Source organism: Pedobacter suwonensis (genome assembly GCF_900111825.1).
Taxonomy (GTDB): Bacteria; Bacteroidota; Bacteroidia; order Sphingobacteriales; family Sphingobacteriaceae; genus Pedobacter; species Pedobacter suwonensis.
This window is the reverse complement of record NZ_FOJM01000004.1, coordinates 3,361-61,031: the sequence shown is the minus strand read 5'-3', so window position 1 is coordinate 61,031 and position 57,671 is coordinate 3,361. Positions and strand designations below refer to the sequence as shown.

Below are 57,671 nucleotides of genomic sequence, written 5' to 3'. Positions count from 1 at the left end.
AGTACTTACTTTAAAAGAGTTGGCTAAATCAATGGAAGGTTGAAAGAAGCCACAGCAGTTAATTGGTGCATTACCATAGGGAAAATTAAGCATATCGCCAACGTTCCCATTATCTCCGCTTGTACCATCTGTTCCAACCGAATGTTCAACAGCCATAATCGTTTCTGGTCCGTCCTCTTTGGTAATGTCGAAATTATCTGAATAAGGCATTGTGGTTAAATCTGCCTTGGCCAAAATTACCGCATTTAATAGATCGTAGGCTTCAGTATATTTTTTCTGGTATAGATAAACTTTCCCCAGATAAGCCTGGGCGGCATATTTATCAACCCTTCCTTTTTGGTTTTTGGGTTTGGTTGTACTTAAATTAGCTACAGCATATTGAAGATCGGCTATAATATTAGGATAAATATCCTTATCATTTGGAACAAAAGTACCATTGCTCGCTTCTGTAACATAAGGTACTGATTTAAATACCCGTACCAAAAAGAAATAATAATGTGCACGCAGTAATCTGGCTTCTCCCTGGATTTCCTTTGCACGGGCATCACTAAATTTACCTGAACCGCCTCCGGCTTGCAAACTCGCTAAAACCCTTAGTGTACTGTTACAACGCTGGATTCCTTCAAAACACCGGTCCCAGAGATTTGATAAGTTATCGTTTGTGCTGGTTGGCGAATGCTGTTCAATTGCGTTCATTGGAGGCTGATCACCTGTGCTACTTCCTTTATGTGCATTATCTGAGGCGACTTCGCCAAATAACCATTGACTCGGTGCAGCACCATAATTGCCCCAGGTACCATTCACATTACCATTTAACAAACCATAAGCACCTATTAAAAGCCCCTCAACTCCATCCTGGCTCATCAGCTGGTCTTCTGAGAGTTGACCTTGAGGCTGAACTGTTAAAAATTCCTTCTTGCATGAAAACGTAATACAAATTAATAAGGAAAGAAGAATATATTTTATATGTTTCATCTTGATATCTTTTAATTAAAATCCAACATTAATACCGATTAAAAATTGACGTGGTGACGGATAAACCCCTTGATCTACTCCCGGAGCAGTAAAAGTGTCTACAATCTGACTGATCTCCGGATCCAGGCCTGTATATTTTGTAATGGTAAATAAGTTACTTGTACTAACATATACCCTTAATTTACTGATACCGGAATTTTGACCAAAAACTTTTGCTGTTGGGATAGAATAGCCAATTTGTAAATTTTTCAATCTCAAAAAGCTTCCTTTCTGGATGTAATAGCTTGAAGATGCAAACTCCAGATCTGAAGCACCTGCATAAGAAGATGGAATCAGACTTGAGGTATTGGTTGGACTCCATGCATTAAGTAATCTAACACTTTTTGCACCATCAAAGGAAGGAAAATCGGTAAAATAACGGGTAGCCTCAAAAATGTCATTTCCCTGCACACCATATAAGAAAGCAGAAATATCGAAGTTTTTGTAAGATGCATTTAGGTTTATCCCATAGGTGAAATCAGGATTTGGATTTCCAATTATGGTGCGATCTTTCGGATCAATTACTCCGTCACCATTAATATCCTGATAACGTAAGCCACCTACCCTTGCACCAGCATAAGAGGGATTATTTTGGATATCGGCTGTACTCTGATAAATTCCCGCTGTTTTATAGCCAAAAAATGAACCAAGAGGTGAACCTTCCTGTAGTACACTGGTTTGTAAACTCCTGTAATTACCATATACCTGGTTAAAAATGCCTGGTGCCAGCTTTACAATTTCATTGTTGTTTTTTGAAAAATTTAAACCAACGTCAAATTTAAAAGGGCTATCCGCATTTCTTCCATAATGATAAGCCACATTAAATTCAACCCCTTTATTGCTCATATCGCCAATGTTTACGAATGGCGAACTTCCTAAACCAACTACACTTGATGGTAATGGCACAGGATAAAGCATATCAGTTGTTTTTTTGTTATACCAATCAACCGATCCATCAATAGCTCCGCCCCATAGGGTAAAATCAAGACCGATATTTAAAGATTTTACCGCTTCCCATTTGATATCGGGGTTTTGATAAGCATTTTGGCGCACACCAGTGGTAAGGCCATTTCCACCGCCAACTGCATAGGCAGCATTGGCAATAGAACTTTCGTACCTGTTCATGTAGTTATATGGTGGTATCCGCTGGTTACCGGTTTCTCCGTATCCGCCCCGAAGTTTTAAATCCGTAATCCATTTAATGCCCTTCATAAATTCCTCTTCAGATACTCGCCATCCGGCACTAACCGCTGGAAAATTACCATATTTATTGGCCTCTCCAAAGTTAGATGAACCATCCCGACGGATAGTGAAACTAGCCAGGTAGCGGTCTTTAAACGAATAATCGAGTTTACCAAATACGGAAAATAATGAACCTACTGCTCCGGTACTGGAGTTGTTAATGTTTGAAGAACCAGTAGTCAGGTAATAATAATCAGGATTCCCTAAAAGAAAGAAATCATTCCGGCCTCCATTCAGTTGTCTGGATCTCGACCTGATCGCCTCCGTGCCGATTAATGCACTTATTTTGTGCTCTTCATTAATTACTTTAGTATAATTTAAGGTATTTGTCCAGGTCCATTCCGTATTATATCCCTGATATTCATTCAAATTGTTTGAATTATTACCTTCAGAAAATTCGAGGTTCGGATAACGCATAGATAAACCATTATAGTTTTCATAACGTATACCAAAATTAGTTTTTAATACCAAACCGGGAATGATATCGCCCTCGCCAAAAATATTACCAAAAAAGAAATTGTTTTTATTGATATTGTCTTTTGCCCTGTATAAAAAGGCAAGCGGGTTTTCTGCATTACCTAACTGGCTACCCCGACTACCGGCAAAGTTTCCGGCAATATCATAAACCGGGATAATGGTAGGGATCCGGTATGCCCAGCCTAGCGCACTTCCCTGATCCTGGTAACCACCTGGGGTATTCGGGTTAACCCCGAATCCGTAACCTTCAGTATAACTATACTGGACATTCTCTCCAAAACGTACACGTTTATTAAACGCAGAAATCCCGGTATTGGATCTAAAACTATAACGTTTAAAATCAGTATACTTTATCGTGCCTTTTTGATTCAGGTATCCCGCACTAATGGCATAAGTTGCATTTTCTCCGCCACCTGAAGCACTAAGCTGATAATTTTGAACAGGCGCAGCCTGCGTAATTTCCCTAAACCAATTGGTACCTTCTTTATTGGCCTTTGTAATCTGGTAAAATAAATTCGGATCACGACTGTAATTATATTTGGCAGGGTCTGCGTCTGCCGCCGTAACATCCTGACCAAGTTTTAAACCTGCCACCAAATATTCGGGCAACACCGGCGTAGCACCCGAACCATAGTTTTTACCCGCCGCAACAGGTTTGCCCGCATTGGTGTATCCATCAAATACATACTGTGCATATTGCTGAGGATTCATCATTTCAGGAAAGCTGCTCCGCCTTGGCACTTGTGTGCCATAGTAAGAATCAAGTGTAATTTTTGGCGCACCGGATATCCCTTTTTTTGTAGTGATAATTACGACACCATTATTGGCACGTGCTCCATAAATAGAAGCTGAAGATGCATCTTTAAGCACCTGCATACTTTCGATATCATTTTGGTTAAGCCAGGATAACTTTCCTTCAAAAGGCACTCCGTCAATCACATAAAGCGGGTCGTTGTTATTAATGGTACTGTTACCCCTGATTCTGATTTGTGGTGTGGAGCCGGGCGCACCGTCATTTACAATCTGCACCCCTGTTGCTTTACCCTGAAGTGCCTCTACAGCACTTGCAGCAGGTTGGGCTTTTAGTAAATCCATGCTTACTACTGCAACGGCACCAGTTAAATCTTTTTTTCTCTGAGCAGAGTAACCGGTAACCACTACTTCGGTTAAATTGTTGTTTTCGGCCTGCAAAATAACCGTAATACTGGTTTGAGAGCCTACCGTTACCTCCTTACCTCCATATCCAATAAATGAAATCACCAATACATCAGTAGGCTTTGCATTTAAAGAAAATGTTCCGTTGGCATCTGTAGTTGTGCCTCCGGTTCCATTCTTAATTTTGATGGTTGCACCAACAACGGGTAATTTGTCATCACTTGCAATAACTTTACCAGTGATTTTTGTTTGGGCCATTGCACCAAGTGCAAATAACATCCCTAAACACAAGAGAAGAAACCCCCTCCTGATACAGAATAAATTTTGTTTCATAGGTTTATATTGATTAGTTAAATAATGCGTATTTATAAACCGATGCGACCTGGCTTAATAAGCCCAGTAGCATCGGTTTATTTTAATCAGCTCACGATGAAGCATTTATAAAGTCCATCCGCCCGGTTGGGATAATTTCAAAAAAAGGCAGGTATGGAAGAAGAATGGATTTCTTCTGCGGGTAAGTAGTTTTTTTCTCATAGGTAATTGGCTAGATAGGTTTTAACTTGTTTAATTTATAGTTTACATAATGGTATTTTCAAAGCCAGTAATCATTAGTGTAAAAAATACACTTAAATAATAATAAATATACATATAAAAATAATTATACTACAAATTAAAAATCCGAAAATACTGTGTAAAAATTATTATATGTAATATTTAAAAACATAAATTGTATGATAATCAAGATTCAGATCAGATTTACCATAAAATATACTAATGGCACTTTTTTTCGTATCTTTGTCGCTGAAGCAGGAATAAGGGCTTGCCATTCTGAATGGCATATTCTCTCCGCAAGTTAGTCCTTCAACAATTTGATTGTTCTAGCTTCTTCGATAAATTATAAAAAACATACATGTTATTCAAAGAATTAAACCTCATTGAGCCAATTTTAAAGGCGCTTGAGACCGAAGGTTATTCACAACCAACACCCATACAGGAGCAATCCATCCCAACCATATTAAAAGGCAAAGATTTATTGGGTTGCGCGCAAACCGGTACCGGAAAAACGGCTGCTTTTGCCATTCCGATGCTGCAGTTACTGCACGAAAAACACATCAATACCAAGGCAACCAAAAATATCAAGGCATTGGTGTTAACACCAACCCGCGAACTGGCTATCCAGATTGAGGAAAGCTTTAAAGCCTATGGCAAAAATTTAAACCTTCGCCATTTGGTAATTTTTGGTGGCGTAAACCAGTTCTCGCAGGTAGAGGCATTGAAAAAAGGAGTTGATATTCTGGTGGCCACTCCTGGCCGTTTACTCGATTTAATGAACCAAGGCTTTATTAACCTGAATACGATCGAGCTGTTCGTTTTGGATGAAGCTGACAGAATGTTGGATATGGGCTTTATCCACGATGTGAAAAGAGTAGTGGCTAAATTGCCTGCCAAACGCCAGACCTTATTTTTCTCGGCAACCATGCCAGATGAAATCCAGAAATTGGCCAATACCATCTTATCCAGTCCGACGAAAGTAGAAGTGACTCCGATTTCTTCTACAGCCGAAACCATTGTGCAATCGGTTTATTTTGTAGACAAACCAGATAAGAAGAAATTATTGATCCATCTTCTTGAAGATAAAAATATCCAGACAGCCCTGGTTTTTACGCGTACCAAACATGGTGCAGACCGTATTGTTAAGGATTTAGGCCATGCCGGGATCAAAGCGGCGGCTATACACGGCAATAAATCGCAAAATGCCAGACAAAGGGCATTGACAGATTTTAAGGATAGGAAAATCCGCGTTTTGGTTGCCACCGATATTGCCGCCCGTGGTATTGATATTGATCAGCTGTCGCATGTGTTCAATTTTGAATTACCAAACATTCCTGAATCTTATGTTCACCGGATTGGCCGTACGGGCCGCGCAGGCGCAAATGGTATTGCCATTTCGTTCTGTGATGCTGAAGAAAACGAATACCTGCTGGATATTCAGAAACTGATTAAAATTACGCTTCCAGTTGTTGATGATCATCCTTATCCGTTAAGCTGGGAAAATATGTTAGCCAAAAACCAGGTAAAACGTAAACCGCAAGCCCAATCTAAAGGTGGTGGTGGCGCTAAAAAAGGTGGCGATGGCAATATGAGCGGCAAACCCCGTAATGCGAGCAATAACAGGAGATTTGGCGGAAACAGAAGGAAGAGAGATTAGTGAGGCAGAGGGCTGGAAGGTAGAAGGCTGGAAGGTAGAAGGCATAAGGCTTAAAACCCACAGCCTTGACAGCGTTAGGCTTATAAAAATAAACCCGGATTACGAAACGTAACCCGGGTTTTTATATTTTTAGTTTAGGCAAGCGCAAGGAAAACCTTCCACCCTATTACCTTCCGCCTTCTACCTTTAAACCACTACATTAATAATTTTTCCTTTAACGAAAATGATTTTTTTAGTTGGCTTTCCATCTAAAAATTTCTGGAATTGCTCATCAGCCAATAAAATGCTTTCTACTTCTGGTTGTGCTAATGTTAAGCTCAAATTCAGGTTCATTTTCATTTTACCGTTAATAGAAACCGGATAAGCAAACTCATCTTCTACTAAATACTCAGGCTTAAATGTTGGGAAGGCAGCATATGATAAAGTTCCCGCTTCGTTACCCAATAATACCCAAAGTTCTTCGCAGATATGCGGCGCATATGGTGAAAGAATAATCACCATGTCTTGCAAAATCTGGTGGTTTTTGCATTTCAGATCTGTTAATTCATTTACCGCAATCATAAAACTTGATACAGAAGTGTTGAACGAAAAACGCTCAATATCATCCTGTACCTTTTTAATGATTTTGTGCAATGATTTTAATTCTGCTTTGGTAGGTTCAGCATCAGATACGGTGAATTCCCATGCCTCATTGTGGAATAATCTCCAGAATTTACGCAGGAATTTAAATACGCCTTCAATTCCATTGGTATTCCAGGGTTTGCTCTGCTCCAAAGGCCCCAAAAACATTTCGTACATACGCAACGTATCGGCACCATAACGGTCGATCAAATCATCGGGATTAACTACGTTGAATTTTGATTTCGACATTTTTTCTACCTCAACACCGCAGATGTAAAGTCCGTTGTCTACGAATTTGGAATTTGTACCATCTTCATAAATGAATTTAGCATCTACAAAATCAGATCTCCAATTTTTAAATTTATCGATATTTAAAACATCATTATTCACAATATTTACGTCTACATGCAGCGGAACAATTGAAAGATTATCAGTCTCATTATAATCAATAAACCAAAGCTTTAAAGCTTCTAGTTTTTCTGTATCACTACTTTTTTTATACTGCTGAAAAATTGTGTGGGATAAAAAGTAACTATCCCTAATTCTACCCTCACTATCGTTTACTGAAAGCCTATAAACAAAATTACTCCTACCCTGAATCATCCCCTGGTTAATCAGCTTTTTGAAAGGCTCTTCTTCTTTGGTATATCCCAAATCTTTCAAAAATTTATTCCAGAAACGGCTGTACAACAAGTGGCCGGTTGCATGTTCAGAACCACCAATGTACAAATCCACATCTTTCCAGTATTCAACTGCTTCTTTTGAGGCAAATTCAGCATCATTATTGGCATCCATATAACGGTACCAGTACCAGCTGCTTCCGGCCCAGCCCGGCATGGTACTCATTTCGTAATGTCCACCATCAGCAGGCAACCAGTTTTCGGCCCTGGCCAAAGGCGGCCCGCCGCTTTCAGTCGGTAAATATTTATCAATTTCAGGAAGCAACAATGGCAATTCTTCTTCCTTAACCAAATAAGGCAATCCATCTTTGAAGTAAACCGGAATAGGCTCACCCCAGTAACGCTGGCGACCAAAAATCGCATCACGCTGACGGAAGTTTACTTTTGCCTTGCCTGCACCACGTTCTTCCAACCAGTTGTTCAAAAAGGCAACCGCCTCTTTGTACTCCATTCCGTTAATAAAACCAGAATTAATGTATCTTCCTTCTTTTGTTGGATCTGCCTGTACATCGATATCTTTCTGTGCATCTAAAATCTGTACAATCGGCAAATTGAAATGTTTAGCAAATAACCAGTCGCGTTGATCGCCGCTTGGGACCCCCATCACAGCACCGGTTCCATACCCTGCCAGCACGTAATCGGCAATCCACAACTGCACGCGTTCGCCACTTACCGGATTAATCACATAAGTACCCGTAAAAGCACCCGATACCGTTTTGGTATCAGCCATACGATCTAATTCCGATTTCTTTTTGGTTACAGCGATATAATTTTCAATTTCTTCTTTTTGTTCTGGTGTGGTCAATTCGGCAACCCACTCATGTTCCGGAGCCAAAACCAGGTACGAAACGCCAAAAATGGTATCTACACGTGTGGTAAAAACCTCAATATATTTTTCAGTTTTCGGTTCTGAATTTCCAGTTTCTTTAACTGACAACTGCGAATTGTCAACTGCAAACTTTACAGATGCGCCAACACTTTTACCGATCCAGTTGCGTTGCATTTCTTTAATTGGCTCAGGCCAATCAATGGTATCCAAACCTTGCAAAAGGCGATCAGAATAGGCCGTAATACGCATACTCCACTGCATCATTTTCTTTTGCTCAACAGGAAAACCGCCACGTTCAGAAAAGCCGTCTTTAACCTCGTCATTTGCCAAAACTGTGCCTAAAGCAGGGCACCAGTTTACCGTACTCTCACGCAGATAGGTTAAACGGTATTTTAGCAATTCAATCTGTTTTTCTTCTTCAGTAAAGGTTGCCCAGTCACTTGGCAAAAATACCCTGGTGTCATCATCACATACGGCCTTTACGTCAGCCGTACCAGAAGCATTAAATTTTTCGATCAGCGTGCTAATGTCCTCGGCCCTGTCGTTTTCGATGTTATACCAGGAATTAAACAACTGCATAAAAATCCATTGTGTCCACTTGTAATATGATGGCTCGCTGGTACGCACTTCCCTGCTCCAATCGAAAGAAAAACCTATCTGGTCTAACTGACGGCGGTAGGTTGCAATATTAGCCTCAGTAGTAATGGCTGGATGCTGACCGGTTTGTATGGCGTATTGCTCTGCAGGTAACCCGAATGAATCGTATCCCATTGGATGCAATACGTTAAAGCCTTTAAGGCGTTTGTATCTTGAAAAAATATCTGATGCAATGTAACCCAGCGGGTGACCAACGTGCAAACCTGCTCCTGATGGATATGGGAACATATCTAACACATAATATTTTGGTTTCTCAGAATTGCTTTCGGCTTTAAATGTTTGATGATCTGCCCAAAATTTCTGCCACTTTTGTTCTATTTCTTTGAATTGGTAATCCATTGCAAGTTTTAAATTTTTAAAGGGGCGAAAATACGGAAATTAAGGGGCTTTAAAAAGTAGATTCAGGATAATATTTAGCCTTGGATATATTCAGAACGAGAATAAGTTATGACCAGAATCCAGGCTTATTATGTATTGCAACTGTTAACATCTGACTGTTAAAGGATTTTTACAAAATTAAACGACCTGTAAGAAATCAAATCCGGAAAAACGGACTATGGATGTGTAGTCGGATGTTACCATCCGACTATCCGGGCATTCAGGATAAGTGAAACCTTAATTATCTTTTATTAATTTACTCCATCAAAAATGATTTATTGATAGTTCCCTCCGTGAGATCTGATGTTAGCTTCTGACTTGCTATCGAAAGAATCCTGATCTGCTATTCCGTGTCAGTTGGCAACAACTGACACCACAGTAAAGCAAAATAATCATCGTTTAGCGTCGGTTGGTAACAACCGACGCAACAAAAAAGCGCCATTGATTTTAAAACCAATGGCGCCGCAAATAATCGGGGATTAAGATCTTATCTTGATAAAGAATATACTTTGGTTACGTTAGTTTTATCAATTTTAGCAGTAAACTCTAATTTATTTGCTGTGATGCTGTTTATCTTACAATAATTCAGCCCGTCGTTAATATCCATGCTAAACTGATCGGAATAGATGATCACGTAAGTACCGATGGTTCTGTTTCCCGATAAACTCAACTCTACCTGGTCATCATTGTTTGACTTAAAGTCGATATAGTCACTTGTGGTACCATAATTAACCGTTCCGTTCGTCTTTTTTGGATCTTTCAAAGTTTCTTCAGCGGTGTATCCAGAAGTTACGATTTTATTTAATGTCCATTTACCCATCATTTGGGCTTTTAAAGAAGTAGTGTCTTTTTTGCAGGAAATAAATGTAGAAGCGATAAAAAAGAATAGGCTAAAAATGGTAATTTGTCTGTTCATAGTTAAATTTAGTTTTACGATATCCATAATTAACGCCTTTTTGACAAATTTCGTACCGTCTTTAGAAAAACAACCATCTTGGTTGAAGAATTAATCTTCAAACTAAAAGCAGATCGCGTACGTTAGTATTCATTTAACATTCATTAATTGGTGTTTATCAGGTATAATTTATATTTTCGCAGAAACAAAAATGAAATACATGGAAGAATTCGAAGTAAGTGATGCATCTAAGAAAACCAAAACCGTTTATATCTCTACTATCATCAGTATTGCCTTGGTTTTATTAATGCTTGGACTACTTGGTTTAGTACTTGTACACGCCAAAAACCTATCTAACTACGTCAAAGAAAACATTGTTTTAAACATTATTGTTGATGAAGGCGCAAAAGAAGCTGATGTTTTGGCTTTCCAGAAAGAGCTGAATGCCAACCCTGCGGTAAAGCAGACCCAATATGTAAATAAAGAGCTTGCAGCCAGAAACTTAACACAGGATTTAGGCGAGGATTTTGTTAATTTCCTGGGATACAACCCACTGACTTCTACCTTCGATGTGTACTTAAAAGCAGAATATGCAAACAATAAAAGTATCGAGGCCTTAAAAACCAGTATTTCTAAAAACCCTGTAGTGAAAGAAGTAGTTTACCAGAGTTCTTTAATTGATATGGTAAACAAAAATATCAACACCATCGGTTTAATTATTTTAGCCTTTGCAGCGCTGTTATTAATTATTTCGATAGCGCTGATTAACAACACCATAAGATTAGCAATCTACTCGCAGCGATTTTTAATTAAAAGTATGCAGCTGGTTGGTGCAACGAAAAATTTTATCCGACGTCCTTTCTTACTGTATGCGGCCTTACATGGCTTAATTGCGGCATTTATAGCTATTATTATTTTATTGGCTACTTTAATTTACGCCCGCAAAGAGGTGCCTGAAATTATTATTTTAAATAACTACCAGGAATTTGGCTTTGTATTTATAGGCCTTTTGGTTGTGGGTATTTTTATAACAGGAATTAGTACATGGTTTGCAGTAAGCAGATATTTACGTTTAAAATCTTATCATCTTTATAGATAATGGCAGAAAAAAAAACAGGTCCGGTTGTAAAGGACGTTAAAAACGAATTGGTTTTCACCAAAAAAAATTATCAGTTGTTGTTAATCAGCATTGCAATCGTAGCAGTTGGTTTTATCCTGATGATGGGCAGCACTGGTGATATTTACGATTTCAGAAGAACTTTATTGGCGCCGATGGTGGTGTTAGCAGGCTTTGCTTTTGGTATTTATGCCATTTTAAAAAAATAAATGTTTTGTATTCGGTAAAGTGTTTTTTAACTTTATAATATGACAACAACAAATTTGCAAATTGAAATTAATTCACTTCCCCTAAACCTTAGGCAGGAAGTTGCAGATTTTGTTGAATTCTTAAAAACAAAACAAAAAAATAAGCCGAAATTAAAATCACGTGAATTTGGGTATGCGAAAGGTAAGATCAAATTATCAGATGATTTTGACGAGCCTTTAGAAATGTTTGCAGATTATATTTAATGGCATATTTATTAGATACACATACCTTTTTATGGTTTGTGGCAGGTGATGATCAATTACCTGTTTCAGTTAAAAAAAGGCTATCTGATATCAATACATCCTGCTTCATAAGCATTGCTTCTTTTTGGGAAATTGCCATTAAAAAACAGATTGGAAAGCTCGATTTAAAAATCGGCTTTGAAGCGCTTTTTAGATTTGCAGAAAGAAACCAGATTGAGATTATCCCCATTAATGAAACCCATCTCATAACATTACTAAACCTCGAATTTATCAACAATGATCCTTTTGATCGGATTATTGTATCTCAAGCCATTTCAGAGAATTTAGTATTGATTTCACGAGACAAAAAATTAAAAAAATATAAAATAAAATTACATTGGGAACAGCCCATTAACTAAACAATATGAATTCTTTTGAAGCTATTGTCCTTGCCATTGTTGAAGGATTAACCGAATTTTTACCTGTATCGAGCACAGGTCACATGATCATTACATCATCGCTTATGGGCATTGCCTCAGAACCATTTGTGAAACTTTTTACCATTGTAATCCAACTCGGCGCCATACTTTCGGTGGTTGTGCTATATTTTAAAAGATTCTTTAAATCGATAAACTTCTATATTAAATTGCTCGTGGCCTTTATTCCCGCAGCCGTATTTGGCTTGTTATTGAGCAAAAAAATCGACGAATTATTAGAAAGCCCGATGGCCGTTGGTATTTCATTGTTAATCGGAGGTGTTATTTTATTATTTGTAGATAAGTGGTTTAACAAACCAACCATTAATGAAGAAGAGGAAATCAGCTATTTAACGGCGCTGAAAATCGGTTTCTTCCAATGTATTGCCATGTTACCGGGTGTATCACGGTCTGGAGCAACTATTGTGGGCGGAATGAGTCAGAAATTAAGCAGAAAAGTGGCAGCAGAATTCTCGTTTTTCCTGGCGGTACCCACCATGTTTGCTGCAACTGCAAAAAAACTATACGACTTTTATAAAGAAGGACACACCATTACGCATGACCAAACCAACCTGCTGATTATCGGAAACGTTGTTGCATTTATTGTAGCACTTTTAGCGATAAAAAGTTTTATCGGATACCTGAACAAACATGGTTTCAGAGTTTTTGGATGGTATAGAATTGCAGCAGGTTTAATTATTATCATCCTTTTGCTAAGCGGACATAATTTACAGATTATATAATTCATCTAAATATTTTAACCATAACTTGTCCCGATTTTTGGGAGATAAAAAAAATGCATACGGATAATAATCATCTGTGTATATCTGTATACATCTGTGGTCAAAAAAACTTAAGCAAACCACATTGAATCCGTATCTTTGTGCAAAAAAGATTTGTGAGTACTGAAAATCCTAAATTCAAAGATTTCAATTTTGCTGAAGGCGAATTGCTTTTAATCAACAAACCGTACAAATGGACCTCATTTGATGTGGTGGGCAAAATCCGTAATTCTTTAAAACCGCTAAAATTAAAGGTTGGCCATGCCGGCACTTTAGATCCGCTCGCTACAGGCCTTTTGATTATCTGTACAGGCAAGCTGACCAAACAGATCGATACTTTTCAGGCTGAAGAGAAGGAATATACCGGCACCATGGTTTTAGGTGCTACTACCCCATCATTCGATATGGAAACCGAGGTTGATGAAACATTCGATATCAGTAACATTACCGAAGAAGAAATTTATGCAGCCTGCAAGCCATTTATTGGCGATATCGAACAATATCCTCCTGCGCACTCAGCAGTAAAGGTAAATGGCGAACGTTTATACGTAAAAGCCAGACTGGGCGAAGAAGTTGAGTTACGGAAACGTTTTGTAAGTGTACCGGAATTTGAAATTACCAGGATCGAACTCCCTGAAATCGATTTCAGGATTGTTTGCAGTAAAGGCACCTATATCCGTTCGTTGATATCTGATTTCGGTAAAACTTTAAATAGCGGAGCTTATCTTTCTAAGCTAACCCGTACCCGAAGCGGAAACTTTATGATAAAAGATGCGTTTGAGGTATTAGAACTTGTTAATTATATTCGTAGTAAGAAAGAAGAAGCTAAAACCGAAGTAATTGTATGAACCATATCAAAAACAGGAACACCAGGTTTATTAAAGAAATCCTTTTAATAATTGCAGGTGTAACCTCGGCATGTTTTGGCTTAAAAAGCTTTTTAATGCCCAGTCATTTTATTGATGGTGGTGTTACCGGTATTTCCCTGTTGGTTAGCACCTTAACAGGCTGGAATTTATCATACCTTATTGCCATCATCAACATTCCCTTTGTTATTTTAGGTTACAGGCAGATTGGTAAAGGCTTTGCACTGAAAACGGCTATCGCAATCGCTACGCTTTCACTTGCGCTAATTATTCTGCCTTTCCAACCCATTACGCACGATAAATTGCTCATTGCATTTTTCGGAGGCTTGTTTTTAGGCGGTGGGATTGGTTTGGCGATGCGTGGCGGCTGTGTAATTGATGGCACAGAAGTTTTGGCGCTTTATATCAGTAAAAACAGCATTTTAACCGTCGGAAATATTATCCTGATTTTAAATATCATCATTTTTGCCTTTGCTGCCTATTTCTTAAATATCGAAACGGCACTTTATGCCATTTTAACCTATTTATCAGCATCAAGTACGATCGATTTTATCGTAAATGGCCTGGAACAGTACACTGGGGTCACCGTTATATCAGACCATCAGGAGGCCATCAAGGATTTCATCATTAACGATATGAAACGTGGTGTTACCATCTATAAAGGCGAGGGCGGATATGGAGAAAAAAAAGATATCGATATTATTTTTACCGTTGTTACCAAACTGGAAATGAGCAAATTGCAGACCGCGATCAGGCAAATTGATTCGGACGCTTTTGTAATACAACAGCAAATTGCCGATTTAAAAGGCGGCGTAGTAAAACGCCATGCATTACATTAATCCTTATCCCATTGAAGATATACAATAACCTTTCGGAATTTAAAAAATTAGCTAACGCCATTGTAACCATCGGTACTTTTGATGGTGTACATTTCGGACATCAAAAAATCATAAAACAGCTGGTACAAAAGGCAAAGGCCGACAATGGAGAAAGCGTAATTTTAACATTTTTCCCGCATCCAAGAATGATTATCGATCCTGAAAACCAGGATCTGAAAATGATCAATACCATTAATGAAAAAGCAGAAATTTTAAACCGGTTAGGTGTAGACCATCTGATTATTACGCCTTTTACCCGCGATTTCTCCAACCAACTACCAGAAGATTACATTAAAAATATTTTGGTTGACAATATAGGCACCAAACACATTATTATTGGTTATGATCATCGTTTTGGTAAAGACCGTTCTGGCAATTTAAACGTTTTAAAAACTGCTGGTACACATTTCGGCTTTACCGTTGAAGAAATTATGGAACAGGATATCCACGATGTGGCAGTAAGTTCAACGAAGATACGGCAGGCACTGCTGGCCGGTGATGTTGAGCTGGCTAACGATTACCTCGGCTACCCTTTCTCTATTTTCGGCAGGGTAATTAAAGGTGATAAAATAGGCAGAACAATTGGCTTCCCAACGGCCAATATCTTTGTAGAAGAAATTTATAAACTGATTCCAGGCGATGGCATTTATGCAGTTACGGTAGAGATGAGTTCGGAGTTTGAAGTTGAGCCTTCGGAGGCGGGTATACACCAAGCTCCAAGCTCCGAACCCAAAACTACTTATCAGGGTATGGCTTATATCGGTCAACGGCCTACCATTAACGGCATGACCAGAAATATTGAGGTGAATATTTTTGATTTTAACCGGGAAATTTATGGACAGGATATTAAGATGAACTTCTTGAAATTCTTACGACACGATGTAAAATTTACCGGCTTAGAGGCTTTAACTGTTCAGTTGCAAAAAGATAAGGAAGCTACGTTGGCTTATTTTAGTGGATAAAATAATTTTATTTGTCTTAAGTAGTCGTCCTCTCGACTGGAACGTAGTGGAATGGAGAAATCTATTTAAATAGATTTCTCGACTTCGTTGCACTCCGCTCGAAAGGACGATGACCTGAAAGATGTTACTTTACAAAATTCAATTTTAGTAATCCAATTCAAAAGTCAGTTTACCAAATTTCCTTTCCAAAAAAGCCTCGTTTTTGCTATATTAGCGGCAATGAGGCTTTTTTATATCGTTTTATTCCTATCTCTTTCCATAAATTTTGCTGGTATCGCATCGCAAAAGAAAAGAGGTGAGGTACAATCAAAATATACGAAAACAAGCTCGGTTACAGACAAAAAAGTCATCAGGCAGCATTTAAATTTGAATCAGGATAACGAAAGCCTGCAAAAAGATTCTATTGGTATCTCTCCTTTAAAAATATCTTTTGGCGCTCTTGTACCGATCACTTTTTTGCTATTCCCTCTTCTTAAGAACAAAATCATTAATACCAAAGTTATAATCAAAAGATTAAGGTATAATTATTGGTGTTTGTTTAAAATGCTTTATCCGAAACACGTTTTTTGGTAGGTAATTTTATCTTATTGAAAATTTAATACCTGTCCGGATACACACGATGTCCGAAGATAGATTATTTAACACCATTACTCATTTTTATAGATGCACTTACCTGATTTAATAGCTGATTTAGGCTTGATACTTGCTGCCGCAGGGATTACCACACTCATATTTAAAAAAATTAAGCAACCCCTTGTTCTGGGCTATATATTGGCCGGCTTATTGGTTGGCTCACATTTAGATTTTTTTCCATCTGTTACCGATACGAAAAGCATTAACATTTGGGGCGAAATTGGAGTTATTTTCCTTTTATTTAGTTTAGGGCTGGAATTTAGCTTTAAAAAACTGGTTAAAGTAGGAGGTTCTGCTTCCATCACGGCCATTGTAAAGGTATTATTTATCATCCTGGCCGGCTACCTGGTGGGGAAAGCCATGGGCTGGAAAGATATGGACAGCCTGTTTTTGGGTGGAATTCTATCCATCTCATCAACCATGATTACCATTAAGGCTTTCGAAGAACTTGGTTTAAAGCATAAAAAGTTTGCCGGTCTGGTTTTCGGGGTTTTAATCGTTGAAGATTTAGTAGCGATCCTCCTCCTGGTATTGTTCTCTACCCTTGCGGTTAGTCAGCAATCGGCAGGTACAGAAATGCTGTATTCTATTCTAAAACTGGCTTTCTTCTTAGTACTTTGGTTCTTAGGCGGAATATTCTTAATTCCATCATTTCTTAAAGCAACCAAAAAATTAATGAATGACGAAACCATGCTGGTGGTATCGTTGGCTTTGTGTTTGGTAATGGTTTTACTGGCTGATAAAGTTGGCTTCTCTCCTGCCCTTGGTGCATTTATTATGGGCTCTATTTTAGCTGAGACCACCCAGGCTGAAAGAATAGAGCATCTTACAAAATCGGTAAAAGACTTATTTGCAGCAGTCTTTTTTGTTTCAGTTGGTATGCTGATTGATCCTTCTATGCTGGTTAAATACGCTGTTCCTATTTTTGTAGCTACTGTGGTTATCATTTTCGGTAAAATCATTTTTACCATTTTAGGTGCATTATTGTCCGGACAGCCATTAAAAACCTCAGTACAATCGGGTATGAGTTTGGCACAAATTGGTGAGTTTTCGTTCATCATTGCCTCATTAGGATTAACCCTAAAAGTAACAAGCGATTTTCTTTATCCGATCGCCGTAGCAGCAGCGGCAGTTACCACATTCACAACCCCCTATCTAATTAAGCTATCCGAACCTTTTTATCAGTATTTGAACCGTATTTTACCAAAAAAATGGCTTGATGGTATCGAAAGGTATAGCTCGAGTACCGAAGGGATTACCACTTTGAGCGATTGGAAGGTTTTATTGCGCTCGTACATCTTTAATACTATAATCCATTCCGTAATTATCATTGCGATAATCTTTTTGGCTTACCGTTATGTACAACCGTTTATTGCTAGCAACATTGCTAACAGTTTGACTTCCATTATCATCAGCGTGGTGGTCTCTTTTATATTGATGTCGCCATTTTTATGGGCCTTATCCATCCGAAGGATCCAACGTACCGCATACGCTCACCTTTGGTTGAACAAAAAATATACCCGCGGACCATTGATCGCGATCGAATTTTTCAGGGTTGCGCTCGGCATATTCTTCGTTGGATTTTTGATGTATCAGTTTTTTAATACCTGGATCGCGGCCTTGATTGCTTTGGCTTTAATTGTACTGGGAATGGTTATATTTTCCAGAAAACTTCAGTCATTTTACGATAAACTGGAAAGGCGGTTCATATTGAACTTAAATGCGAGAGAAAATCAGAAACCAGATATTTTACCCTGGGACACCCACTTAACAGAGCTCAGGGTTTCTCCTGAATCGGAGGTAGTTGGTAAAACATTAACTGAATTAATGATCAGAGAAAAATACGGGGTAAATATTGCCTTGATAGAACGCGGGAGAAATAATATCCCAACACCGGGCAGAGATGAGCGGCTTTATCCACACGATAAATTATTATTGATTGGCGCAGATGACCAACTCGCAGCTGTTAAGGCACTTTTAGAAGTTAATCCGCCAGAAACAACCGAAGAAAATAATTTTCCGGATAAAGAAATGACCCTGCAAAAGGTTGTTGTGCATACCGAATCGCCGGTTTATGGTTTGAGCATCAGGAATGCAGGGATCCGGGAAAAAGCGCAGGCTTTAATTGTGGGCATAGAAAGGGGCGCCGAACGCATCTTAAATCCTTCGTCGGACTTTGTGTTCGATAACGGCGATGTAATTTGGATTGTAGGGAATAATAAGAAGATTAGGGAGGTTATATAGTTGTGATCGTCATTGCGAGAAGGCTTTTTCAGCCGACGAAGCAATCTTACAATGCTCGCCCATAATCAAAAGATTGCTTCGTGGTACCTCCTCGCAATGACGAGATAATTTTATATCTTCGTGTATAACCGATCCTATGAAAGTTGACAGAGAGAAAAGTGAGTTTCTTGATGACATGATTGAGCAATGGCAAAATGATGGCTTAATCGATCCTGAAACAGGAAATAAACTTCGTAAAAGTTATGAAGCCAAAAACTTCGATTGGTTACGCCTGGCACAATATGCTTTTTGGGTAGCCCTGGCTTGTGGTTTTATCGCATTGGGATCACTCCTTATTGACAATTCCATCCTTAACTATTTAAAGCGGGTTTATAATACACCAAATATTGTGATTGCTATTGTTTCAGGCGGATTGGCAGCATGGCTTTATATTTTAGGTTTCAAGCGGAAAAAGAAACTCGCGCACCTAAAATTCAGCAATGAAGCCATTATATTTTCTGCTATTCTGCTCACGGCAAATGCCATCGCTTATTTTGGGAAGGCAGTTGATAATGGTTCAGGCAATTTCTCTATCCTGATATTGATATCTGTTTTTATTTACGGGGCTTTAGGTTATGTCTTCAACTCGCGTTTGATCTGGATTTTTGCCTTAATCTCCCTTGGTGCCTGGTTTGGTACTGAAACCGGCTATTTAAGCCGTTGGAATTATTATTTCCTCGGTATGAATTATCCTTTGCGTTTTGTGATTTTTGGCGCTTCGTTAACCGCCGCATCCTTCATGATGAGGGCTTTCCCGAAAACACAAAATTTCTTTCAGGTTACCTATATCGCGGGTATGGTTTATTTGTTTTTATCGCTTTGGGCATTATCGGTATTTGGCAACTTTGCCAACCTCGAAGAATGGTATCAGGTAAGGCAGTTAAGCTTATTTTACTGGGCTTTAATTTCTGCCGCTATTTGTGTAGCCAGTACACTCTTTGGCTTAAAGTATCATGATGATATTGCCCGAGAATTTGGCATTACTTTTCTCTTTATCAATCTCTACACGCGATATTTCGAATACTTTTGGGATAGCTGGCACAAAGCTTTGTTTTTTTCGGTACTGGCTACATCATTTTGGTTAATTGGCAGAAAAGCAGAGAAAATCTGGAATGTGGAGTTTTTGAAATAATCGTCAACACCAATTTAAATTGAAAAACATTCTTTCAATATATAAGATAAATATAAAAATGCAGGTTGAAAAGCAAAACTTATATACAAAGGTTATTAAATTGCTTGACCAAGCGAGGCAAAATGTAGTACAAACCATAAATAATACAATGGCTATGACCTACTTCGAAATCGGCAAGATGATTGTTGAAGAGGAACAGGATGGCAAAGAAAAAGCTGAATATGGCAAACAAATTTTGAGTGAGCTTTCAGAAAGGCTAGTTTCAGAGTTTGGCAAAGGTTTTTCTGAAACAAATTTAAAACAAATGAGGTATTTTTACCTTACCTATTCAATTCGTCAGACAGTGTCTGACGAATTCGAAAATAATGAAATTCTAGAAACATCTCCTAAAACTTCAGATTCAATTCAGCAGACAATGCCTGCGCAATTCAAACTTACATGGTCTCACTACCTCAAGTTAATGAGAATAACAAATGTAAACGAACGTAATTTTTACGAAATAGAATCAATCAAAAACAATTGGAGTTTACGCGAGCTGCAGCGTCAATATGATTCAGCATTATATACGCGCCTGGCGTTAAGTAAAAATAAAGAAGAAGTATTATCTCTTGGTCAAAAAGGACAGATTATTGAAAAAAGCAAGGACTTAATAAAAGACCCTTATGTACTAGAATTTTTAGGCTTACCTGAACAAAATTTTTATTCAGAAAGTGAGTTAGAGCAAAAATTAATTGATAAACTGGAACATTTTTTATTGGAATTAGGTAATGGGTTCACCTTTGTAGCCCGTCAAAAAAGAATAACTTTTGAAGAAAGACATTTCAAAATAGATTTGGTTTTCTACAACCGTATTTTAAAATGTTTTGTACTTATTGATTTAAAAATCGGAGAACTCAAACATCAGGATATTGGCCAGATGCAGATGTATGTAAACTATTTTGATAGAGAAGTAAAACTTGAAGATGAAAACAAAACCATCGGTATTATTCTTTGTCAGGATAAAAGTGAATCTGTAGTAAGGTATACACTTCCGGAAAACAATGAACAAATTTTCGCAAGTAAGTATTTAACTGTTTTACCGAGCGAAAAGGATTTCATTAAAATCATTGAGAATTAAATGAAAATATACCAACAAGTCTTATCACTGAGAGAAAGAAGAAGGGGTTTCCATATTATTACAGATGAGATTGAGGATGCCCTGCCCCAAATTAATGAGATTAATATTGGTATTTGTCAGGTTTTTATACAACATACCTCGGCTTCCCTTACCATTAATGAAAATGCCGATCCAACCGTACGTGTAGATTTTGAGATGTTCTTTAATAAAACGGTAAAGGAAAACGATCCGGATTATGAGCACGACTACGAAGGATCTGACGATATGCCTGCACATCTAAAGTCTGCACTTTTGGGTAGCGCTGTAACTATCCCTATCCGAAATGGCAGGTTAGCGCTTGGCACCTGGCAGGGCATTTACCTTTGCGAACATCGAAATCATGGCGGACAAAGAAAATTAATGATTACTGCCTGGGGAGAATAACTATGCCTTTTTCACTTCTTCTTTAATTTCAGGATGATTATCCTGAATGGATTTACCATCGGTTTCTATTTCAATTTCTTTTGTAGTTACCGCATAATGTGAAGGATAAATTTCTGAACCGAAAGCAACAGCATAAGCCTTGGTAAACTCGGCGCCAAAATACAAAATGATGGAAGAATAGTAAGTCCACAAAAGCACAACCACTAATGAGCCCGTTGCACCGTAGGTACTGCCTACATTGCTTTGCCCAATATAAATAGAGATGGCAAACTTGCCGATCATAAATAAAACCGCAGTAACTATTGCACCGGCAATTACATCACGCCATTTAATAATCGCATCAGGTAATACCTTAAATATTACACCAAATATCAAAGAAATAACAGCCAGCGTTACAATTTGGTTAATAATGTAAAACACAATAACGGATACCTCGGCAAATCTGGCCTGTAGGCGACTGCTAAAAGCATCTAATACAGAAGTAACGGCAAGCGAAACCAATAACACGAAACCCAGGCTTATAATGACAGAAAAAGATAAAAAACGATTCTGCAACATCTTCACCCAACCTCTTTTAGGTTTGGGCTTTAACCCCCAAATGGTATTGATGGAATCCTGGATATCGCCAAAAACGGTTGTTGCCCCAATTAACAGGGTAATGATACCGATAATTAAAGCAATGGTACTTTTTCCGTCCAAATAAGCATTTTTAATTAACTGTTGTAAGGAAATGGCCGATTCCCTACCTAAGAATCCTTCAAGCTGGGCATAAACCTGTCCTTCAGCTATTTCCCTACCTAAAAATATGCCACATAGAGAAATAATTACCACAAGCAAAGGAGCCATAGAAAATACAGTATAATAGGCCAATGAGCCACTAAGTTTCGTTACCTTATGATTGGTAAATCCTGTAAACGATGCTTTTAAAATGCCCCATATTCCTTTTAAAGTGATTTTCCGCTTTTCCATAAACAAACTATTTTTAGATGAGATGCTCTAAATTTAAACCGCTTGTTTTTTGAATTGTTTGTGAATTCTTAATAAAGAAAGAATATTAAGAAAGTCGAGCGCACAAAAAAAGCTCCTGATTTGGGTCGGAGCTTTTTCTTTATCGATAGGTGATTTTAGGTTATTTAGCCTTAATCCATGATGCAAGATCGTTCACCAAAGTTTCAGATACACTTACAGCTGCCTGGTACTGAGCCATCGTTCCCTTTTCGGTTTGAGAACTCAACAGGTGATTCAAATCCGGGTAGAATTTAAGAACCACATTTTTCTTTTTACCCAAAGCGTCATTCCATAAATCGAAATCTACTTTACCTACCTGAAAATCATTACCACCCTGCAGGATGTATATTTTAGGCTTAGAAAGGCTTTTGGCTACAGCAACCTGGTTGTAACTATTTAAATCTGCCCAGTATTTCGCCGGCAGGCCTAAAATGACAGAATCAGGCTTTATGGTAGTTCCTAATTGCGAAATTCTGCTTTTATCAATTTCCACAGCGGCATCTGCCAATTGTTTTTTAAATGCGGCCGTCGTATCATTGGCCAGATCGAACATATACTTATTCTGATCAACAATAATATCGGTTAATTTTCTTGCCGGTGCCGCTGCCAAAACAATTCCTGCTAAATCAGGTACCGTGCTTGCTATTTTAGGGGCCAACATTCCGCCTAAACTATGACCGAATACGTAAACAGCTTTTGGATTAGCCCCTACAACGGTTTTTGCAAGTGTTATCGCGGCAGCTGCATCATCCAGTACCTCTTCTTTTACAGTAAATTCCTTACCAAACTCATTAGGATAAATTAAAGTTCTTTTTACATAGCGAACGGAAGCAATTCCTTTAGAAGCTAAGCCGCCAGCCAGATCTTTGAAAGGTTTATTCGCGCCAACGGTTTCATCCATATCTGCAGGTCCGGAGCCATGCACAAAAACCACAACAGGGAAATTTTTGATATTTTTTGGCGTGGTAATAATGGCCGCCAATTGTTTTCCAGCCGGGCCAATATAAACCGACTTCTCCTGGTATAAACTGGTATCTACATAGGTTGGTTTTAAATAAGAGTATGTTCTCCTGGAAGGTGCCAGGAAGATTCCGACAATTTTCTGTTGTTTATTAAAACCTAAAATAAAGTTCTGATCACCGTTAGCGAATTTACCCTCAACCGTAACAGCGAAAAAATCGCCTTGGGCTTTACTTTGAATGGCATCTAACGATTCTGCCTTTCCATATTTTGTTCCAATATCACCCCAAAGTTTCTTTAAATTTTCTTCTGTTAATTTCGTTTTTAACGTATCGTCAAAAAAAGCATGTGCATCTTTAAATTTTTCTTCCTGCAATAGTTTAAAAAAGTCGTTTGCGCCATTGAAAAGCTCGATTACATTCTGAGAAAATGCGGAGGTTGTTATTAATAAAGCGACTACAAATAAAAGGCCTTTTTTCATCCGTATAGTTTGTTTAAATGGTATGAGATCTCATGCTTTATCCCTTTCAGGTCTAAAGCCATGAAGATTGAGTATAGTGTTTGGTTATTTACAATACCCAAAGTTAACAATATTTGGTTCTGAAAATAGGTTTACTCAACCAGTGCTTTAGTTTTAACTAATTTTAACATTTGACGTTAACACACCCCATTTCCCCTGTTCCTTCTATAGTCTATTTTAAAAAAAAGCAAAAAAAAAATAAAGCTGAACACAATATATTCCATTTACAGCGTTTATGTATGTGAGAGCGTTAATTTAGATGACGGGGATACTGCCTGAGGGTGGAATCCCCGTTTCTTTTTTAGTAAAAATGCAAAGGGCATGAAGCAGAACCCTAAAGGGCAAAGCCCGAAGCCCCTTTCCCTTTGCTACCAAGCATAAAAAAGGGCCGTTGTTAGAAAAACGGCCCTTTTAATATATATGATGGAGTGAAGAATTTTAGCTTTCTTTATCAGTAAAATCAACTGGTTTCTTTTCAAAATATTGATCAAAGTTCTGAACTTTTTTAGGTTTCAAGATTATATAAAAGCCTAAACCAATCAATACCATTGGAATGCTAATCCTAAACAGATCAAAATCAAAAATGTTTATCGCTTTAAAGGTAAATAAGCCTCCAATAATGGTTAATGCCAACCACCCGTTTCCCTGGAAACCTTTACGATACCCCATCCACAAACCAATACCCAACATAATGGTGTGCCATCTCAAAATCCAATGTGGAATATCTATTCCCGAGTTTCTTAATAAGAACACCGAACCGATGGTGATGATTAAAATACCTAAACCAACCTGTTTATCTGCGTGATTTTTTTTGATTAAATTTTCCATGACCGTTTTGTTTTATGATTCAAATGTATCACAAATACCAATGCTGGAGAATGGCTTTTCCCTTAGTTATGATATTTTGTCGGTGAGTGAAATAAAACTGTCGGTAAAATTTTTGAAGAATTTCACATAACTGAAATTTATCGGTGAAGTTATCCGTTTTTTCACGGAAACAGGGAGAACAAGGAATTAAGACCAATTCTCATTACTTCTAATTCCGAAAATTGATTGATTATTCCGCTTACAAATAGTTCAAGGAGAAGTACAAGCGAACTAACGACTATTGAACAAATGAACCACAATCATTCAAAAATGATAATATCCGTTCCGTCACTCATCATTACTTTTGAAGTGAGGTTAATAAATAAGCCATGAGCCAGTAATCCGTTGATCTGATTTAAGTCAGAAGCTAATTTCGCGGGATTATCAATCAGGCCAAAATCGGCGTCAATAATCAGGTTTCCATTATCGGTAATAAATGTTTGGTTTTCTACTGTTCGTAATATACCGTTTCCACCAAGATTGTTAATTTGATCGAATACATACTGATAAGCCAACGGAATGACCTCAATAGGGACAGTAAAAGCACCCAGTTTTTTAACCTTTTTCGAAGCATCGGTAATAATAATGGCGTTTTTACTCAATGAAGCGATTATCTTTTCTCTAAACAGCGCACCGCCACCGCCTTTAATCAGATCCAGTGATGCTGTAAATTCATCGGCCCCATCAATACTGATATCAATCTGGCTTAAGTGCCCAAGATCCAGAATTTCAATACCAAGCGATTTTGCAAGTTCTTCTGTCCGGATGGAACTTGCGGCCGCTTTTATTTGAAGTCCTTCTTTTACACGTTTACCCAATTCAATAATGGCAAAAGTTGTGGTCGACCCCGTACCCAGACCAACTACATCGCCATCTTTAACCAATTTTACCGCGGCCTTGGCAGCGGCCAGTTTTTCTGTATCCCGTTGATTTTTGTCTGTAGTAGCCATAAAGTAAAAATAGGTTTAAATGATAAACATCCAAAAATGAAAAAAATTTTACGGCTGATACAATAATTCCTTTTTGTAGCGTTTGTATATATGAGAGCGTTAATTTAGATGATGGGGATTCTGCAATAGTGGAATCCCCATTTCTTTTTACGAGTGATAACCACGAGGTCATCTTCAACATAACGAAGATCTTTCGTTGCAAAGTCCTCCTAAGAATAATTTATGGTATAAAAATTAATATGAGTGACAGATTTAACAAGAAATTTGAATGGCCTGAAGTATCATTTCGACCGCAGTGGAAAAATCTTTTAAAGAGGTTCTAATAATTCGGTTAAAAAGATCTCTCCATTTCGCTGTGCTACAGTCGAGATGACGATTTTTTCTGTGATTCTGTCAATGGTAGCATAGTGAAAGATCTTTCGTTGCAAAGTCCTCCTGAAGAATAATTTATGGTATAAAATCAATATGAGTGACAGATTTAACAAGAAATTTGAATGGCCTGAAGTATCGTCATTTCGACCGAAGTGGAGAAATCTTTTAAACTAGGTTTTAATAATTCGGTTAAAAAGATCTCTCCATTTCGCTGTGCTACAGTCGAGATGACGATTTTTTCTGTGATTCTGTCAATGGTAGCATAGCAAAGGATCTTTCGTTGCAAAGTCCTCCTGAAAAATAATTTATGGTATAAAAATCAATATGAGTGACAGATTTAACAAGAAATTTGAATGACCTGAAGTATCGTCATTTCGACCGAAGTGGAGAAATCTTTTAAACTAGGTTTTAATAATTCGGTTAAAAAGATCTCTCCATTTCGCTATGCTACAGTCGAGATGACGATTTTTTCTGTGATTCTGTCAATGGTAGCATAGCAAAGGATCTTTCATTGCAAATGACCCTGAAATAAATTTAGGGTGACAATTTCCTGTATAGATTTATAGTAATTTTTACCATAAAAAAACGGCTGGCATTTCTACCAACCGTTTCTTAACAATCAACTATTTATTTAAAGAATTTATCCAGGCTGCAATTTTTAAAGCTTCGGCTTTGGTTACCTGCGGCATTGGCGGCATTTCTGTTGAATAACCCGGCCAGTTTTGCGGTTGCGGATTGTGGATCAACTGAAATATTTTTTCCGGTGAATATTTACGTTTTGCAATTTCTACGAATGGCGGACCAATCTGTCTTTTGGTTTGATTATGGCAAGCCAGACAGGTATTTTTAGTTAATAAACCTTCAACTTCTTTAAAAGTAGGCGCTTTGGCGGTAGCCGCAGGCTTTGCCGGAGTTGAAGTCCCTTTAGCTTCAGGCGCTTTACCTGTTGTTGCCTTTGGCACAGCAGTTTTCTTGGCAGGCGTATTGACAGGCGTTGCTGAGTTTTTGGTACTCACCTCGTTGGCAGAAAGTTTATTTCCATCAGGAATCTGGTTCAAAGTATAGTAAGCTACCGGATGAATCAGCGAATAAAAACCATCCTGCGAACGGATACCATCTAATGTTAAAGTATGGATATAATATTGGCGGAGGTTCTGTACAATAATCCTGGCCTTTAAACCATCTGCTGAAACCTTAACACCGGAGATTTTTAGTTTCTCGGTATTTACCGGAGGCGAGCCGTATACAGGGTGATATTTATAAATAAAGCTTTCTGCGTTGTAAGACGCCAGATCTTCGGCCGATTTACGATCAACAGGCATCGTAAACTCCACTTCAAAACCATCAGGCATTGCCCTTACGGCTTTCATTTCAAAAGGAGTTTTATTGTTGTACACCAATCTTTCCAAACCTTCATTGGCATCACCTGCTGATCCCCAACCACGGTTGGTTTCGCCAACAAATAGCGAACCATCAGTACCCCATTCCAATCTTAATACACCTGAACGGAAACCCTTGCGGAACAAAAAGGCAGCGCCTTGTTCTTCACCCTTAACGGTTTCCATAAAAATCCTCGAAATGATGCTCATCCCCTGGTCACCAACCAAAATCTGGCCGGCAAACGGCCCGAATGTGTTGGCAGGTATTTTAACAGGCTCTGCAGATGAAATACCGAGAATACCATAAGGCAACCAAACCGATGGCAATCGCAGTTCAGGAAATACTTTTTTCATTTCGAACAAAGTTTTAAATGATTCATTTACCCTGTTTTCCGGTTTAATGTATCTTCCCTGTTCATTTTTGATTCTACGCTCGTCTATCTGCGAGTAAAAGAAATCTGATTGCAGTTTAACCGGAGAATTTGGCAAATTGGTCCACCTTAAACTTGCAGGGTGTCCCATAAAGTCTCCCTTGTTCACTTTCCATAAACCGCCAGAACCTACCCAGTCACCCTGATTTTCGGTATAATAAAACTGACCATCGATACTGCCAATACCGGCTGGAGAGCGGAAACCTGCAGCATAAGGCATCATTTTACCATCTTCGGTAATATTCATGGCCCAACCACGCATAGGTACCCGGCTTTCAGCACGCCACCATTCTTCGTCGCCAAAAGCCACATTTGCGGTAACCATAAAGCTGCCATCAGGCATTATTTTCGGGCCGAAACTATATTCGTGATAGTGCCCGCTTAAAGGCCAGGCATAAACAGTTTCGTAAACATCAGCTTTACCATCCTGGTCTTTATCTACTAATTTGGTTAATTCGCCACGTTGTGCTACATAGATTGCCCCATTTTTATAGGCAATACCTAAAATTTCGTGCAAACCATAGGCAAACCTGCGCCAATAAGGTTTTGCACTGGTAGGGTTTTCCACAATGTACACTTCTCCCCTACGGGTTGAAATGCCTAAATCACCGTTTGGCAGGGTAACCAACCCTCCCACTTCCAGGATCGGGCCTTCGGGTACACGTACTTTGTTTATCTTGAAAAAATCTTCTTCTTTCGGTGTTTCTTGCGCAAAAACTGTGGTAAAGCTAAAACTTAACGCCAGTAATGCTAATTTTTTAAATGTATTTCTCATGATGATCACGACTAAAACAAAATGCTATAATTCAACTTACTTCCAATGGGTGCAATGATTTCCCATTTACCATCAACATTTCTAACTACCGGCTTTGCAGTGCCTTCACCAAGCTGTATATAATATGCTTTATCGTCAATTAAATACAGGCCTTTACCAGCCTCTTCAATGTTTGAAGCAGTAGCTAAAAGGAAATAAAGGTCTTTCGAAGGTTTATCCACCGTAATCTCCCTGCTTAAACCTTGTCCGTTTTCCATCACTTTAACCGCATCGGTAACATTTGTGCCGTTAATCATATATTTAAACTCCGGACGGTCTTGTTTATCCATTACATAACCCTTTGTTCTGAAACCTGTACCAGCCGTATCGGTAACCCAACTGGCCTGGTCGTTTGCCAGCTTTGAAATCGCCAGAACAGGCTTTTTGGTAAAACGGGTAACACTGCCTAAAGCGCGTGAGGTTCCGTTTCCACGGCCATCCCACATTGGTGTAGCATCGATAAAATCACCGTGCCATCCCTGTAAGAGTGTACCATTATCCAAATCGTAGCTGAAGGCCACTTTTTCAGGTCCGCCTACCGAAATAGCATGTACAGAACGCACTCCTGGCGCAACGTCTACAAAACTTCTGATCATATTGTTGCTTGCTGCCTCTATATATATCGGATCTGCACCACCATTTTGGTTTGGTCTTGCCATTTCAGATATCTCGGTGATCTGGATATTTCTGAACGCTACAGAACCATGATCGCCTTGCAGGCGTAAAGGTCCCTTTGCTTTTTCAGCGCCCGCAGCACCTCTGGTTGCACCAAATAATTCAACATTTTCATGAATCAGCACACCGTTGAGTTCTGCACTGATGATCTTGGCATTTTTTGTTTTTTTGCCTGTAGCATCAAATTGTGGTGCCTGGAAGATGATTTTGATGTGCTGCCATAAACCCGGTGCCTTGCTTGCATTCTGACGGGGAGCAACACCACCAAATCCTTTTTCGGCTTCTGGTTTGCTATCATCCCAGCGCTGATAAATCCCGCCATTATTTGAAGAACTTGGGTTTCTAATTCCCCAGGCATCGTCAATCTGGATTTCATAGTTACCCTGAAGATAAATACCTGAATTTGTTCCTTTTGCAGTTAGATAATCCAGTTCTACTACTACATCACCATATTCATTGATGGTGTATAAATCCGATCCCGCTTTTTTTGCTGTAGATTGGTTAACTAAAATCCCTTCGCCTTTGGTAGTTCTTAAAACGTTTTCGGCGTTTAAATCGGCAATCACGTTTTGTGCAAGCGACCATGAATTGGAAGGGTTTTTAAAGGCTGAAAGATCTTTGAGATCAATACGCTGGCCGAATGCCAACAGGGTTCCGCAAAGCCAGAACATGGCTGTAAAACCCGTCTTTGAGATGTTCATATATTTTGGTTTATTAGTTTTAGCCATATTGAGACTAATTATTACTTTGGAAATGAGATGGTATCATTAAGTATAAACTAAACCTGTCTTTGGATAGGCTCAGGATAACAATCTCTTTAGTGATACCATCTTTACCTTTCTTTATTTTTCTGTTGATAACGAATAAGGGAAATCAGCTGGATTTGAACCTCTCGTTTTATTGGGTGTTGCCGTCATGTTGAAGTTGAGCACCGCGCCTTTCTGCATACCACTATGGCTGATCCAGTTTTTAGAATACGCCTTACCATTCATCTGCAAAGATTGAACATAACGGTTGTTATCGCTATTGGCTGGTGCGTTGATTACCACTGTTTTACCGTTTTCTAAAGTGATGGTTACCTTTTTAAATAAAGGGGCACCCAAAACATATTGGTCAACCGCCGGTGTTACCGGATAGAAACCCATTGCTGAGAATACATACCAGGCAGAGGTTTGTCCGTTATCTTCATCCCCACAATAGCCATCTGGCGTAGCTTTATACATTCTGTTCATGGTTTCGCGCACCCAATATTGAGTTTTATAAGGTGCACCGCCGTAGTTATACAGGTAAATCATGTGCTGGATCGGTTGGTTACCATGTGCGTATTGGCCCATGTTTGCAATCTGCATTTCACGGATTTCGTGAATTACCCCGCCGTAAGCGCTTTCATCAAATACCGGAGGCATTGAAAACACCGAATCTAACTTGGTTACAAATTTATTGTGGCCGCCCATTAGTTTGGCCAAACCATCAATATCCTGGAAAACCGACCAGGTATAGTGCCAGCTGTTACCTTCAGTAAATGCACCGCCCCATTTAAAAGGACTAAACGGACTTTGGAAAGTACCATCCTGGTTTTTACCACGCATTAAGCCCGAAGCCGGATCGAAAAGATTTTTGTAGTTCATGGCTCTTTTCTTATAGATGTCGATTTCAGAGGCTGGTTTACCCAAAGCTCTTCCTAATTGGTAAATGGTAAAGTCATCATAAGCGTACTCTAATGTTTTAGCTGCATTTTCATTCTTTTTCACATCAAAAGGTACATAACCCAATTCGTTATAATACTTAACCCCGTCTCGGCCAACGGCTTCCATCGGGCCTTCGTTATTGGCACCATGTTTTACGGCCTGCCATAAGGTTTCGATATCGTAACCGCGCATGCCCTTAATATAAGCATCAGACACTACCGATGCGGAGTTGTTACCTACCATGATGTTGGCATAACCCGGGCTGCTCCATTCCGGCAACCAACCACCTTCTTTATAATCGTTGATCAGGCCTTGCTGCATCTCTTTGTTAATGGATGGATAAACCAGGTTCAGGAAAGGATATAATGCCCTGAACGTATCCCAAAAACCTGTGCCGGCAAACATATAACCTGGTAAAATCTGTCCGTTGTATGGACTCCAGTGTACAATCTGATTTTGCGCATCAATTTCGTATAATTTATTCGGGAAGAACAAGGTGCGGTACATCGCAGAATAAAATGTGCGGGTTTGATCAATCGTACCGCCCTCAACCGCAATTTTGCTTAAGGTTTTGTTCCAGGTTGCCCTGCCTTTTGCTTTTGTGGCATCGAAACCATCATTGGCCAGCTCTCTTTTCAGGTTTAGATCGGCCTGCTCAAAGCTGATAAATGAAGAAGCCACTTTTGCAATAACCTGCTCGCCTTTTTGTGTAGCAAAACCGATAACGGCACCAGCATGATCAACCGTTAATTCCAAATCTTTTTCGTTAAGTTTTTTATCATCCCAGGTTTTGGCCAGTTTGAAATCCTTGTTGAAATAGATTACAAAATAATTTTTGAAATTTTTAGGTAGTGGCCCACGTGCATATTTAGTGGTATAACCTATTATTTTCCTTTCAGCAGGTATAATTTTAATGTAGGAGCCTTTGTTCTGTGCATCTACCACCACGTAAGCGCTATCTGTTTTAGGAAAAGTAAACCTAAACTGGGCAGCGCGTTCTGTAGGGGTAATTTCGGTCGTCACATCTGCATCTGCCAGATAAACACTGTAATAATACGGCTTAGCCACTTCAGCTTTATGGCTGAACCAGCTGGCACGCTCATCCTCACTGAATCTCAACTTACCCGTAACCGGCATCATCGAAAAAGCGCCGTAATCGTTCATCCATGGCGAAGGCTGGTGTGTTTGTTTAAAACCGCGGATTTTGTCGGCATCATAAACATATGCCCATCCATCACCATTTTTACCGGTTTGCGGTGTCCACATGTTCATTCCCCAGGGCAAACCGATAGCCGGGTAAGTATTTCCGTTAGATAGTGCTGGCTTAGATGCCGTTCCCATTAGCGGGTTTATCCAATCTACCGGATCTGTAATTTTGCCTATTGTTTGTGCGAAACCGGTTGATGCCGCAACACTCAATAAGGCGATAAATAATCGTTTCATTTGTTGTTTGTGTTTTTTTATATGCTTGTAATTATTTTTTAAACTTCAGAATTTTTAACATAATCTGCCCAAAGTGCATCTAAATCTTTACCTGTTAACCTGGTCCATATCTCTTTGGTGTAAGTATGGTCTCTTAAAGAAGCATCAACCGCTTTAATAGTACCTGGCTTTACGCTTTTTTCGATCCATGCAAAAAATGCTGCGGTAATGCGGTAACTGTTTTTATAAGAATGATCTGGCTTCAAAGCCGGCAGCGACCATTTGGCACCCGCGTTATCTACACCGAATTTATAACGCGCATAATCTGCAATCCCTTCTGTTAACCATCCCGGGCCCACGCTTCGTCCATAATCCTGCACAATGTGCATCACCTCATGGGTAACCACATCGATATCTTCGGGATGTTTGATCATCCACATCGAACTAAAAGTCACTTTACCATCGGCAGTTGCCGCAACACCTTTATAAGCCGTATCGACGAAAAACGTTACTTCTTTAATGGTAGAAGGATTGTATTCTTTAGCCAGCTTTGGATAAACTTCAAAAAATGTTTTGATCAGGCGTTTTTTTAATTGAGGATCAAGTTCCTTGAAATTGCTTTCAAAAGATAAGGTATAACCGTTTTTCTTAGTAATCTCCTGCGCTGTTGCCTGCAATGCTAAAGCAGATACCAGCATAACGAAAACCGAAAGAATTGATATTTTTTTCATGTATGGTGAATATTGGTGTTTTGGTTAGCGTTTAGTTCTGCAAATTAAATATTTTATGTAAAACGTTTTAGTAAATGATCAAAAATTTTACTTTAATGATGGTTATTTTTACAAAAAACTCTTGAAAAATTAAGTTTTTACAAAGAAGTCAGGTTTATTTGCCTATTGCCTTTAAACCTGACTTCTCCATAAAACAAACCTTTGCAGGAATCCAGGGATGAAAATACGCTGAAAATTCTTAAGTTCCTGAAAAATGAAGTGGGCTCGACATTAGCTGATTCCTCAACAAGTCTAAATTTACCTTAAGAGAAATCCTCCCTTTCTTCGATGCTTAAGTTGATGATGGATTTTCCGTAAGTTATCCTTACTTTTTGTAGAAAAAGAAATCTTAACCTCCATTTATTCCGGTAGAGAAGAAAACTTTAACCCTTATTTTTTGCTGCTATAAGTTAGGCTTACTTTTTGGGGTTCTTTACTATAATCTTCCCAAAGCTGATTTAAGTCTTTTCCGGTTAAAGCTGTCCAGGATTGTTCCGTATATTCGTGAGCCCTTAATTGCTGATCTAATGCAGCAACCAATCCTGGTTTAACGTTTTCCTCCAACCAGACGAAAAAGCGTGCAGTAATCCGATAACTGTTGGTATAATGTTGTTTTGCATTGTAGGCCGGCAAGTTCCATTTAGAGCCTACATTATCTACGCCATATTTATAGCGCACATAATCGGCAATACCTTCTGTTAGCCAAACCGGACCCGCGCTGTAGCCGTATCCCTGTACAATATGCATGGTTTCGTGCGTTACCACATCAATATCGGTTGGATGCGCTTTCATATAACCTGCGCTGAACAGAATCCTGTTACCACTGGCCTCAGCTACGGCTTTATAAGCAGTATCAACCACAAAAAGTACATCATGTGTCGATTTTTGGTTAAATGTTTTTACCAGTGTAGGGTAAATTTCAAAATAGGTAGAAATTAAGTTTTTTCTAACCGCTGGGTCGAGGTTAGGATCTTTGCTGATGAAAGTTAGGGTATATCCCTTGCGTTTTTCTTTACTGTATGATACCCAGTTTTTAGCCAATGCGGTGAAAAGTTCTTTCTCGATCTTCCTTTGCGATTTGTTTTTAACCCATTCGCTGTTTACTTTAATTTCACCAGCTTTGGCATAAATTGTCGGCGTTTCATCAGTTACAAAATCCAGTATCACATTTCTTTTTGTCCTGTAGCCATCTGCCTGGGCAAAACCGGGATAAACATTGATAAAAGCGGCCTTTAGCTTGGCATCTAAAACGGCATTGGTAGCGCTGTCCTTATCGTTGATGATAATTTTATAGCCTCGTTCTCTGTTTTGGGCAGAAGCAAAAACCGCCGAGCATGATACTAATGCGAAGATTAAAAATTTTTTGATCATTTGTTTTATTGTGATAAATAGAACGATTCAGGCTGTTTGCCCAATCTGTCCTGATTATAGATTAATAAGTGATATTCGGAAAATCCACTTTGGCTTTAGTTAACATTGGCGCCCAGTCGGCACCTTTTTCGTCTTTTGGTCCAAAGGCGGTTAATGCCAATGGTCCTAAATCGGCTTTGGCTGCACCGCTCCAAAAGTGGATAAATTCACCAAAATTCATTTTTCTGGTATATTGCTGGTAGATTTTGCCCTGTACCGTAATATTCTGTTTTGGAAATTCTTGCGACAGGAGGGTAAAAAAGCCGTTCAATACCTTTGTTTTACCATAGTTTTCGTAAATCGGTAGAAACCAGTTTTTAAACCATTGCGTACCAGCCCTTGGATAACTGTCGGTTGTAGTCATCATTTTATTCATCCACCGTTGTGCATCGGCTGGTCTGTTTAAGCCTAAATACACATCGTACTGATAAATTTCCATCCATTTACTATCGTGCCAAATATCAAAAGCGGGCGACTCTTTTACTCCCTTCGATGCGCCTTCTACGATGTGGCCAATCTCATGGGTAGATAAGTCGATGTCGTTATCTACACCTGTAATCCAGGCATTTAAATCATTGGAACCGCAATCTGTAACATTACGGTAATCGTGGCCGGCATCAAGATAGGTACCCGGATGACCGCCTCCATATTTACCTGCGTGATAAATGACGAACAAGCGGCTGTCATCGCCAAACTTACCATAAACTTTTTTGGTATAATTCCAGGCATCAGCCATGTAGGTTTTCGGCCAGGTAACAGCTGGCTTCACATCACCGTCATAATAAACCACTACGCTGGTGTCATAAGCTACACGGTTTAATAGTTGCACGTGTTCGAACCAATGTTCCTTCCAGGTTTTGGGCGGCGCATCAGGTGGGTCAACTGCTTCAACAAGTGGTGGTGCTGGTTTCGCTGCCTCTACAGGTTCCTTTTTGCTGTTGCAGGCCAGTAGTAAAACTACTGCAGTTGCTGATAATGTGAAAATATTTTTCATTGCGTGGCTATTGAGAGATGAAAAAAAGCACCGGGTAAAGTACCCAGTGCTCTATTTGTTTTACCAACCTGTATTTTGTACAAGTAAAGGCACTTTTTGAATTTCGCCTGCTGGTATTGGCCATAGGTAGTGTTTCTTTTGGAAAACCCTATTTTCGGTTACTACAGGTGTGAAAAATCCAGGCGCATTTTGAGTAATATTTAAACCTCTGATCTGCGTATCGGTAGTTTCTGCAATTTTCCATTCCCTGGTATAGAAATAGCGGTCCAGTTCAAAAGCTAATTCTACACGTCGCTCTCTGCGGATGGCATCTTTCATATCTGCCGGGATGGGTAAACCACCACTTCCATAAACCGGAATACCTGCTCTGGTGCGGATCCTGTTTAAGTAAATCAAAATATCAGGATCAGTCGGATTCGACTCTTGTAATGCCTCAATATAATCCAAATAAATTTCTGCCAGTCTGATTACGGTGAAAATTGATCTACCATTTGTCCAGCCCGCTACCGTTAAATGTTTTCTGGAGGTATAGCCTGTTTTGGTATAGTCATTATTCGCGATAGCAGCTTTGCCCGCATTACCGTTAAATTCAAAACTGGTGACAATATTAGATGAAGGATTGATCCATTTACGCCCTGTATAAGTGATGTCGGCATAAAAACGTGGTTCGCGGTTAACGTACATATTACTAATCGTTCTCGAAACACCCTGGTCGTTTGGATCTGGTGCCTGAAAATTAGAAGTTCCGTTAGCGGTATAGCTTGGATCGTTCTCGATAGGTAAGCCGTTTGCAGTAAAAAAGGCATCCACCAACTGCTGAGATGGCGATAAGAAGGAACCGCCTTTATCACCACCTGAGGCACCATTATGGTTTGGCGCTAAAGAATACTGGTAAAAAGTAACATCTCCCCCTCTACCGAAAATGATCTCAGAATTCCAGCCATTTAAAAATACATCCCTGGTAGCAATAAATGCCCGGTTAAAAGCTGTATTCGGTAAACCAGCCGGTGTTGAGGGTACTGAATACAGTGCGTAGTTGGAATAGTTAGGGTTGTTTAAAAAAGCCTTTGCTGCTGTAGCCAATCTGGTCCATTTTGCCACGCTATAAGTCTGATTGATCAATTGTTTGCCATCCTGATTTTTGAGATTGGCGTAATCCGTATTTCCATTAAATAATGGACGGGCGGCTGTCAACAAAGCTTTAATTTTATAAGCATCGGCTACTGAAGCCGTAATATGACCATAATCTTCATTAGCCTGTGGTGTTGCAGGCAAACGAGAACTGGTGGCTTCGAGTTCACTCACGATGTAGTCAATACACTCATCCATTGAGTTACGGGGTTTACTAATGGCTTGTAGCGGCGCATCTGACGCAATTGGGTCGTTACCCAATAATACAACAGGTCCGTACTGTCTAACGAGATGATAATAATAAATAGCCCTTAAAGCCCTTGCCTCATTGTAATAACGGTTTACAATATCGATACCGCCAATGTTACAATCTGTACACCTGCTTACATTTGCCATAAAAGAACTCGCAGCCTGTATACCACGGTAATAACTTTGCCAGTGGTAATTTACCTGACCGCTGGTAGCATCCCAGGCACCAGAATTTACGTTTTCAGTAAAGTTTGGCAAAGTATAATCAGCCTCATCAGAAGCGGCTGTCCAAGGTCCGATATTTCCTGACCCGGAAGCCGAACGATCTTGATTTTGATCTGGTAATGTAGAATAAACGTTAGCCAGTGCCAGATCAACAGTAGCTTTTTTCTCGTACATCTGATCGAAAGTTAACCTGTCATCAGGTACCTGATTTAAAAATTTCTTACAGCCATAATTACCAATTACCAGTAATACACCAGCTGTATATATCAATATCTTTTTCATTCTTCTTATTTTAAAAATTAGCGGTTAAACCTAAAGAATAGTTAGAGGTTAACGGATACCTTGTACCGTTGTTGGTTAATAATTCAGGATCCCAAAGCTTGAATTTGCTGATGGTAAACACATTGTAACCTGTAGCATATACCCTTAAACGTTTAACGCCAAGAGATTTGATTCCATTTTTTAATGTGTAACCTAAATCTGCATTTTTTAGCCTCAAGAAACTGATATCACGTTTCCACCAGGTACTCGATTGATAGTTATTGTTGTTGGTGCCGCCATAAGATAAACGTGGATAAACGGCGTCCTGACGTGGGTTAGTTGTGGTCCAGCGATCGGCAGCTACAGCCAACATATTACCTAAACCACCAGAATAGGCAAAGGATGGAATGTTTAACAGAATGTCTGCGTTATCCTGCCCCTGAAAGAATAAACCGAAGTCGAAGTTTTTGTAGGTTAAAGAGAAACCAAAACCATAGGTGGTACTTGGAACATCTCCCCTGCCAATAATGGTCTGGTCAAAAGAATCGATTTTACCATCACCGTTTAAATCTTTATACTTGATATCACCCGGCATCAAAGTACCAAACTGGGTCGGGCTCGCATTGATTTCTGCCTGGCTATCAAATAATTTTTCTGCAATGTAACCTACACGTGTCGCAGCTAAAACATTGTAACCGCGTTGCTCCATCCATGGGTATGGTTTTGGTGCCTGATCATTTTCGATTACCTTGTCTTTATTGAAAGTGAAGTTTGCCCTCAGATTAAGTGACCAATCTTTACCAAACTGCGCATCGTACTGTATAGTACCATCAATTCCTTTATTTTCTACAATACCCAGGTTACCAATTGGCGTATTGGCCAAACCGATGTAGTTTGGTACAGTTCCCCTCTGGATAAATTGGTCTGTTCTTCTTTCTTTAAAGAAATCGACAATTAACGATAGGTTGTTATTGAACGTTTTTAACTCGAAGCCTAAATCCTGTTTGCGCGTTTCGGCCCAGGTTACGTCTACTCCATAGGCAGTTACACCTAAACCATTATACCCAATATTTCCGGTCTGGCCAAAAGTATAACCACTTGCGCCACCTACTTTTGTTAAGTAATAAAAACGGTCGCCTTCGGCATCAGCATAGCCCGAGCCACTGGCCCCACTACCCACAATACCATCAGAATAGCGGAATTTAACCATCTGAAAAGTATTTTTAAGTGGCTCGAAAAATTTCTCGCTTGATAACAACCATCCAATACCCAATGCAGGGAAGAAACCATAACGTTTATCAGGTGCAAAGTTTTCAGAACCATTGTAGCCCACATTAAACTCAAAGAAATATTTATTGTCGTAAGCATAAGTGGCGCGACTGGCAACCCCTTGTAAACGATAAGGAAGAGATAACGTTAGGTTTCCGGCAAATGGCGTACTGTTATCGTTTTGGTTATATAATAATAAACCCGAAACAGCATGTTTACCAAAGGTACGGTTATAATTGATGGCCGCCTCGAAATACATTTTTTTGTCACCGCCATTGCTGATCCCATAATTTAGGAAATCTTGTCCCTGGAGAACCAATCCGTATTTGTAACCCGACGCAGGATTATTTGCCACGATATAAGGATCGTTAGGATTGATCCTGTAAATGGTTTCCCTTTTGGTTCTCGCTATCGCGTTGTTGTTGTTCACATCAAACGAGAACATAGAAGTAACCGACAAACCCGGGGTCAATTCTTTTAAATCCTGTGTCAAACGTAAATTTGAATATAATTGGTTGCTGTATCCTGTTCTATATCCATTTCTGGTCACATCGCCATAAGGATTACGTTGATCGGCCTGTGGACTGATACCAGGTAAACTTCCATTTGGATAAAGTACCGGGAATGAAGTTGGATTGATCAAAAAAGCCTGACTGAAGATATCCTGGGCGCCGAGATTACTCGGAAAATTGCTCTGCGACAGAATGCCTTTAATACCCAAATCCAGTTTGGTGGTACCCGTAACATCCCAATTTAAGTTTGTGCTCACATTGTAGCGACTAAAGCTTTGTTTAACAGCAGAATTTACCGCTTCGTCTGTTTTAAACAAACCATCTTCACCATAATAACCTAATGAGACGTAATATTTAGCATTACTAACACCACCCGATAGGTTGGCTGTTCCCGATCTGTTATGGCCAAAATCGTTATAAATGGCGTCAAACCAATTTACGTTTGGATAAAGGATCGGATCGGTACCTGCAGCTGTTTTTTGGATGGCATCTATAGAATATGCCGGTGTAAATGCACCTGCTGCACCACCGCGTAAATAATCAGAATACTTCGCCTCATTGGCTAAGTTCATGTAATCTACACCGTCAATCAATTTTGGCCTTTTTGTGAAACGGCTCACCCCTTCATAGTACTCCACGTTAATTCTTGGCGTGCCGATTTTACCTTGTTTAGTGTTGATGAGAATTACGCCGTTTGCACCACGGATACCATATACCGCTGTTGCTGCAGCATCTTTAAGTACAGTAAAATTCTCCACATCATATACACTGATATCGTTTAGGTTACGGTTAGGTACACCATCAATAATAATAAGCGGTCCCCTGTCTCCAGAGTTAAGTGAAGATATACCTCGGATAAAAATATCCGATCCGGTTGCACCTGGTTCACCATTCCGTGAAACGTTAACCACTCCGGGGATACGGCCTGCCAGTAACTGGCTCATACTGGAAACCGGTTGCTTTAATTCGTCAGCTTTTACTGATGATTGTGCGCCAACCAAACTTTCCTTTTTCTGCGTACCGAAACCCACAATAGCTACCTCCTGTAAATTGGCGCCAACAGTTTCCTTTAAACGGATATCCAAAACGGTTTGTGTACCCACTGTGATCTCTTTCGAGTCATAACCAACATATGTAATGATCAAAACAGCATTCTGATCAGGAACGGTAATGGTAAATGCTCCATTTACGTCTGCCGCAGCGCTTGTGGAACTTCCTTTAACTTTAACCCCTGCACCTGGCAATGGCGCACCGGTTTCATCTTTAATGATACCGCGGATTACGATATCAGCCTTGGTTTGATTCATCGCAGCCGAACTGTTTATATTAATGGCAGAAGCGTTGGCCTTTGCACAAAAACCAGTGCTTAAGGCCAATGCAAAAGCGATAGCTTTAAAAGCACAATGTTTAAGCCTGAGCCTGGCCCCAGTTAAATTTGTATTTTTCTTCATCATAAAATTAGTTTGTTGTAAACAGATTACTGTTATTTGGTCTATTGATCAGTTGAAATGGATTCTCTGGTCTACCGCTTAAGCCGGTAGAAGATATTGGTATGTCTTATTTCAAAGGCCGGCAAATTACTGTTGCTCTTCAGGCACTTCAATTACACGCCACTCGGATAACTGGAATAAAGAACCGCCGTTATTCGCCGTAACACTTAGCCTGTATAATTTATACAGCACTTTGTTTTTAAAATTGTATGTTTTAGTCGTGTTACGGCCCGAAAAAGTCTCGCCAGTCCGGGTATCCAGGTCTACCCAGGTATTTCCATCTGTAGAACCGCTTAATTTCCAGTTTTTCGGATCCCGGTCGGGCGCATCATTGCCCGAAGTTAAAGTGTAAGATGCTACCTGTTGAGCTGAAGGGAAAGCTAACTGCAGGTAAAGGCTTGATTGATAAGGGTTGATCAGAAATTTTGAATTGATATCATTATCAACCACTTTTAAAGATCCTTCAGCGCCTGAAGCACCGCCCGAATTTTCGACATTAACTGAAAGTACCGCCTTTGCGGTTACATCTACCTTTGCTTTCCAGGTAAAAAGATCCACTGCCGGGTATTCTTCTTTACCACATCCAAGAATTAAAGCTAGGGCAAAGCAGAGCCCAACAGCTTTCCTGGTCATTTTTAAAAGATTCATAATAGTTTGATTATAGTTTGTTGTTTATTAAAATGTGCTATATCTATTTGATTGATCAGAAATTAATCGGTTTTAAAAAAAGCAAATGATCAGCTGTTCAGCAACCTTTTTACCCGTGCCACATACCCGTATAAATTGACCGGTATTAATTATAAACGGCATATTTTGGCCACACGATTCAGGTTGCTTTAAGCATCAGCCTCTTTCTGTTACGAATAAAAACTAATATTGCCTATAGCCATAAGCTGGTTTAATGAGTTTTTTGGTCATGATGAGTAATGGTTTGGTTGGTTGATTGGTTGGTTAAGCGGTAGAATTTGACGTATCAGCGTGTAAAATTTATCTCATTTAAGCTCCTCCTTATTTTTAATGAATAAATAGTTATTTCGGCTAAACTAAAACGTTTTAGTATTTGAACATAAAAAAAAGCCCCAATCTGACAGATTAACACTTTGTTTTTTCCTGGCCCTTACTAAAATGCTTAAACAATTCAAGACTAAAACGTTTTATTAAACAATAATAAGCATATTCTTAATAAATTAAAAAATTATTTATTTTTTTCGGAAACTTATTGGGAACGGTTATTTCGCTGAAACAATTGGAAATTACCGTAATAAACCAATATCTTTTTTAAGATATCGTTTTCTTTAAAACAGGAATAAAGGAAAATTGAATTTAACTACAGAATTAGCATTAAAATCTAATCCTGTAGTCTAAAATAAGCATGGGACCGTGTAACCATCCAAAAAATATCAGGTTAAGCTTAAATCGCAGCAGCTTGCAGCACCAATTAATGCCGCATGCTCTTTCAGTTCTGAAATTTTTATTTCAGCATCTACACCATTTCCCTTAAGCGTTGCCGTCAATTCGGGCGCAAATGCACTAAAAGACTGTGCAATGTTCCCGCCAACAATTACGGTATTTATTTTGTACGTCCTGATCACTGGGATCAGGAACTGGGCCAGGTTATAGCCAAATTCCATAAATACCATCGTCGCAAAATGATTGCTTTCTACGATTCCCACCAGTTCCTTAACACCTTCTACCTCTTCACCGCTCAATTGCTTAAAACGTTTTACGAACCAGCGCGTAGATAAGTAGTCTTCAGCAATTCCATCCAAAAAAGGAGAATTCCACAAGTCTGCATCATAGGCCTTATCATTTAAACAAAGTGAAGATCCGAGTCCGGTTCCCAGGGTCAGGCCCAATACGTTCACATTTCCTTTGGCAGCCCCCGCAAAAACCTCTCCCTGTAAAAAACCGGCCGCATCGTTTATAAAATGGATATTTTCCAGGGCAATGTCCAATCTTTTCGCAAGTTCTTCTTTCACATTAACCTGATAAAGCGATTTAAACTTATCCTGGTCTTTGATCAAGGAGATTCCCTCTTTATAATTGAAGGGTCCGGGCATGGCTATACCTACATTCCTGCTGCCATTTTTTATTTCCTGGAAAGCTTTATTGATAATATCGCACCATGCCGACAAAATCACTTCCTTATTCTCCTGTGAATTCACAGGGCTACGCTTGATAGAATTTTCCATTAAGGTTCTAGTTTCCAAATCTACCAATGCGGCTGTAATATGCGAGCCGCCAATATCTACACCTAATGCAACAGGCTTTTCCATTCTATATATATTTCTGTTCTCTTCTTTATCAATTTAACTAATTCGTCAAAAGTAGTCATTCATTATCTATTTACTAATTGAAAATGGCTTATCTTCTTCCAATATCCCCCTATTTAACGAAGGTTTAACATTCATTTCTAATTTTAGCAGGCCACCTTTTAATAAATCGCTGTGATTTAAAAAGTTTTTGGTATAATTTTCACCATTTAAGTTAGCCGACCTGATGTAAACATGATTTGCATCATTTGTCGGTGCTGAAATGACAAACTTTTTGCCGTTTTCCAGGTGAATAGTTGTTTTTTTGAATACCGGGCTCCCTAAAACATATTCACCAGATCCGGGGGTTACACTATAAAAGCCTAAAGCGCTTAATACGTACCATGAAGAGGTTTGCCCCTGGTCTTCATCTCCCGGATAACCGTTTTCTGTAGCATCATAAAGTTTACGCATCACCTCACGGGCATGAAATTGTGCTTTCCAGGGTTGATTGGCATAGTTGTATAAATAAACCATATGCTGTATGGGTTGATTGCCATGTGCATATTGGCCCATGTTGGCCATTACCATTTCAGTCATTTCGTGGATCATCCCACCATAAGAGCCTACATTTACCGTATTGGGCTGACTGAAAACAGAATCCAGCTTCGAAACAAAGTGATTATTTCCACCCATCAGGTTGATTAAACCTTTGGTATCCTGAAAAACCGACCATTGCCAATGCCAGGCATTGCCTTCTGTAAACGGGCCTCCCCATTCGGTTGGATCAAAATCCGGCGACCATTTGCCCTCCGCATTTTTTCCCCGCATAAAACGTGTAGAAGGATCGTAAACATTTTTATAGTTAAACATGGGTTTCTCAAAAACCTCCATGTAATGTTTATCGCCGGTCATTTTGGCTAAGGCATAGGCACAATAATCATCGTAGGCATACTCCAGTGTTTTGGCAGTAGCTTCTCTGTATTTTGGATAAGGAACATATCCCAATTGGTTATACTCGGTTACCCCATCTCTGCCATTGGCCGGACCCCATGGCCCCTTGTTCATGGCTTCATGGTAATAGGCTGCTAAAGCCTTTTTAGGATCGAATGTCCTGATCCCTTTTGCCCAGGCATCGGCAAACAGCGAAATGGCATGGTTACCGATCATACTCCCGGCTTCACTGGGAAAAGACCAGGAGGGCAGCCAACCGCATTGCGAGTAGGCATCGAGCATGGCTTGCATATAACGGCCATGCATTTCTGGTTGTACCAAGGTATTTAGCGGAAACTGGGCGCGGAAAGTATCCCAAAAACCCGTATCGGTAAACATGTAACCATCATGCACTTTACCATCGTAAGGACTAAAATAATAAGGTTTGCCGGCTTCGTTAAGTTCATAAAATTTCCTGGAAAACAAACTTGCCCTGAAAAAGCAAGAATAAAAAGTTTCCATGTCTGCTTTAGATCCCCCTTCTACTTCTATCTTACCCAGCGATTTATTCCAAACTGCCGCTGCACGGGCTTTTGTATCTTCCAGCGTTTTATCATTCCCCAGTTCTCTTTTTAAATTGAGTTCTGCCTGTTTTAAACTGATGTAAGAAGAAGCTGTTTTTACCTGAACTTTTACACCCGGTTCAAACTCTACAAAAGCGCCCTTACCAAAGCCTTCTGCAGAAACAGAATCTTTTGAAATGGTATTCCGTTTATTTTCCCAGGTACCATAAGCTTTAACTGGCTGATCAAACTGAATGACAAAATAACTTTTCCAGCCTTTTTTAAAGCCTTCACCATTATTTACCCACCCGGTTATCTTGTTTTCTTTTGGCAAAATCTGAACGCCGCTGAGTCTGGTATAGCCATCTAAAATCAAAAAGCTTCTTTTGCTTTTTGGGTAACTGAACCTAAGGTGTGCACCTCGCTCCGATGGTGAAATTTCGGTGGTGATATCGTTTTCAAATCTTACCTTGTAATAGTTTGGCTTTGCAACCTCATCCTGGTGACTAAATTTAGCTTCGCGCTTATCTTCGTTTACCTCCAGTTCATCAACCATTGGCATTAGAGAGAATACCGCATAGTCTCTTGTCCATGAGCTGCACTGGTGCGCCTGCTGAAAGCCCCTAATTTTATCTTTAAAGTATTGGTACTTCCAGCCATCGCCATTTTTACCGGTTTGGGGTGTCCAGGTATGCATACCAAACGGCAGTGCCGTTGTTGGGTAGGTGTTGCCCCGGGTAAGTTCGTGTTTAGAATTGGTACCCTGCAGGGTGTTTACATATTGAACCCAGTTTTTCTGCTGCGCCAATAAACCTTTGGTAGCGAGGCAGCATAAAATGGATATGATTAATTTAAGTTTCATTTGTGTGTTTGGTTTTCTTTGCCTGGCCAACTAACCTTTATCTCACTTTTCTTTCACCAGTCGCATTGATGATTATAACCTGACCGGAAGATTGATATAAGCGTGATATCAGATTAATGAACAAGCAAGCCCGATATCTTTGACTTCTGCAATTAAAAAATAACGAGGTTTAACTAAAGGAGAACTTTTTCATAACTAATATTTGGTCACGTCCACATATAAATCGTTTTACTAAACCTCATCTATTAATTCCAAATTTCAGGGAAAGAAAAACCATTAAATGATCGCTGGTTTAACGGGATGATGTTTGTTTGGTGTCGATTTAAAGTAAAACGATTTAGCAATCCAATATTAATAAAAAAATAAACAGCTTTTACTGTTTAAATGTGTAACATATAGGTTACACATTTTCCGGGTAAGAAACTATTCCATCATTTTTTCATAAAATAAAAAGCCGCATCATAGTTTGATTTATGATGCGGCTTTTTTTAACCTAAATTATTTATTAATTGTAACCTGGGTTCTGTTTCAGGTTGGTATTTAGCGTTAACTGCCTTAAAGGAATTGGATAAAGTGCTTTGGTAGCGGCTGATGGTGTATGATCCCACCAGCTGGCTGATGTAAATTTACCAAAGCGGATCAGATCATCTCTTCTCATGCCTTCAAAAATAAATTCTCTTCCCCTTTCAGCCAAAAGCTCATCCAAAGTTAAAGTGGTTGTAGTATAAGCACGGCTGGCAAAATTTGCCTCTGTAAATGCCCGTTTTTTGCAGTCGTTTATCAACTGAACGGCTTCTGCTGTGGCCACTCCTCCGTTCTTACGCATAATCGCCTCTGCTTTGGCAAAGTATATCATAGTTAAACGATAGATATTCCAATCGCCGTTGTTATAGTTTACATCCACCGCAGGCACTCCACCAGGGCCCGGAAACTGGTTACCTAACTTGTATTTGTTAAAACGTACACCCGAGTTTTCTTCACCTTCACTCATATTGCTCACTGTTGAGCCTGTTTTGTTTTTCCTGATATTATCAACAAACACCAGTTGTGATCCATTGTATTCCTCAGATGCCAGAACCGGTTTGGTTGGGTCAACAAATTGAAACATTGGGCCTTCCAAAAGCCATTCTCTTTTTCTCAGGTCAGCATCTTCATAGGTGGTAAAAACACCAGGAACCACTACAATTCCGTCGTTACCGTTTCTACCGCCACCATAAATTTGCTGTTGTTTAAAGTGGTAGAATTCTGCAGGCCATGAGGGCTGGAAATTGGCTATTGAATAATTGTAGGCAATAGAGAAAATGGCCTCTTTAGACAAATCATTAGTTGTTTTAAACTGATCTGTAATGTTAGGATCAAGCGCCATCACGCCATTTTGTGCACCTGCTTCGCCTGATATTATTTTATTTGCAGCAGCAATACAGTCGTCCCAACGTGGGGTTCCTGTCCATACCTCGGCATTTAAATAAAGTTCTACCAACATGGCATAACCTGCAGCCTGGCTTATCCTGCCCACCATTGCACGCGAAAGCTTTGGCGCTTTATCAATATTGGTTTTGATTTCCGATTCGATAAAGTTAAACACCTCTTTTCTTGGCATGGTTTCAGGTCGTTCAGGAATCCCCACTTTGGTTACTACCGGTATATTACCAAACAGATCCATTAATTTAAGATAATGGAATGCCCTTAAAAGTTTTAATTCTGCAATATAGGCGTCTTTCTCTGCCTGTGTAATCCCCATCTGCCCGATATCCCTTTTTTCGATATTCTCGATAGGATCGTTACATAATCCCATACCCCAGTTCATTAGTACCCAGGCCTGGTTAAGCCCGCCTTCATCCACGGTCCAGCTATGGTAATGTAATCTTTTCCATTTACCACCGTCTTCCCCATGGCGGCCTTTGGTAGGCCAGGCCAATTGATCGCCTGATAATTCGGCTAAGCGCCACCAGCCATCCTGCCCTGATGGGGTAACCCATGCATTGGCATGGGTATATGGCCTCAACACAGCCGATAAAACTTCCGTTTTATTATTATAGAAATTGTCAGTTAATAGCTGACTGTATGCGTTTTCATCAAGTTTGGTACAAGCGCCTGTAATACTTAATATACCGGCAAGTACACCATATATAATTGATTTATTTTTCATTTTTAATTTATTAGAATCCAACATTTAATCCGATTACAAATGATCTGGTACTTGGGTATGGACCTCTGGTATCAATACCTAAGCTTTTGCCTTCGATTTCGTTACCGATACCATTATCCTGTATAAAGTCCGGGTCGTTTCCGGTATAACCGGTAATGGTTCCAAGGTTTTGGCCGGTTGCATAAAGGCGCAGCTTGCGGATATACTTATTTTTAAATTTAAAATTATAGCCTAAGGTAACCTCATCCAGTTTTACAAAACTTCCGCTTTCCAAGTAGTAGTCAGAAAACATATAGGTATCGTTAATATCTTTGTATTTATCAAAAGTACTACTCAATAAATTACCAGACCATGTTCTGTTTGCGTAGGTTAATGCAGTTGTGTTTAGCACATCAAAATCGAACTTGCCCCTTAAAAATATACGGAGGTCGAAATTTTTATAGGTAAAACTGTTCGTCCACGAAGCATAGTATTTAGGAACCGCGTTACCGATAACGGCTAAATCAGATTGATTCAAATCGTTACGTGAAGTATTGATCTGGCCATTTAAAACTTTTTCGCCATTTCTGTTATAAAACAACCACTTACCTTCCGGCGTAAAACCGGCAAACCTTTTACCAAAAAACTCGCCCACTTTACCACCTTCAAACAAGGTGAAAGCATCACCTAAATCTCCTGCGCCGCCAATGCCACCGCGGGTAATAAATTTAACTTTAAATACATCGTTCGAGTAGCTGTCCAACCTGTTGCTCAAGGTACTGGCTGTAGCATCCATGTTCCAGCTAAAATCGTTATTTTTAATCACCAGGTAACTTAAGCCTAACTCAATACCTTTAGATGAGATCTGCCCAACGTTGGTTTGCAGGTTATCGCGTACATATGGTGGCTGCGGGGTTGTGTAGCTATCCAAAAGATCTTTTGTAGTTCTTTTAAATACATCAATCGAACCGGTTAAACGGCTGTTAAGCAAAGTAAAGTCTAAACCAATGTTGGCCTCTTGTTTACGCTCCCATCTTAAGTTTGGATTTGGGTTACGGTCAGGACCATAGGTTTCATAATAATTACCATCAGGGTATAAATACCTACCACCTCCACCAAGCGTAACACGCGATAAATTGTTGTCTGTAGGCGCATTACCGGTAACGCCATAACCAGCTCTTAATTTAAGGTAGTTTACAAAAGGAATGTTTTTCATAAAACTTTCTTCGGTAATATTCCATCCGGCAGAAACTGCCGGGAAATTACCCCATTTGTAGTTGGCACCAAATTTTGATGAACCTTCTCTTCTTAAAATAAACTGCACCAGGTACTTGTTATCAAAAGCATAGTTAACCCTACCAAAGAATGCGATAAGGGTATTATCATTTTTATTACTAGACATGGTAGCTTTACCAACACCTAATGCTGCTCCCTGCGAAATATTATCCTCGTGGAAAAGATCATTGATGAAGCCACGGTTAGACATGTCCGACCTTTCTTCCATGTAATAACGGTAGCTATAACCGGCCAATGCCGTAATATTATGCTTCTGTGCAAATGTATTGTTATAATTTAGCGTAGGCTCAACAGCATAAGCCTGCGAAAGAAAATTGGCCCTGTAAGCATAACCACCGTTAGGGAAATCAGTATTTTCAACAGAGTTTTCGCTGGCCTTTAAACGGTACTGGCCGTCCAGGTACGAATTTCTCACCACCGAACCAAAAATAGAGGCTTTCAATCCTTTCACAATATCTAAATCGGCCTTTACATCACCAGATGTAGTCTGCTGTTTTCTGTAACTTGTTTCCTGAAATAACCGGGCATATTCGTTGGTACTGGTTAAATCAAAGCGATAAGAACCATCAGGGTTAAAATTAGAAAGTGTAGGGTTTTTGGCCGATTCACTTTCCCAGCCGCTACCACCTAATAAGTTGGCTTTATTAATGTTGGTAACCAAGTTCATCTGGATGTTCAAACGGTCATCCAATCCCCTTTGGTTTACATTTAACCTCAAAGTATATTCTTCTCTGCCATTCTGTTTAGCAATACCTTCCAGGTTACGGTAGTTTAAACTGGCCCTGTAGTTTGTTTTTTCCGTTCCGCCACTAAACGAAAGGTTATGGTTTTGAGAAAGGTTATCGTGATTGATCAGATCATTATAGAAATCTGTTGAACTGCCAAAATCCTGTTGTTTGATCTGCCCTGAAGCTATTTTCTGACGATACTCATCTGCCGTTAAATAATCGGGGCGGTTTTGAAGATATTCCTTCCTTAAATAACTTGAATATTCGAACACTCCTGGTCCTGCCTTACCTTTTTTTGTGGTAATTAAAATTACACCTGCATTGGCACTGGTACCATAAATGGCCGCACCCGAACCATCTTTCAACACATCAATCGAAGCGATATCATCTTGTTGCAATAAATCAGGATTACCACCAGGTATACCATCAATTACAAATAAAGGGCTACGGCTTCCGGTTACCGTAACAGACCCCCTCAATTGTACAGATACGCCACCATTTGGATTGCTACCGCCTGGTCTGGTTAAACTTAAACCAGCAATTTTACCCTGGATAAGATCCAAAGGGTTTCTTGAACCACTCTGCCTAAAATCTTCAATACCGGCATGGCCCACTGCAGAAGTAACTTCTTTAATTCCCTGTGTACCATAACCAACAGCTACAACGGTTACTTCTTTTAAGTTTGTATTTTTAGCGACTGCTAGTTTTACATTAATTACTGACGATTGGCCAACCGTGATATCCTGCGTATCGTAACCGATGTAAGAGATACGGATCACTTGCCCTTCACTGGCTTCAATAGAAAATTTTCCGTTACCATCAGTTAAGGTTGATTTACCGGTGGACTGATTTTTTATACCCGCACCTGGCACCGGCAAACCACTGTCATCCACTACCGTTCCGGTAACATTTTTTTGAACCAGAAGCCCCTCACTTCGCATATGCTCATTCAAGAACCCCCGTGTGCTTTTCCACTCCGAATTCATTGAAAATGCAGGACTATTCAGCAATACAATTGCAGCCGACAGCCCCGTAATTTTAAGTAAATTAATTTTCATCAACGGTTTTGTTAAATTATTATAAAAGATTAGTTATTTTTTTTCCTGGTATTGGTTTATCTGGGTTAAAATGACCGCGCGAAACAAATTGCCGGACATTTTAGGGTGTAATATGATTTAAGGTGCTGGATTTGGTGACGACATAAACGAATGAAACAAGCCATTCTACTTTCTAGCTTCGGTAAAGCCGGTTAAAATTTTGTAAGGAGCTGCTGTAATTTTCATGAAAAATTTAATTGGTTAGCCTAAAACGATTTAGCACACCAATAATAGGGATTATTAATTGAAATAAAACGATTTAGTATGTAAAAAAAATATTACACCTTAACCGAGAAGCATTTTTGAATTAATCCCTTAGTACCAGGCGGGTGGGGATAATCAGTTCTTCAGCAGGCAATTTGCCTTTTGATGAAAGGCGGTTTAAAATCAGTTTAATAATGGCTTCAGCTATTTCTTCCAGCGGTTGCTGGATGGCTGATATGCGGGGAGTATGCAGTTCAAAAGCTTCATGGTCATCGTAGGCAATTACGGCAAAATCATCGCCTATTTTTTTATCAATCTGCTTAAGCGCTTTTAAGCCACTAATGGCCAGATAATTAGTTACAAACAATACGGCATCCACCTTTTTGTTCTCCAATAATGATTTAATCTGTGCAATGGTTTCGTTTTCTTCCTGGTTAAAATGGATTTTTAATACCAGGTCATCGTCATAAGCAATTCCGTTATCTTCCAGTGCTTTTTTGTAGCCATCGTGGCGTTCTGTAATCTGCGCTACATTGATATCGGTGGTTACCAAAGCAATGTTCTTTTTGCCCTGATCAATAAAACTCTGTATGGATTGGTAAGAGGCGTTAAAATGATCGGCACCCACATAACTGGTGTCAACATCCGGCAAATTTCTGTCGAAAAAAATTACCGGGTTACCGTCATCCAGCAGCATCTGAACATCTTCTTCTATCCCTTTTATCGGGGAGATGATATAGGCATCAACTTTTCGCGATTTGAACAGGTTGATCAGTTCCTTTGCTTTATCAACATTGTTTTCTGTACTGGAATAAATAATTTTATAACCTCTTTTATAGGCTTTATCCTCAATTAACCTGGCAATCCTCGAAAAAAAGGAATTGGAAATATCCTCGATAATCAGGCCAATGATGTTAGAATTGCCCGTTCTTAAACTCCTGGCAATCTGGTTGGGTTTGTAACCGCTTTCTTCGATAATTTTCTTTACCTTCTCAATTACCGCTTCGCTGATCGACTTCTCTTTGGCTTTACCATTGATGATGAAGGAAACGGTGGTAATGGATACGTTTGCTTTTACGGCTATATCTTTGATAGAAAGCGATTTCATTTGGTTGGAATTTCTGTAAGTTAATTAATTCAAAGCTAAATAAAAAATGCAGCTTTTAAGTTTTTGCCATTTATAAAGGCGCAATTTAACATTTTTTGTATTAATCGTCTCAGAAACGTTTATTAATAATCCAGGTGCTATCCCTTATATATGCTAAAAAAAACAAACTATCCAGTGGCCTGAATAATTTTTTAGGGCAGGTAAACCGGTATCGCCGCGGCCGGCTTTCCCCTTAAGTTCCGCGCCAATTTGGTCAACATTTCTTATTTCAGATAACCGGTAATCAATCCGGCCGTTTTTGCCGAAGCACCCGGTTTCCCCATCAGTAAAAGCAGTTCGTCATAATGTTTTAACATTGCCTCCCGTTCTGCTCCTGCTATAATTAAATCAAGTTCGGCCTTTACTTTTTGTGTGTTGCAATCTTCCTGGATCAGTTCGGTAACGATTTTTTTGTTTACGATCAGGTTCACCAATGAGATGAACTTAATTTTAACCAATAGCCGTGCAATGGCTATAGAAATGGTACCGCCTTTATAAACCACCACCTGCGGCACTTTAAATAACGCGGTTTCCAGCGTTGCCGTACCCGAGGCAACAATTGCAGCATGCGCATGGTGCAATAGGTTATAGGTTTGGTTAAAAAGCAGTTTTACTTTTTCATCTCCGGTAAACTGCCGGTAATAGGCTTCGGTAAAGTTTGGGGCAGCAGCAATGGCAAATATATAATCCGGGTAATGTGCGGTAAGGCTTAGCATTACCGGCAATAAACGCTCTATTTCCTGCCTCCTGCTGCCAGGCAACAGGGCGATAATTTTTTCATCTCCAAGCTGGTGCCCGTTGCGAAAATTCCGATCTGGTGTAAACTGTGCAATTTCATCCAATAAGGGGTTGCCTACATAATCTACCTTCATGCCCCATTCTTTATAAAAATCCACTTCAAAAGGCAGGATGCAGAACATATGGTCAACAACCTTTTTAATTTTCAGTACCCGTTTCTGGTTCCAGGCCCAAACCTTGGGCGAGATATAATAACATACTTTTATACCATTGGCTTTTGCAAATTCGGCTATTTTTAAGTTAAAACCCGGAAAATCGATCAAAATCAATACCTCAGGTTTCCATCTCATGATATCTTCCTTACAGGCCTTCAGGTTTTTAAAAATGGTACGCAGATTTAAAACAACCTCGGTAAAACCCATAAAAGCCATATCGGCATAGTGTTTAACCAGTTCTCCCCCTTCGGCTGCCATTTTATCGCCGCCAAAATACCTGAACACCGCTTCGCCATCCTCCGCTTTTAAGGCTTTCATTAAATTGGCGCCATGTAAATCGCCTGAGGCTTCGCCGGCTACGAGGTAGTATTTCATGTTTATATTTTTTTAAATCGTCATTGCGAGGAGGCACTACAGCCTGTCCCGACCTTTCGGGGAAGCAATCTTTTATGCTATTATTTATTTCCCGATCTACCTTTTCTTAGAAAGATTGCTTCACCCAGCCCGCAATTCTCTTCTTCAGTTCGCAATGACGACCGTTTCTATCTAAAAAACTTTATACGCAAAAAACACAAAAGCGCACAAAAAAGTGGCCGCCAATATGCCCCTGCCAATGTTTTCTTTATTGTATTTAAAAAATGTTTGCATGGTATAAGCGTTTACCGCAATACCACCAATGTACAACAGATCGGCTTTGGCCAATGATGCCACCTGGTGGATAACATACCAGGCCATAGCACAGCACATGGCCGGTACCAGTAAACCAATGCCCAGGCCAATCCACACTGAATTGTTCAATTTTCTTAAGCGCTCCATTATTGCAGTTAACCTAAATTTAGGCCATCGGGTGCACTCACCTTGTTGCCTGCAGCTTTCGCATCACGGCCACCTATAAAGTCCCAACTGTTTAAGGCCTGTATGGCATGGTGCGCGGTTAAATCAAACTGCACCGGCACAACCGAAACATAACCATGCTCCAATGCCCAAACATCGGTATCTTCTCCTTTATCAAAATTTTCGAAAACACCGGTCAGCCAATAGTAGGGGCGTTTGTAAGGGTCTGTCCGCTCATCAAACTCTTCCATCCATTTGGCATTGGCCTGGCGGCAAACCTTTACCCCCTTTAAGTGTTCACCCTTCGGAAAATTCACATTTAAAAGGGTACCTGCCGGCAAACCGTTGGCCAAAACCTGCTCACAAATATTTTTAATGTATTTTTTGGTATGGCTAAAATCGGCATCGGCTGCAAAATCATCGAGCGAGAAACCAATGGAAGGAATTTTTTCTATCGCCCCCTCTACCGCTGCAGACATCGTGCCCGAGTACAGTACATTGATGGAATTATTTAAACCGTGGTTAATGCCCGAAACACATAAATCGGGTTTTTTACCCTTAAAAATCTTGTTTACGGCAAGTTTAACACAATCAACCGGGGTGCCGCTGCATTTGTACATCTCTACCCCACCGTAAAGGTCAACCTTATCAAAACGGATCGGTTTGCCTATGGTAATGGCATGCCCCATCCCGCTCTGCGGGCTATCGGGCGCCACTACCACCACATTGCCCAGTTCCTGCATTACTTCCATCAGGTTTTTTATTCCTGTAGCGGTAATCCCGTCGTCATTTACCACTAAAATAGTTGGTTTTGTGCCGTGTTTTGTCATGCCGGTAAAAATACAGATTATAATTTCAAGGCACAATAAACCAGCATCGATATGCCAAAATCATTTATTCCTGACTTTTTAGTTTAGAAATCAAAATTATTTCTTTACCTGCAATAAAGCCTTTATATTTGAGCAAATAACTTATTAAAAATGAATGCTGTATTTAACCCCGGCGTAAAGCCTCAAATACTTATTCATTGTCATAAACCAAAAACAAATCAATGAAATTTAAATTATTTACTTTGGCTTGTTTTCTCATTACGGGTGCAGCGGCCATGGCGCAAACCACCTACCAATGGAAAACAGGAACCTCTGGCGGTTACAGTTACAAATATGTAACCAACGATCCGACCAAAACCCGTTTTTATACCTTAAAAAATGGTTTAACGGTTATCTTATCACAAAACAACAAAGAGCCCAATATTACCTATAAAATGGCAGTAAGGGCGGGCAGTAATACCGATCCGCGTACCAATACCGGCCTGGCCCACTACCTGGAGCACCTGTTGTTTAAAGGAACCGATAAGTTTGGTACCTTAAATTATGCCAAAGAGAAACCGCTTTTAGATAAAATCGAGGCCCTTTACGAAACCTATACCAAAACCACCGATCCGGCCAAACGTAAAGAAATTTACAAGGAAATCGATAAAACCTCGGGCGAGGCTTCCAATTATTCTATCGCCAATGAATACGATAAAATGATGAAATCCATCGGCAGTAACTCTACCAATGCACATACCTCGGTAGAAGAAACCGTTTACGAGGAAGACCTTCCATCAAACGCCATTGATAAATTCCTGGCCGTACAGGCAGAGCGTTTCCGCGCACCGGTTTTCCGAATCTTCCATACCGAGCTGGAAGCGGTTTACGAAGAAAAAAACATTGGTATGGATAACGATGGCCGTAAAATGTACGAGAAAATGCTGTATGCCCTTTTTCCAACACACAACTACGGGCAACAAACCACCATTGGTACCATTGAGCATTTAAAAAACCCTTCGCTGGTTGAGATCAGAAAATATTACAACAAATATTATGTGCCCAACAACATGGCGCTGATTATGAGCGGTGATATCAATTACGATCAGCTGATCAAAAAAATCGACAAAGATTTTGCCTACATGGTTCCTAAACCGCTTGCCCTTTACAACCCGGCGCCAGAGAAACCGTTAACACAGGTTCAAAAGGTTGATATTTATGGCCCAAGTGCCGAAAACCTATACATTGCCTACAGAGGTTTTGCCCAAAATACCCGCCAGAGTTTACTGTTAGATCTGATCGGAAGCATCTTATCAAACGGCAAAGCTGGTTTAATGGATATCAACATCAACAAACAACAAAAAATGTTGCGTGCAGGTGCGGGTTACAACTCCATGAAAGATTATGGCATGTTCATTTTATCGGGGTCGCCAAAAGCGGGGCAAAGTTTGGAAGAAGCACAAAAATTATTGTTAGAGCAGGTAGAACTGCTTAAAAAAGGCGAGTTTGACGAAAGCCTGATCAAAGCTACCGTAGCCAATATCAAATTTGCCGAATTACAGGGTTTTGATAATAACGATGTACGCGCCAACGCCACCATGAATGCCTTTATCTTAAACCGCGGTACCGAGTGGGATAAAATGCTCGCCTCAACCGATGATATGGGCAAAGTAACCAAAAAAGAGATTGTAGATTTTGCCAATAAATTTTTCATCAATAACTATGTAGTGGTTTTAAAACACAAAGGTGAAGATAAAAGCATCGTTAAGGTAGAAAAACCAGCCATTACAGCGGTAAAAACCAATACAAACGAAGTTTCGCCATTTACCAAAAGCATTATTGATGCGCCGGTAAAACCTATTGCCCCTAAGTTTTTAGATTATAGCAAAGACCTTAATTTTGGTAAAGCCGGTATTGCTGATGTAATTGCCATCCAAAACACCGAAAATGGTATTTTCCGCATGAGTTACCGTTTCGATATGGGTTCTTACAACTACAAATTGTTGCCTTACGCGGCGCAATACTTATCATTTCTAAGTACCGATAAATATTCTGCTGAAGAGATCAGCAAGGCCTTTTATAACATTGCCTGCAGCTACAGCCTTAACGTAGGTAATGATGTAACCACGGTTTCCATTACCGGTTTACAAGAAAATTTCGATAAAGCAGTAGCTTTGGTTGAAGATGTGCTGGCCCATTGCAAACCAAACGAAAAAGCCCTTGAAGATTTAAAAGGCCGTTTGTTAAAATCGAGAGATAACGCAAAACTGAATAAATCTTCCATCCTGGGCGGTTTAATGAGTTATGCACAATATGGTGCCGATAATCCTTTCAATTATGGCTTAACCAATGATGAGATCAAAAACATGAAATCGGCTGATCTGATTTACCTGTTGCATAACCTTACCAATTACAAACACACCATTACCTATTACGGCCCTAAAACACTAACGGCATTTTCTGCTGATATTGTAAAGGCACACCCTTTGGCTAAAGAATTTACTGATGCCGCGCCGATCAAAAAATTTGCCTATACCAAAACCGATTCGAACAAGGTTTACTTTGCCGATTACGATATGGTACAGGCAGAAATCCGCTGGATACGCAACAGCGGTTTGTACGATCCGGCCAATGCCGCTAAAATTGCTTTGTTCAACAATTATTTTGGTGGTGGCATGGGTTCAATTGTATTCCAAACCATCCGCGAATCTAAAGCACTGGCTTATTCTACCTTTGCGGTATATTCATCACCAAGCAGCAAAGATAAAGAGAATGCCATTGTGGCCTACGTGGGTACACAGGCCGATAAAATGAACGAGGCGGTAGCGGGCATGAACGATTTATTAACCACCTTACCAGAGTCTGATAAATCATTCGCCCTATCGAAAGCCAACTCTTTAAACGGCATCGAAACCAGCCGCATTACTAAAGATGATATTATTGCCAGCTACCTGGCCGATAAAAAATTAGGTTTCGATCACGATTCACGTATTGATGAGTACGCCAACCTTAAACCGCTTACTTTTGCCGATATCAAATCGTTCCACCAGAGCAACCTTTCGGGCAAACCTTACAACTATTGTATCGTAGCTTCCGAAAAGAAAATCAACATGGCCGATGTAGCTAAATTTGGCCCGGTAACCAAATTAACCTTAGAACAGATTTTTGGATACTAGTTAAGCTGAAAGACCAAAGCTAAAAGTCTAAAGCT

The 57,671-nt window shown here is 39.6% G+C and carries 39 protein-coding genes (1 of these 39 running past the window's edge); 14 read left to right on the top strand and 25 right to left on the bottom strand.

What is annotated here, in order from left to right:
* Both BM107_RS06620 and BM107_RS06615 read right to left on the bottom strand, forming a co-directional pair.
* Positions 1-975: the 5' portion of a RagB/SusD family nutrient uptake outer membrane protein gene (locus BM107_RS06620; protein WP_090981527.1), read on the bottom strand. The gene continues 738 nt to the left of window position 1, outside the view; 975 of the gene's 1,713 nt are visible here — the first part of the coding sequence; its start codon is at positions 973-975; its stop codon lies off the left edge, out of view.
* Between the two features lie 15 nt (positions 976-990).
* The gene (locus BM107_RS06615; RefSeq protein WP_090981525.1) at positions 991-4,221 is read right to left on the bottom strand and encodes a SusC/RagA family TonB-linked outer membrane protein; all 3,231 of its coding nucleotides are present in this window, start codon (positions 4,219-4,221) and stop codon (positions 991-993) included.
* A 577-nt stretch (positions 4,222-4,798) separates the two neighbouring features.
* Between BM107_RS06615 and BM107_RS06610 the strand changes: the two genes are divergently transcribed.
* Positions 4,799-6,097, top strand: a complete 1,299-nt coding sequence (locus BM107_RS06610; protein WP_090981524.1) for a DEAD/DEAH box helicase — start codon at positions 4,799-4,801, stop codon at positions 6,095-6,097.
* 186 nt (positions 6,098-6,283) lie between these two features.
* On the opposite strand, the gene BM107_RS06605 is transcribed toward BM107_RS06610, so the two are convergent.
* Together BM107_RS06605 and BM107_RS06600 are read right to left on the bottom strand one after the other, a co-directional pair.
* On the bottom strand, positions 6,284-9,223 hold the full coding sequence (locus tag BM107_RS06605) for a leucine--tRNA ligase (RefSeq protein WP_090981522.1): 2,940 nt from the start codon (positions 9,221-9,223) through the stop codon (positions 6,284-6,286).
* 526 nt (positions 9,224-9,749) lie between these two features.
* The gene (locus tag BM107_RS06600) at positions 9,750-10,178 is read right to left on the bottom strand and encodes a hypothetical protein (protein ID WP_134204117.1); all 429 of its coding nucleotides are present in this window, start codon (positions 10,176-10,178) and stop codon (positions 9,750-9,752) included.
* A 199-nt stretch (positions 10,179-10,377) separates the two neighbouring features.
* Between BM107_RS06600 and BM107_RS06595 the strand changes: the two genes are divergently transcribed.
* From BM107_RS06595 to BM107_RS06535, 12 genes are all read left to right on the top strand, one after another.
* Positions 10,378-11,256: a cell division protein FtsX gene (locus tag BM107_RS06595; protein ID WP_090981820.1), complete on the top strand. Its 879-nt coding sequence runs from the start codon at positions 10,378-10,380 to the stop codon at positions 11,254-11,256.
* The gene (locus BM107_RS06590) at positions 11,256-11,483 is read left to right on the top strand and encodes a DUF3098 domain-containing protein (protein WP_090981518.1); all 228 of its coding nucleotides are present in this window, start codon (positions 11,256-11,258) and stop codon (positions 11,481-11,483) included. The genes BM107_RS06595 and BM107_RS06590 overlap by 1 nt, the downstream gene beginning before the upstream one ends.
* Before the next feature lie 39 nt (positions 11,484-11,522).
* Positions 11,523-11,726 carry a type II toxin-antitoxin system VapB family antitoxin gene (vapB, locus tag BM107_RS06585; protein WP_090981516.1) on the top strand — a complete coding sequence of 68 codons (204 nt, stop codon included), beginning with the start codon at positions 11,523-11,525 and terminating at the stop codon, positions 11,724-11,726.
* Positions 11,726-12,124 carry a type II toxin-antitoxin system VapC family toxin gene (locus BM107_RS06580; RefSeq protein ID WP_090981514.1) on the top strand — a complete coding sequence of 133 codons (399 nt, stop codon included), beginning with the start codon at positions 11,726-11,728 and terminating at the stop codon, positions 12,122-12,124. The genes vapB and BM107_RS06580 overlap by 1 nt, the downstream gene beginning before the upstream one ends.
* A 5-nt stretch (positions 12,125-12,129) precedes the next feature.
* On the top strand, positions 12,130-12,924 hold the full coding sequence (locus BM107_RS06575; RefSeq protein ID WP_090981512.1) for an undecaprenyl-diphosphate phosphatase: 795 nt from the start codon (positions 12,130-12,132) through the stop codon (positions 12,922-12,924).
* A 155-nt stretch (positions 12,925-13,079) separates the two neighbouring features.
* Complete coding sequence (gene truB, locus BM107_RS06570) at positions 13,080-13,811, top strand: tRNA pseudouridine(55) synthase TruB (protein ID WP_090981510.1); 732 nt, start codon at positions 13,080-13,082, stop codon at positions 13,809-13,811.
* The gene (locus BM107_RS06565) at positions 13,808-14,668 is read left to right on the top strand and encodes a YitT family protein (RefSeq protein WP_090981508.1); all 861 of its coding nucleotides are present in this window, start codon (positions 13,808-13,810) and stop codon (positions 14,666-14,668) included. The genes truB and BM107_RS06565 overlap by 4 nt, the downstream gene beginning before the upstream one ends.
* 11 nt (positions 14,669-14,679) lie before the next feature.
* A complete protein-coding gene (locus BM107_RS06560; protein ID WP_090981506.1) occupies positions 14,680-15,669 on the top strand; it encodes a bifunctional riboflavin kinase/FAD synthetase in 990 nt (329 codons plus the stop codon).
* Positions 15,670-16,332: 663 nt separating this feature from the next.
* The gene (locus tag BM107_RS06550) at positions 16,333-18,546 is read left to right on the top strand and encodes a cation:proton antiporter domain-containing protein (protein WP_090981502.1); all 2,214 of its coding nucleotides are present in this window, start codon (positions 16,333-16,335) and stop codon (positions 18,544-18,546) included.
* Between the two features lie 136 nt (positions 18,547-18,682).
* A complete protein-coding gene (locus tag BM107_RS06545) occupies positions 18,683-19,717 on the top strand; it encodes a DUF2157 domain-containing protein (RefSeq protein ID WP_090981500.1) in 1,035 nt (344 codons plus the stop codon).
* Between the two features lie 19 nt (positions 19,718-19,736).
* The gene (locus BM107_RS06540) at positions 19,737-20,834 is read left to right on the top strand and encodes a PDDEXK nuclease domain-containing protein (protein WP_244278749.1); all 1,098 of its coding nucleotides are present in this window, start codon (positions 19,737-19,739) and stop codon (positions 20,832-20,834) included.
* The gene (locus tag BM107_RS06535) at positions 20,835-21,257 is read left to right on the top strand and encodes a secondary thiamine-phosphate synthase enzyme YjbQ (protein WP_090981497.1); all 423 of its coding nucleotides are present in this window, start codon (positions 20,835-20,837) and stop codon (positions 21,255-21,257) included.
* Here the strand turns inward: BM107_RS06535 and BM107_RS06530 are convergent, their stop codons facing one another.
* The 21 genes from BM107_RS06530 to surE all read right to left on the bottom strand — a co-directional run bounded on the left by BM107_RS06530 (position 21,258) and on the right by surE (position 54,481).
* A complete protein-coding gene (locus tag BM107_RS06530; RefSeq protein WP_090981495.1) occupies positions 21,258-22,226 on the bottom strand; it encodes a YihY/virulence factor BrkB family protein in 969 nt (322 codons plus the stop codon). It lies immediately after the preceding gene.
* Positions 22,227-22,386: 160 nt separating this feature from the next.
* Positions 22,387-23,706 carry an alpha/beta hydrolase gene (locus tag BM107_RS06525; RefSeq protein ID WP_090981493.1) on the bottom strand — a complete coding sequence of 440 codons (1,320 nt, stop codon included), beginning with the start codon at positions 23,704-23,706 and terminating at the stop codon, positions 22,387-22,389.
* 477 nt (positions 23,707-24,183) lie between these two features.
* Positions 24,184-24,573: a LiaF transmembrane domain-containing protein gene (locus BM107_RS06520; protein ID WP_090981491.1), complete on the bottom strand. Its 390-nt coding sequence runs from the start codon at positions 24,571-24,573 to the stop codon at positions 24,184-24,186.
* Positions 24,574-24,872: 299 nt separating this feature from the next.
* A complete protein-coding gene (gene rpiA / locus BM107_RS06515; RefSeq protein ID WP_090981489.1) occupies positions 24,873-25,562 on the bottom strand; it encodes a ribose-5-phosphate isomerase RpiA in 690 nt (229 codons plus the stop codon).
* A gap of 995 nt (positions 25,563-26,557) precedes the next feature.
* Positions 26,558-28,519 carry a c-type cytochrome gene (locus BM107_RS06510; protein WP_090981487.1) on the bottom strand — a complete coding sequence of 654 codons (1,962 nt, stop codon included), beginning with the start codon at positions 28,517-28,519 and terminating at the stop codon, positions 26,558-26,560.
* A gap of 11 nt (positions 28,520-28,530) precedes the next feature.
* Positions 28,531-29,934: a 3-keto-disaccharide hydrolase gene (locus BM107_RS06505; RefSeq protein ID WP_090981818.1), complete on the bottom strand. Its 1,404-nt coding sequence runs from the start codon at positions 29,932-29,934 to the stop codon at positions 28,531-28,533.
* Positions 29,935-30,075: 141 nt separating this feature from the next.
* A complete protein-coding gene (locus tag BM107_RS06500) occupies positions 30,076-32,364 on the bottom strand; it encodes a GH92 family glycosyl hydrolase (RefSeq protein WP_090981485.1) in 2,289 nt (762 codons plus the stop codon).
* A 38-nt stretch (positions 32,365-32,402) separates the two neighbouring features.
* Positions 32,403-33,074 carry a basic secretory protein-like protein gene (locus BM107_RS06495; protein ID WP_090981483.1) on the bottom strand — a complete coding sequence of 224 codons (672 nt, stop codon included), beginning with the start codon at positions 33,072-33,074 and terminating at the stop codon, positions 32,403-32,405.
* Positions 33,075-33,503: 429 nt separating this feature from the next.
* Positions 33,504-34,484 (bottom strand): basic secretory protein-like protein, encoded by a 981-nt coding sequence (locus tag BM107_RS06490; RefSeq protein ID WP_090981481.1) that lies wholly within the window; start codon positions 34,482-34,484, stop codon positions 33,504-33,506.
* Positions 34,485-34,545: 61 nt separating this feature from the next.
* Complete coding sequence (locus BM107_RS06485) at positions 34,546-35,517, bottom strand: hypothetical protein (protein ID WP_090981480.1); 972 nt, start codon at positions 35,515-35,517, stop codon at positions 34,546-34,548.
* 60 nt (positions 35,518-35,577) lie between these two features.
* A complete protein-coding gene (locus BM107_RS06480) occupies positions 35,578-37,404 on the bottom strand; it encodes a RagB/SusD family nutrient uptake outer membrane protein (RefSeq protein WP_090981478.1) in 1,827 nt (608 codons plus the stop codon).
* 10 nt (positions 37,405-37,414) lie between these two features.
* Complete coding sequence (locus BM107_RS06475; RefSeq protein ID WP_244278748.1) at positions 37,415-40,618, bottom strand: SusC/RagA family TonB-linked outer membrane protein; 3,204 nt, start codon at positions 40,616-40,618, stop codon at positions 37,415-37,417.
* Positions 40,619-40,741: 123 nt separating this feature from the next.
* A complete protein-coding gene (locus tag BM107_RS06470; RefSeq protein WP_090981473.1) occupies positions 40,742-41,302 on the bottom strand; it encodes a discoidin domain-containing protein in 561 nt (186 codons plus the stop codon).
* Positions 41,303-42,054: 752 nt separating this feature from the next.
* Positions 42,055-42,930 carry an ROK family protein gene (locus BM107_RS06465; protein ID WP_090981472.1) on the bottom strand — a complete coding sequence of 292 codons (876 nt, stop codon included), beginning with the start codon at positions 42,928-42,930 and terminating at the stop codon, positions 42,055-42,057.
* Positions 42,931-42,996: 66 nt separating this feature from the next.
* Positions 42,997-45,264, bottom strand: a complete 2,268-nt coding sequence (locus BM107_RS06460; RefSeq protein ID WP_090981470.1) for a GH92 family glycosyl hydrolase — start codon at positions 45,262-45,264, stop codon at positions 42,997-42,999.
* 505 nt (positions 45,265-45,769) lie between these two features.
* Positions 45,770-47,413 (bottom strand): RagB/SusD family nutrient uptake outer membrane protein, encoded by a 1,644-nt coding sequence (locus BM107_RS06455; RefSeq protein ID WP_090981816.1) that lies wholly within the window; start codon positions 47,411-47,413, stop codon positions 45,770-45,772.
* 10 nt (positions 47,414-47,423) lie between these two features.
* Positions 47,424-50,474: a SusC/RagA family TonB-linked outer membrane protein gene (locus BM107_RS06450; protein ID WP_244278747.1), complete on the bottom strand. Its 3,051-nt coding sequence runs from the start codon at positions 50,472-50,474 to the stop codon at positions 47,424-47,426.
* Between the two features lie 346 nt (positions 50,475-50,820).
* The gene (locus BM107_RS06445) at positions 50,821-51,825 is read right to left on the bottom strand and encodes a LacI family DNA-binding transcriptional regulator (RefSeq protein WP_090981469.1); all 1,005 of its coding nucleotides are present in this window, start codon (positions 51,823-51,825) and stop codon (positions 50,821-50,823) included.
* Between the two features lie 263 nt (positions 51,826-52,088).
* Complete coding sequence (lpxB, locus tag BM107_RS06440) at positions 52,089-53,192, bottom strand: lipid-A-disaccharide synthase (protein WP_090981467.1); 1,104 nt, start codon at positions 53,190-53,192, stop codon at positions 52,089-52,091.
* 171 nt (positions 53,193-53,363) lie between these two features.
* Positions 53,364-53,633 carry a stationary phase survival protein SurE gene (locus BM107_RS06435; protein ID WP_244278746.1) on the bottom strand — a complete coding sequence of 90 codons (270 nt, stop codon included), beginning with the start codon at positions 53,631-53,633 and terminating at the stop codon, positions 53,364-53,366.
* Between the two features lie 8 nt (positions 53,634-53,641).
* Positions 53,642-54,481 (bottom strand): 5'/3'-nucleotidase SurE, encoded by an 840-nt coding sequence (gene surE / locus BM107_RS06430; RefSeq protein WP_090981463.1) that lies wholly within the window; start codon positions 54,479-54,481, stop codon positions 53,642-53,644.
* 221 nt (positions 54,482-54,702) lie between these two features.
* Between surE and BM107_RS06425 the strand changes: the two genes are divergently transcribed.
* Positions 54,703-57,636, top strand: coding sequence for a M16 family metallopeptidase (locus BM107_RS06425; RefSeq protein ID WP_090981461.1), 2,934 nt, complete (start codon positions 54,703-54,705; stop codon positions 57,634-57,636).
* Positions 57,637-57,671 lie beyond the last annotated feature (35 nt).

Bases quoted from the DNA above. Each gene is read 5' to 3' on its own strand.
- BM107_RS06615 (WP_090981525.1), bottom strand. From the start codon at position 4,221: ATGAAACAAAATTTATTCTGTATCAGGAGGGGGTTTCTTCTCTTGTGT.
- BM107_RS06610 (WP_090981524.1), top strand. From the start codon at position 4,799: ATGTTATTCAAAGAATTAAACCTCATTGAGCCAATTTTAAAGGCGCTT.
- BM107_RS06605 (WP_090981522.1), bottom strand. From the start codon at position 9,223: ATGGATTACCAATTCAAAGAAATAGAACAAAAGTGGCAGAAATTTTGG.
- BM107_RS06600 (WP_134204117.1), bottom strand. From the start codon at position 10,178: ATGAACAGACAAATTACCATTTTTAGCCTATTCTTTTTTATCGCTTCT.
- BM107_RS06595 (WP_090981820.1), top strand. From the start codon at position 10,378: ATGGAAGAATTCGAAGTAAGTGATGCATCTAAGAAAACCAAAACCGTT.
- BM107_RS06590 (WP_090981518.1), top strand. From the start codon at position 11,256: ATGGCAGAAAAAAAAACAGGTCCGGTTGTAAAGGACGTTAAAAACGAA.
- vapB (WP_090981516.1), top strand. From the start codon at position 11,523: ATGACAACAACAAATTTGCAAATTGAAATTAATTCACTTCCCCTAAAC.
- BM107_RS06580 (WP_090981514.1), top strand. From the start codon at position 11,726: ATGGCATATTTATTAGATACACATACCTTTTTATGGTTTGTGGCAGGT.
- BM107_RS06575 (WP_090981512.1), top strand. From the start codon at position 12,130: ATGAATTCTTTTGAAGCTATTGTCCTTGCCATTGTTGAAGGATTAACC.
- BM107_RS06565 (WP_090981508.1), top strand. From the start codon at position 13,808: ATGAACCATATCAAAAACAGGAACACCAGGTTTATTAAAGAAATCCTT.
- BM107_RS06550 (WP_090981502.1), top strand. From the start codon at position 16,333: ATGCACTTACCTGATTTAATAGCTGATTTAGGCTTGATACTTGCTGCC.
- BM107_RS06545 (WP_090981500.1), top strand. From the start codon at position 18,683: ATGAAAGTTGACAGAGAGAAAAGTGAGTTTCTTGATGACATGATTGAG.
- BM107_RS06535 (WP_090981497.1), top strand. From the start codon at position 20,835: ATGAAAATATACCAACAAGTCTTATCACTGAGAGAAAGAAGAAGGGGT.
- BM107_RS06530 (WP_090981495.1), bottom strand. From the start codon at position 22,226: ATGGAAAAGCGGAAAATCACTTTAAAAGGAATATGGGGCATTTTAAAA.
- BM107_RS06525 (WP_090981493.1), bottom strand. From the start codon at position 23,706: ATGAAAAAAGGCCTTTTATTTGTAGTCGCTTTATTAATAACAACCTCC.
- BM107_RS06520 (WP_090981491.1), bottom strand. From the start codon at position 24,573: ATGGAAAATTTAATCAAAAAAAATCACGCAGATAAACAGGTTGGTTTA.
- rpiA (WP_090981489.1), bottom strand. From the start codon at position 25,562: ATGGCTACTACAGACAAAAATCAACGGGATACAGAAAAACTGGCCGCT.
- BM107_RS06510 (WP_090981487.1), bottom strand. From the start codon at position 28,519: ATGAGAAATACATTTAAAAAATTAGCATTACTGGCGTTAAGTTTTAGC.
- BM107_RS06505 (WP_090981818.1), bottom strand. From the start codon at position 29,934: ATGAACATCTCAAAGACGGGTTTTACAGCCATGTTCTGGCTTTGCGGA.
- BM107_RS06500 (WP_090981485.1), bottom strand. From the start codon at position 32,364: ATGAAACGATTATTTATCGCCTTATTGAGTGTTGCGGCATCAACCGGT.
- BM107_RS06495 (WP_090981483.1), bottom strand. From the start codon at position 33,074: ATGAAAAAAATATCAATTCTTTCGGTTTTCGTTATGCTGGTATCTGCT.
- BM107_RS06490 (WP_090981481.1), bottom strand. From the start codon at position 34,484: ATGATCAAAAAATTTTTAATCTTCGCATTAGTATCATGCTCGGCGGTT.
- BM107_RS06485 (WP_090981480.1), bottom strand. From the start codon at position 35,517: ATGAAAAATATTTTCACATTATCAGCAACTGCAGTAGTTTTACTACTG.
- BM107_RS06480 (WP_090981478.1), bottom strand. From the start codon at position 37,404: ATGAAAAAGATATTGATATATACAGCTGGTGTATTACTGGTAATTGGT.
- BM107_RS06475 (WP_244278748.1), bottom strand. From the start codon at position 40,618: ATGATGAAGAAAAATACAAATTTAACTGGGGCCAGGCTCAGGCTTAAA.
- BM107_RS06470 (WP_090981473.1), bottom strand. From the start codon at position 41,302: ATGAATCTTTTAAAAATGACCAGGAAAGCTGTTGGGCTCTGCTTTGCC.
- BM107_RS06465 (WP_090981472.1), bottom strand. From the start codon at position 42,930: ATGGAAAAGCCTGTTGCATTAGGTGTAGATATTGGCGGCTCGCATATT.
- BM107_RS06460 (WP_090981470.1), bottom strand. From the start codon at position 45,264: ATGAAACTTAAATTAATCATATCCATTTTATGCTGCCTCGCTACCAAA.
- BM107_RS06455 (WP_090981816.1), bottom strand. From the start codon at position 47,413: ATGAAAAATAAATCAATTATATATGGTGTACTTGCCGGTATATTAAGT.
- BM107_RS06450 (WP_244278747.1), bottom strand. From the start codon at position 50,474: ATGAAAATTAATTTACTTAAAATTACGGGGCTGTCGGCTGCAATTGTA.
- BM107_RS06445 (WP_090981469.1), bottom strand. From the start codon at position 51,825: ATGAAATCGCTTTCTATCAAAGATATAGCCGTAAAAGCAAACGTATCC.
- lpxB (WP_090981467.1), bottom strand. From the start codon at position 53,192: ATGAAATACTACCTCGTAGCCGGCGAAGCCTCAGGCGATTTACATGGC.
- BM107_RS06435 (WP_244278746.1), bottom strand. From the start codon at position 53,633: ATGGAGCGCTTAAGAAAATTGAACAATTCAGTGTGGATTGGCCTGGGC.
- surE (WP_090981463.1), bottom strand. From the start codon at position 54,481: ATGACAAAACACGGCACAAAACCAACTATTTTAGTGGTAAATGACGAC.
- BM107_RS06425 (WP_090981461.1), top strand. From the start codon at position 54,703: ATGAAATTTAAATTATTTACTTTGGCTTGTTTTCTCATTACGGGTGCA.